This is a genomic window from Pseudomonas sp. IT-P4 (genome assembly GCF_949767755.1).
Taxonomy (GTDB): Bacteria; Pseudomonadota; Gammaproteobacteria; order Pseudomonadales; family Pseudomonadaceae; genus Aquipseudomonas; species Aquipseudomonas monachiensis.
Window position 1 is genome coordinate 57,672 of record NZ_CATKPX010000026.1, and the last position, 48,718, is coordinate 106,389.

General features: G+C 59.7%; 40 protein-coding genes and 1 tRNA gene (1 of these 41 running past the window's edge). 25 read left to right on the forward strand and 16 right to left on the reverse strand.

Annotation, left to right across the window (positions count from 1 at the left end):
- The 10 genes from ACM6IT_RS10630 to ACM6IT_RS10675 all read left to right on the forward strand — a co-directional run.
- Window positions 1-2,594, forward strand: partial view of a bifunctional diguanylate cyclase/phosphodiesterase gene (locus tag ACM6IT_RS10630; RefSeq protein ID WP_056726631.1) — the 3' portion only. Its footprint begins 1,153 nt before the window's first position; the window shows 2,594 of its 3,747 coding nt (coding positions 1,154-3,747); the start codon falls outside the window, past its left edge; it ends in the stop codon at window positions 2,592-2,594.
- A 15-nt stretch (window positions 2,595-2,609) separates the two neighbouring features.
- Window positions 2,610-2,686: transfer RNA gene (locus tag ACM6IT_RS10635), tRNA-Ile, on the forward strand.
- Between the two features lie 174 nt (window positions 2,687-2,860).
- The gene (gene hsdR / locus ACM6IT_RS10640) at window positions 2,861-6,337 is read left to right on the forward strand and encodes a type I restriction-modification system endonuclease (RefSeq protein WP_414917944.1); all 3,477 of its coding nucleotides are present in this window, start codon (window positions 2,861-2,863) and stop codon (window positions 6,335-6,337) included.
- Window positions 6,338-6,416: 79 nt separating this feature from the next.
- The gene (locus ACM6IT_RS10645) at window positions 6,417-7,049 is read left to right on the forward strand and encodes a hypothetical protein (RefSeq protein WP_414917945.1); all 633 of its coding nucleotides are present in this window, start codon (window positions 6,417-6,419) and stop codon (window positions 7,047-7,049) included.
- Window positions 7,050-7,051: 2 nt separating this feature from the next.
- Window positions 7,052-7,756: a hypothetical protein gene (locus ACM6IT_RS10650; RefSeq protein WP_414917946.1), complete on the forward strand. Its 705-nt coding sequence runs from the start codon at window positions 7,052-7,054 to the stop codon at window positions 7,754-7,756.
- Window positions 7,757-8,443: a protein phosphatase 2C domain-containing protein gene (locus ACM6IT_RS10655; protein WP_414917947.1), complete on the forward strand. Its 687-nt coding sequence runs from the start codon at window positions 7,757-7,759 to the stop codon at window positions 8,441-8,443.
- A gap of 10 nt (window positions 8,444-8,453) precedes the next feature.
- Window positions 8,454-10,001 carry an N-6 DNA methylase gene (locus tag ACM6IT_RS10660; RefSeq protein ID WP_414917948.1) on the forward strand — a complete coding sequence of 516 codons (1,548 nt, stop codon included), beginning with the start codon at window positions 8,454-8,456 and terminating at the stop codon, window positions 9,999-10,001.
- Entirely contained in the window at window positions 9,994-11,280 is a 1,287-nt protein-coding gene (locus ACM6IT_RS10665; RefSeq protein WP_414917949.1) for a restriction endonuclease subunit S, read from the forward strand. The genes ACM6IT_RS10660 and ACM6IT_RS10665 overlap by 8 nt, the downstream gene beginning before the upstream one ends.
- A gap of 20 nt (window positions 11,281-11,300) precedes the next feature.
- Window positions 11,301-12,209 (forward strand): restriction endonuclease, encoded by a 909-nt coding sequence (locus ACM6IT_RS10670; protein WP_414917950.1) that lies wholly within the window; start codon window positions 11,301-11,303, stop codon window positions 12,207-12,209.
- Between the two features lie 364 nt (window positions 12,210-12,573).
- Window positions 12,574-12,882 (forward strand): DUF3077 domain-containing protein, encoded by a 309-nt coding sequence (locus ACM6IT_RS10675; protein ID WP_414917951.1) that lies wholly within the window; start codon window positions 12,574-12,576, stop codon window positions 12,880-12,882.
- Between the two features lie 95 nt (window positions 12,883-12,977).
- Here the strand turns inward: ACM6IT_RS10675 and ACM6IT_RS10680 are convergent, their stop codons facing one another.
- Both ACM6IT_RS10680 and ACM6IT_RS10685 read right to left on the reverse strand, forming a co-directional pair.
- On the reverse strand, window positions 12,978-13,610 hold the full coding sequence (locus tag ACM6IT_RS10680) for a peptidase M41 (RefSeq protein ID WP_414917952.1): 633 nt from the start codon (window positions 13,608-13,610) through the stop codon (window positions 12,978-12,980).
- Window positions 13,611-13,847: 237 nt separating this feature from the next.
- The gene (locus ACM6IT_RS10685; RefSeq protein ID WP_414917953.1) at window positions 13,848-16,202 is read right to left on the reverse strand and encodes a glucose/quinate/shikimate family membrane-bound PQQ-dependent dehydrogenase; all 2,355 of its coding nucleotides are present in this window, start codon (window positions 16,200-16,202) and stop codon (window positions 13,848-13,850) included.
- Between the two features lie 185 nt (window positions 16,203-16,387).
- Here ACM6IT_RS10685 and ACM6IT_RS10690 point away from each other — a divergent pair, with 185 nt between their 5' ends.
- From ACM6IT_RS10690 to ACM6IT_RS10735, 10 genes are all read left to right on the forward strand, one after another.
- Window positions 16,388-16,849, forward strand: coding sequence for an Lrp/AsnC family transcriptional regulator (locus ACM6IT_RS10690; protein ID WP_046039454.1), 462 nt, complete (start codon window positions 16,388-16,390; stop codon window positions 16,847-16,849).
- 222 nt (window positions 16,850-17,071) lie between these two features.
- Window positions 17,072-18,754, forward strand: a complete 1,683-nt coding sequence (locus ACM6IT_RS10695) for a flavin monoamine oxidase family protein (RefSeq protein ID WP_414917954.1) — start codon at window positions 17,072-17,074, stop codon at window positions 18,752-18,754.
- 12 nt (window positions 18,755-18,766) lie between these two features.
- Window positions 18,767-19,561 carry a carbon-nitrogen hydrolase family protein gene (locus ACM6IT_RS10700; protein ID WP_056726625.1) on the forward strand — a complete coding sequence of 265 codons (795 nt, stop codon included), beginning with the start codon at window positions 18,767-18,769 and terminating at the stop codon, window positions 19,559-19,561.
- Between the two features lie 38 nt (window positions 19,562-19,599).
- Complete coding sequence (gene pqqF, locus ACM6IT_RS10705) at window positions 19,600-22,029, forward strand: pyrroloquinoline quinone biosynthesis protein PqqF (protein ID WP_414917955.1); 2,430 nt, start codon at window positions 19,600-19,602, stop codon at window positions 22,027-22,029.
- 157 nt (window positions 22,030-22,186) lie between these two features.
- On the forward strand, window positions 22,187-22,261 hold the full coding sequence (gene pqqA / locus ACM6IT_RS10710) for a pyrroloquinoline quinone precursor peptide PqqA (protein ID WP_003444522.1): 75 nt from the start codon (window positions 22,187-22,189) through the stop codon (window positions 22,259-22,261).
- An 81-nt stretch (window positions 22,262-22,342) separates the two neighbouring features.
- Complete coding sequence (gene pqqB / locus ACM6IT_RS10715; protein ID WP_056726623.1) at window positions 22,343-23,254, forward strand: pyrroloquinoline quinone biosynthesis protein PqqB; 912 nt, start codon at window positions 22,343-22,345, stop codon at window positions 23,252-23,254.
- Between the two features lie 151 nt (window positions 23,255-23,405).
- Complete coding sequence (pqqC, locus tag ACM6IT_RS10720) at window positions 23,406-24,158, forward strand: pyrroloquinoline-quinone synthase PqqC (protein ID WP_414917956.1); 753 nt, start codon at window positions 23,406-23,408, stop codon at window positions 24,156-24,158.
- Entirely contained in the window at window positions 24,155-24,430 is a 276-nt protein-coding gene (gene pqqD / locus ACM6IT_RS10725; RefSeq protein WP_015097086.1) for a pyrroloquinoline quinone biosynthesis peptide chaperone PqqD, read from the forward strand. The genes pqqC and pqqD overlap by 4 nt, the downstream gene beginning before the upstream one ends.
- Before the next feature lie 7 nt (window positions 24,431-24,437).
- Window positions 24,438-25,574, forward strand: coding sequence for a pyrroloquinoline quinone biosynthesis protein PqqE (pqqE, locus tag ACM6IT_RS10730; protein WP_409078225.1), 1,137 nt, complete (start codon window positions 24,438-24,440; stop codon window positions 25,572-25,574).
- Entirely contained in the window at window positions 25,540-27,366 is a 1,827-nt protein-coding gene (locus ACM6IT_RS10735) for a S9 family peptidase (RefSeq protein ID WP_414917957.1), read from the forward strand. Before pqqE ends, ACM6IT_RS10735 begins: the two co-directional genes overlap by 35 nt.
- A gap of 80 nt (window positions 27,367-27,446) precedes the next feature.
- On the opposite strand, the gene ACM6IT_RS10740 is transcribed toward ACM6IT_RS10735, so the two are convergent.
- From ACM6IT_RS10740 to ACM6IT_RS10755, 4 genes are all read right to left on the reverse strand, one after another.
- Window positions 27,447-27,605, reverse strand: coding sequence for a YqaE/Pmp3 family membrane protein (locus ACM6IT_RS10740; protein ID WP_003228885.1), 159 nt, complete (start codon window positions 27,603-27,605; stop codon window positions 27,447-27,449).
- Window positions 27,606-27,688: 83 nt separating this feature from the next.
- Window positions 27,689-28,009: a helix-turn-helix domain-containing protein gene (locus tag ACM6IT_RS10745; RefSeq protein WP_046039442.1), complete on the reverse strand. Its 321-nt coding sequence runs from the start codon at window positions 28,007-28,009 to the stop codon at window positions 27,689-27,691.
- Window positions 28,002-28,358: a type II toxin-antitoxin system RelE/ParE family toxin gene (locus ACM6IT_RS10750; protein WP_414917963.1), complete on the reverse strand. Its 357-nt coding sequence runs from the start codon at window positions 28,356-28,358 to the stop codon at window positions 28,002-28,004. Before ACM6IT_RS10750 ends, ACM6IT_RS10745 begins: the two co-directional genes overlap by 8 nt.
- A 251-nt stretch (window positions 28,359-28,609) precedes the next feature.
- Window positions 28,610-29,893: an aspartate aminotransferase family protein gene (locus ACM6IT_RS10755; protein ID WP_414917958.1), complete on the reverse strand. Its 1,284-nt coding sequence runs from the start codon at window positions 29,891-29,893 to the stop codon at window positions 28,610-28,612.
- 169 nt (window positions 29,894-30,062) lie between these two features.
- Between ACM6IT_RS10755 and ACM6IT_RS10760 the strand changes: the two genes are divergently transcribed.
- On the forward strand, window positions 30,063-30,992 hold the full coding sequence (locus ACM6IT_RS10760; protein WP_056726618.1) for a LysR family transcriptional regulator: 930 nt from the start codon (window positions 30,063-30,065) through the stop codon (window positions 30,990-30,992).
- Window positions 30,993-31,219: 227 nt separating this feature from the next.
- Here the strand turns inward: ACM6IT_RS10760 and ACM6IT_RS10765 are convergent, their stop codons facing one another.
- The 4 genes from ACM6IT_RS10765 to ACM6IT_RS10780 all read right to left on the reverse strand — a co-directional run bounded on the left by ACM6IT_RS10765 (window position 31,220) and on the right by ACM6IT_RS10780 (window position 38,351).
- Window positions 31,220-32,998 (reverse strand): acyl-CoA dehydrogenase C-terminal domain-containing protein, encoded by a 1,779-nt coding sequence (locus tag ACM6IT_RS10765; RefSeq protein ID WP_056726617.1) that lies wholly within the window; start codon window positions 32,996-32,998, stop codon window positions 31,220-31,222.
- A 174-nt stretch (window positions 32,999-33,172) separates the two neighbouring features.
- Window positions 33,173-34,969 carry an acyl-CoA dehydrogenase C-terminal domain-containing protein gene (locus ACM6IT_RS10770; protein ID WP_414913400.1) on the reverse strand — a complete coding sequence of 599 codons (1,797 nt, stop codon included), beginning with the start codon at window positions 34,967-34,969 and terminating at the stop codon, window positions 33,173-33,175.
- A gap of 85 nt (window positions 34,970-35,054) precedes the next feature.
- Window positions 35,055-36,347: a GGDEF domain-containing protein gene (locus ACM6IT_RS10775; RefSeq protein WP_056726615.1), complete on the reverse strand. Its 1,293-nt coding sequence runs from the start codon at window positions 36,345-36,347 to the stop codon at window positions 35,055-35,057.
- A gap of 198 nt (window positions 36,348-36,545) precedes the next feature.
- A complete protein-coding gene (locus ACM6IT_RS10780) occupies window positions 36,546-38,351 on the reverse strand; it encodes a phenylacyl-CoA dehydrogenase (protein ID WP_095944826.1) in 1,806 nt (601 codons plus the stop codon).
- Window positions 38,352-38,667: 316 nt separating this feature from the next.
- On the opposite strand from ACM6IT_RS10780, the gene ACM6IT_RS10785 reads away from it, so the two are divergent.
- On the forward strand, window positions 38,668-39,912 hold the full coding sequence (locus ACM6IT_RS10785) for a hypothetical protein (RefSeq protein ID WP_414917959.1): 1,245 nt from the start codon (window positions 38,668-38,670) through the stop codon (window positions 39,910-39,912).
- 61 nt (window positions 39,913-39,973) lie between these two features.
- On the opposite strand, the gene ACM6IT_RS10790 is transcribed toward ACM6IT_RS10785, so the two are convergent.
- The 6 genes from ACM6IT_RS10790 to bioB form a co-directional block, all read right to left on the reverse strand.
- Entirely contained in the window at window positions 39,974-40,270 is a 297-nt protein-coding gene (locus ACM6IT_RS10790) for a pyrroloquinoline quinone biosynthesis protein PqqE (protein ID WP_414913402.1), read from the reverse strand.
- Window positions 40,271-40,393: 123 nt separating this feature from the next.
- A complete protein-coding gene (gene bioD / locus ACM6IT_RS10795; RefSeq protein ID WP_056726612.1) occupies window positions 40,394-41,074 on the reverse strand; it encodes a dethiobiotin synthase in 681 nt (226 codons plus the stop codon).
- Window positions 41,071-41,883, reverse strand: a complete 813-nt coding sequence (gene bioC, locus ACM6IT_RS10800; protein WP_414917960.1) for a malonyl-ACP O-methyltransferase BioC — start codon at window positions 41,881-41,883, stop codon at window positions 41,071-41,073. The genes bioD and bioC overlap by 4 nt, the downstream gene beginning before the upstream one ends.
- Window positions 41,876-42,607 carry an alpha/beta fold hydrolase gene (locus ACM6IT_RS10805; RefSeq protein ID WP_056726610.1) on the reverse strand — a complete coding sequence of 244 codons (732 nt, stop codon included), beginning with the start codon at window positions 42,605-42,607 and terminating at the stop codon, window positions 41,876-41,878. Before ACM6IT_RS10805 ends, bioC begins: the two co-directional genes overlap by 8 nt.
- On the reverse strand, window positions 42,600-43,778 hold the full coding sequence (gene bioF, locus ACM6IT_RS10810) for an 8-amino-7-oxononanoate synthase (RefSeq protein ID WP_223541360.1): 1,179 nt from the start codon (window positions 43,776-43,778) through the stop codon (window positions 42,600-42,602). Before bioF ends, ACM6IT_RS10805 begins: the two co-directional genes overlap by 8 nt.
- 175 nt (window positions 43,779-43,953) lie before the next feature.
- Window positions 43,954-45,009, reverse strand: coding sequence for a biotin synthase BioB (bioB, locus tag ACM6IT_RS10815; RefSeq protein WP_056726608.1), 1,056 nt, complete (start codon window positions 45,007-45,009; stop codon window positions 43,954-43,956).
- Window positions 45,010-45,102: 93 nt separating this feature from the next.
- Here bioB and ACM6IT_RS10820 point away from each other — a divergent pair, with 93 nt between their 5' ends.
- The 3 genes from ACM6IT_RS10820 (at window position 45,103) to ACM6IT_RS10830 (ending at window position 48,639) form a co-directional block, all read left to right on the forward strand.
- Window positions 45,103-45,843: a ComF family protein gene (locus tag ACM6IT_RS10820; protein WP_414917961.1), complete on the forward strand. Its 741-nt coding sequence runs from the start codon at window positions 45,103-45,105 to the stop codon at window positions 45,841-45,843.
- Window positions 45,844-45,906: 63 nt separating this feature from the next.
- A complete protein-coding gene (locus ACM6IT_RS10825) occupies window positions 45,907-46,671 on the forward strand; it encodes a TOBE domain-containing protein (protein ID WP_414913406.1) in 765 nt (254 codons plus the stop codon).
- A gap of 66 nt (window positions 46,672-46,737) precedes the next feature.
- Window positions 46,738-48,639: a PhoX family protein gene (locus tag ACM6IT_RS10830; protein WP_414917962.1), complete on the forward strand. Its 1,902-nt coding sequence runs from the start codon at window positions 46,738-46,740 to the stop codon at window positions 48,637-48,639.
- Window positions 48,640-48,718: the final 79 nt, after the last annotated feature.

Below are 48,718 nucleotides of genomic sequence, written 5' to 3' on the forward strand. Positions count from 1 at the left end.
ATCGCCTCGATTACCGGGTAATCACCGCCGACGGGCGCTGCCTGTGGGTGCGCGACATCGTCAGCCTGATCGAGCACGGGCATGAACCGGTGATGCGTGGGCTGATGATCGACATCACCGACGCCAAGCGCACCGAAGAAGCACTGCGCCTGTCGGAACAGAAATTCGCCTCTGTGTTCCAGCAATGCCCGGACATTCTGGTGATCGCGCGCCTGAGTGACGGTTGTCTGCTGGAGGTCAACGAAGCGTTCGAGGAGCAAATTGGCCTCAAGGCCGAGGACGTCATTGGCCAGACCGCCACCAACCTGAACATCTGGGGGATTCCCGGTGTCGGGCCGGGCCTTCTGCAACGCTTGCAGGCCGGCAGCATCCGCAACCTGGAAATGCCCTTCCGTCGCAGCAACGGCCAGGTGTTTACCGGCCTGATCTCCGCCGAACCGTTCGACCTCGACATGACACCGGCGCTGGTGGTCGTGGTGCGGGACATCACCCAGCTCAAGGAAACCCAGCAACAGCTGCAAACGTCCGAAGAAAAGTTCGCCAAGGCCTTCCACGCCTCCCCCGACGGCTTGCTGCTGTCGCGGCAAAGCGATGGCTTGCTGTTGGAGGTCAACGACGGTTTCAGCCGCATCACCGGCTTCAACAGCGCCATGTCGGTGGATCGTTCGGCGCTGGACCTGGGGATCTGGGTCAACCTCAATGAACGCAAGCAAATGCTCGACCTGCTGCACCGCGACGGTTTTGTCCGTGATTTCAGCTGCCATATCCGCCGCAGCGACGGGCAGATCCGCCTTTGCGAAGTGTCCAGCCGTCCGCTGCCGATTGGCGATGAAAACTGCATGCTGACCATCGCCCGGGACATCACCGAGCGGCACCTGATGCAGGAAAAACTGCAACAGGCCGCCACCGTGTTCGAAAGCACCGCCGAAGGCGTATTGATCACCGACACCCAACAGCACATCAGCGCGGTCAACCGTGCGTTCACCGAAATCACCGGTTACAGCGAAAGCGAAGCCCTGGGCCACACGCCACGCCTGCTCGCCTCGGGCCTGCATGACAGCGCGTTCTACGCGGCCATGTGGCACCAACTGACCGCCGAAGGCCATTGGCAAGGTGAAATTTCCAACCGACGCAAGAATGGCGAGCTGTACCCCAGCTGGCTGACCATCAGTGCCGTGCGCAACCGGGAGAAGTTCATCACCCACTTTGTCGCGGTGTTCGCCGACATTTCCAGCCTCAAGCATGCCCAGGCCAAACTCGACTACCAGGCGCACCACGACCCGCTGACCGGCTTGCCGAACCGCACACTGTTCGAAAGCCGCCTGCTGACCGCGCTCAACAGCCAGCAGGAAAACGGTGGCCAGGGCGCGGTACTGTTCCTCGACCTCGACCGCTTCAAGCACATCAACGACAGCCTCGGCCACCCGGTCGGCGACCTGCTGCTCAAGGGCATCGCCGTGCGCCTTAAGGAGCAACTGCGTGATATCGACACTGTGGCGCGCCTGGGAGGTGACGAGTTCATTATCCTGCTGCCGGGCCTGCAACAATCCAGCGACGCCGACCACATCGCCAATAAACTGCTCAACTGTTTCGCCGCGCCATTCCAGGCCGGCGAACACGAGTTTTTCATCAGCGCCAGCATCGGCACCAGCCTCTATCCGAAAGATGGCTGCGACGTTGCCACACTGATCAAGAACGCCGACGCCGCGATGTACCGCTCCAAGGCCAAGGGCCGCAACCGCGTCGAAAGCTACACCCGCGACCTCACCGCCCAGGCCAGCGAACGCGTGGCGCTGGAACACGAACTGCGCCGCGCCATCGAGCGCAACGAATTGCACCTGTGCTACCAACCGAAAATCAGCCTCGAAGACTACAGCCTGGTCGGCGCCGAAGCCCTGATCCGCTGGCACCATCCGACCTTTGGCGACGTACCGCGGGAACACTTCATCCCGCTGGCCGAAGAAAACGGCATGATCCTGCAAATCGGCGACTGGGTGCTGGAAACCGCCTGCCGGCAGATGGCCGAATGGCACAGGCTGTACGAAAGCCCCGGTCCGCTGTCGGTCAACCTGGCCGGCGCCCAACTGCGCCAACCCAACCTGGTGGGCCGCATCGAACAGTTGCTCAAGGACAACGGCCTCAACCCCGGTTTCCTGCAACTGGAAATCACCGAAAACTTCATCATGAGCCAGGCCGAGGAAGCGCTGGCGGTGCTGCATCAACTCAAACAACTGGGCGTGCAACTGGCCATCGACGACTTCGGCACCGGCTACTCGTCCTTGAGCTACCTCAAGCGCCTGCCGCTGGACATCCTCAAGATCGACCAGTCCTTCGTCCGCGGCCTGCCGGACGATCCCCACGATGCCGCCATCGTACGCGCCATCATCGCCCTCGGCCGCAGCATGCAATTCACCGTGATTGCCGAAGGGGTCGAGACCCGGGCGCAACAGCAATTCCTCGCCGCCGAGGGCTGTGAACAAATCCAGGGCTACATCGTCAGCCTGCCCCTGCCCCCCGACGAATTCGCCGCGACGTTTCTTCGTACAACAGTAAAGGCTTTTTCGGATAGCACAGTCGCAAAACCGTCGCTATAATCCGCGACCTACTGAGGGCCTATAGCTCAGTTGGTTAGAGCAGAGGACTCATAATCCTTTGGTCCACGGTTCAAGTCCGTGTGGGCCCACCAAACAAGAAAGCCGCGTTTTTACGCGGCTTTTTCGTGTCTGCTGCAAAAGCGCCGCCGATCCTAGATCTGCCAAGCCATGGTCAAACCTGCTTCATCTTGGGTAAGCTCGACGCATCATTGCGCCAGCAAGCTCAGCGACGCGCAATCAAGGGATGAGCACGCACAGGATTGACCATGGCCGCGACCAGCAATTTCTCCTTTCTCCAGGAACACGACCCCGTTTTCCTGCAGCTGGCGACCACGGCCGAACAGATCTTTGCCAGCGATCCCAACACTACCCTGATCAAGCTGCGGCAACTGGGCGAGGCTTTGGCTCAAGACCTGGCCAGCCGTGCCGGTATCGAATTCGATGCCATGACCAAGCAGACCGACTTACTCTACAAATTAAGCCGGGATATCCAGCTCGATCAAAAAATCCGCAGCCTGTTCCACACGTTGCGTACCGAAGGCAACAAAGCCACTCACCAATTTCGTACTCAGCATCGTGAAGCATTGGACGGGCTGAGAGTCGCCCGTGCCCTGGCCATTTGGTACCACCAATCGTTCGGCAAGCAAGGTGATAAGTTCAGCCCCGGCCCCTTTGTAAATCCGGAAGACCCCAGCACTCCGCTGCGCGACCTGCAAAACCAGATCGAGCAGCTGAAAGCTCAGTTGAGTGAGTCGAGCGAGCAACTAGAAAGCAACCAGCAGTTGGCTGAGCTGATAAAGCGTGAAGCTGAAGAATACGCCGTTCTCGCTGAGCAAATGGGCGCTGAATCAAGCCTCCACAAGCAGCAAGCCAAACAGCATGAAGCCGAACTGGAAAGGTTGCGTAGTGAGCACGAGCAAAGCATCAAAGCCCTGCAAATTCAGCTGCTGACCCAGCCGCAGGCCTCGTCACAGGTCATGCACCGAACAATGCGGGCCACTCAACAATTTGACCTGAGCGAAGACCTCACCCGGATCCTCATCGACCAGCAGTTGATCGATGCTGGCTGGGAAGCGGACTCCCTCGATCTGACATACAAAAAAGGCGCTCGCCCCGAAAAGGGCAAGAACAAAGCCATCGCCGAATGGCCCACCCGCATTCCAAACGCCGATGCCGACTATGTCCTGTTTGCAGGCCTGATGCCGGTAGCCATCGTTGAAGCCAAGCGCAAACGCAAAAATGTTGCAGACCGCATTCCCCAGGCCGAGCGTTATTCCCGCGAATTCCAGTTCGCCCCGGAGCAGTTAAAACCATGGCTGGAGGCCGGTCACCCCGCTGCCTGGAACGATGGTGAAGGCAAGAGCTTCCAGGTGCCCTTCGCCTTTGCTTGCAATGGTCGCCCCTACATCAAGCAACTCGCCGAACAATCCGGGACCTGGTTCCGAGACCTGCGCAGCCCGTCCAACACCGCCCGACCGCTGCAAGACTTCCATAAACCTGAAGACTTGCGGGACCTACTCAAGCGCAGCCGTGCCGAGGCCGAAACCAAGCTCAAGGAAGAAGGCTTCGCCTATCTGAAGTTGCGCGACTATCAGGAAAAAGCGATTCACGCCGTAGAGCAAGCCTTGGCCAACAACCAGCGCGACTGCTTGCTGGCGATGGCCACCGGTACAGGGAAAACCCGCACCATCATTGGCCTGATGTACCGATTCCTGAAAACCGAACGCTTCAAGCGCATTCTGTTTCTGGTCGATCGCAGTGCCCTTGGGCAACAAGCCATCGACTCGTTCAACGACACCACCCTCGAGCAAAACCATACGCTCGCGCAGATCTACGACATCAAAGAGCTGGGCGACATGGCCGCCGAGGCGGAAACCCGCATCCAGGTGGCCACCGTTCAGGCCATGGTCAGCCGCATTTTCCGCTCTGACACGCCGCCGTCGGTCGGCGAATTCGACTGCATCATCGTCGACGAAGCCCACCGTGGTTACACCCTCGATCAGGAAATGAGCGAGGGCGAACTGGCCGTCCGCGATCACAATCAGTACCTCTCGCAGTACCGTCGCGTACTGGATTATTTCGACGCGTGCAAAGTCGGCCTGACTGCCACCCCGGCCAAACACACCAGCGAAATTTTCGGCAAGCCGGTGTTCACCTACAGCTACCGCGAAGCCGTGGCGGATGACTGGCTGATCGACCACGAACCGCCGATCCGCTACGAAACGCAACTGAGTAAACACGGCATCCACTTTGAGAAGGGACAATCGGTCAGCGTCATCGATACGCAGACCGGCGAAGTCGATGTCGCCGAGCTGGAGGACGAACTCAACTTCAACATCGAGTCGTTCAACCGCCGCGTGATCACACCGGCTTTCGACAAAGTGATCTGCGACGCCCTGGCCAATGAGCTGGACCCGTTCGGCGAAGAAAAAACCATGGTGTTTTGCGTCAGTCAGGCCCATGCCGAGCGAGTGAAAAACCTGCTCAATGAGGCCTTCAAAGACGCCTACGGTGAGCAATACAACCAGGCAACGGTGCAAATCATCACCGGTCAGAGCGACAAGGTAGAACAACTGATCCGCAAGTACAAAAACGAACCGCACCCCAGCATCGCCATCACCGTCGATCTGCTGACCACCGGCATCGACGTGCCAACAATCTGCAATCTGGTGTTCATGCGCCGGGTGCGCTCACGCATTCTCTATGAGCAGATGAAAGGCCGCGCAACCCGCCGCTGCGACGAGATCGGCAAAACGGTTTTCCGCATCTACGACCCTGTCGACCTCTACGCCAGCCTGGAAGCTGTCGACACCATGAAGCCGTTGGTGAAGAACCCCAATGTCTCCCTGGAGCAACTGGTCAGCGAACTCACCAGTGATGCCAGTCACGACGCTCCCGGTAACCAGGAAGACAGCAGCCACGCCCATGATGTGCTCGACATACTCAGCCAGCGCATCATGCGCATTCTGCGCAAGGCCGACCACAAAGCTGAAACCAAGCCCACGCTGAAGAAAAAGCTCGAGGAACTGGAGGACATCTGGGGCGTGGAGCCTGCCAAGCTGCACAAACACCTGCATGAACTGGGACCCAGGCAGGCCGCCGAGTTCATTCGCGAACATAGTCAGTTGCTGACCCAATTGAATGCCGTCAGCACCCTGCTGGGTTCGGAAAACTACCCGATCATTTCCACCCACAGCGACGAACTGCTCGTGCGTGAGCAAAGCTACGGCGCCTATCAGAAACCTCAGGATTACCTCGAAAGCTTCCACGACTTCGTCCACAGCCAGCTCAACCAATCCGCTGCGTTGGGCGTGGTAGTCAATCGCCCCAAAGACCTCACCCGCGAACAACTGCGCACTGTGCGCTTGCTGCTGGATCAACATGGCTACAGCGAAGTCAGCCTGAAAAGCGCCTGGCGCAACCAGACCAATCAGGAAATAGCTGCCAGCATCATTGGCTTCATCCGCCAGGCTGCGATTGGCGAAGCCCTGCTGCCCTTCGACCAACGCGTGGCCAACGCCATGCAAAAAATCTATGCCCTTGAGTCGTGGACACCCGTACAACGCAAGTGGCTTGATCGCCTGGCCAAGCAATTGGTGCACGAAGTGGTCATTGACCCGCAACAAGTCAACGATGCCTTCCAGAACGATGGCGGCATCAAGAGCTTGAACCGTCACCTCGGTGGCAACCTGGATAAGGTACTGGAAGCCTTGAATGACAACCTGTGGCCTGCGGTCGGCTGAGCCCGTTGACAGTGACCGGGCAAAAACGCCTAGACTGTCCTCAGTCCCAGGACAAAGGACAGTTACTAGCTGAGGCCATATGAAGAGTCAAGACGTACTGTTGCTGATCAAACTGATTTGCCTGGAGCAGCGCGAGCGCCTGCAGCAGCAACTCGACAGCGAAACAGCAGAACTGCTCAAGCTCAGCGATACCGGCGAGCAATGGCAAGGCTGGGAGGACCACACCGAACAAGACCCGCCCGTGCACCACGACAGCTACTCCGTTCGCGCCCTGCAAGCCTCGCTGGGCATCAGCAAAACCGAAGTCGCCTCGGCACTCAAACGCTGCCAGCAGATCGGATTGTTACGCCTGGACCCAAGCACCCAGCTGCCTCGGGTCAACAGCAAGGCGCTGTTGGGCTTTATTGAGCACGGCTTGCGCTATGTGTTTCCGGTCAAGCCCGCCGAAATGGTCCGCGGCATCCCCACCAGTTTTTCCGCCCCCGTGTTGCAGGGTAAGTTGATGAGCGGCGGCGACCTGATCCACGTCTGGCCAGACGCCTATGGCACCCGCAAAGGGCAGTCGATCACGCCCCTGTTCAAGACCGTCCCGGGCGCAGTCAAAAAAGACGCCCGCTTATATGAATACCTGGCGCTGATAGATGCCGTGCGTCTGGGCAATGCCCGCGAAGCCAATCTGGCGAACCAACTGCTACGCGAGAAGATTCTTTAACCATGAGCCGCGCACAAAACATCCAGATGCTCGAAGTCGTCGCCAAGGCGCTCGGCGAAGAGCTTTGCCAAGCCGTTGCCTTCGTCGGCGGCTGCACGACAGCCTTGCTGCTGACCGACGAATTCACCTTGGAGGAAGTGCGCTACACCGACGATGTGGATCTGGTGGTGCACCTGACAGGCTATGCCCAGTGGCAAACGCTGGTGGTACAACTCAAGCAAAAAGGCTTCAAGCAATCGCCGCAGGACGAAGTCATTTGCCGCCTGCGCCTGGGCGAGTTGAAAGTCGACTTCATGCCCGAAGATGCCGAAACCGCCAACCTGCTGGGCTGCAACAACCGTTGGTTCAGCGACGGCTTGGCCAACGCGCAGTGGCATGAACTACCCAGTGGCTGCCGCATTCGCCTGTTCAGCCCGCCCTACTTCCTCGGCAGCAAACTGGAAGCCTACGCCGGTCGCGGTGCGCAGAACCCGCTGAGCAGCCAGGACCTTGAGGACATTCTCAATCTGGTGAACGGCCGGGAGGAATTGCTCGCCGAAGCAGAGTCTGCCGCACCGGATCTTCGCGCCTACCTGAGCCAAACACTGGCAGGCCTGCTGGGAAACAACGACTTCGGCTATCTGGTGCAGGATGCCGCGCGCGGCGATAGCGAGCGTGAGCAGATCATCTGGGACCGCCTGCACCACATCGTTCGGGTAACCGCCTGAATGCGCGCGACCGTCAAATGGCACACCCAGGCCGGTCGCCATACGGCGGACAACCGCGATGCCTTCGCCCATGCCGCGCAGGCAAACGCCAGCCTCTACCTGATCGCCGATGGCAGCAGCAGTCACCCGCGCAGCGGTGAATTGGCTCATGCCTTGCTGAATGATCTGACCCAGGGTTTTGGCCAGTTACCGACACAAGAACTGAACGCCGAGCAACTGGCCAGCGCACTCCAGCAGATCATCACCAACAGACATCAAACACTACGGGGCGACTTCCCCTTGGCCGCCTGCAGTTATCTGCTGCTTTGCCTGCTCCCCGATGCGGTATTCACAATTCATGAAGGTGACTGCTGCCTGGGCGTCATTGATCAGGACAGTGAAATCAACTGGCTGAGTGCTGTACATTGCGCACCCAATTGGCAGGGTGACCTCACCCCTGCACAGATTGCCCGGGACTCATCACGCCACAGCCTGACCCGCTGCTTCAGCGCCCGGCGCACGAGCAACCCTGACATCAACTTTTGGCCTGCCCGCCCGAACCAACACTGGTTGCTGGCGAGCGATGGCTTTTGGGCCGGCTTATGCGCCCAGACCCAACAGATTTTTTTGCGCGACGGCCACTTGCCCGCCCCGCCCACCGATGACGACATCAGTTGCCTGAACGTCATCCCCAGCCCCATTTTTTAGAGCGCGCCCCATGACCAACAGCGACATCGTCCAGAAACTCTGGAACCTTTGCGACGTCCTCCGTGACGACGGCATCAACTACAGCGACTACGTCACCGAACTGGTGCTGCTGCTGTTCATCAAGATGGAATTCGAACAGGTTCAGAACAACGACAATTTCAACCACAAGCTGCCCGAAGGCGCGCGCTGGCCGGACCTGAACAGTAAGTCTGGCTTGAACCTGCTCAACCACTACCGGCAGATGCTGCTCGACCTGGGTCAAAACGCTGACCCGTTGATCGCCGCCATCTACGCCGATGCCCAGACGCGCCTGAAAGAACCGCGCCACCTGGAACAGCTGATCAAAAGCCTCGACGGCATAGACTGGTTCAGCGCCCGCCGCGACGGCCTCGGCGATCTGTATGAAGGCCTGCTGGAAAAGAACGCCAGCGAAACCAAATCCGGTGCCGGCCAGTACTTCACTCCGCGCCCGTTGATCGACAGCATCATCAACTGCATCAAGCCCCAGCCGAGAGAAGTCATTCAGGATCCGGCTGCTGGCACTGCGGGCTTCCTGATTGCTGCTGATGCGTACATCAAAAGCAAAACCGATGACCATTACGACCTTGATGAAAAGGATCGGAGTTTCCAACGCAACTGCGCCTTTGTCGGCGTAGAACTGGTGCCCGGCACCCGTCGCCTGGCATTGATGAATACCTTGCTGCACGGCATGGAAGGTGACGAAGAAGGCGTGGTGCACTTGGGCAACGCTCTCGGCCAAACCGGGGCCAACCTGCCGAAAGTGAATGTCATCCTTTCCAACCCACCGTTCGGCACCGCCAAGGGCGGCGGCGGCCCGACCCGTGATGACCTCACCTACAAGACCAGCAACAAGCAACTGGCCTTCTTGCAGCACATCTATCGCGGCCTCAAACCCGGTGGCCGCGCCGCCGTGGTGTTGCCGGACAACGTGCTGTTCGAAGCCGGCGTCGGCACCGACGTACGCCGCGACCTGATGGACAAGTGCAACCTTCACACCATTCTGCGGCTGCCCACGGGGATCTTTTACGCTCAAGGCGTGAAGACCAACGTGCTGTTTTTCCAGAAAGGCTCGGTTGAGAACCCGCACCAGGATCAAGGCTGTACGCAGCGTGTTTGGGTTTATGACTTGCGAAGCAACATGCCAAGTTTTGGTAAGCGCACGCCGTTTGGCGCGACGCATCTCAAGCCCTTCGAAGATGCCTTCGGGGAGGATGCCAATGGCAATAGCCCGCGTGCGGAGAATGTCGAGGGGATTGGTGAGCTGAGTCGCTTCCGGGTGTTTACTCGCGAGTACATTGAACAGCGCGGTGATTCGCTGGATATCAGTTGGTTGAAGGATGCGGACAGTCTGGATGCTAATAACTTGCCGGGACCAGAATTGCTGGCGGGTGAGGCGATGGCTGAGCTGACTGAAGCATTGCATGAGTTGGAAGAGCTGATGAAAGCGCTGGGGGCTGGGGATGAAGTGGCGGCGCAGAAGCAGTTGATGGCAGAAGTGATGGGATTGGTGGTGGCTCAGGAGAATGAGGATGAGTGAGTTGCCGAGCGGTTGGACGGAGGCGAACTTGCTAGACATCTGCCAACCAAAACAATGGAAAGTCATCTCAACTGCTGAACTCACCGACAGTGGATACGTCGTCTACGGAGCAAATGGTAAAATTGGGTTTTACTCAACCTATACACATGAAAAACCTACACTAATGATTACATGCCGTGGTGCAACCTGCGGCAATCTTCATATATCTGAACCGCGAGCCTATATAAATGGTAACGCCATGGCCTTGGATGATTTGGCTGAGGAAGTAACCTCTATCAGCTATTTTAAGTATGCACTTCAAGCTCGCGGCTTAACGGACGTAATTACTGGTTCAGCACAGCCTCAAATAACGAGACAAAACTTATCCGAGGCAACGATAAAACTCGCTCCACTTGCCGAACAGACCCGCATCGCACAGAAACTCGATGAACTGCTAGCTCAGGTCGACACCCTCAAAGCCCGCATCGATGCCATCCCCGCCCTGCTCAAACGCTTTCGCCAGTCCGTATTCGCTGCAGCGGTTTCCGGGCAATTGACGGTACAGAGAAAAAGTACAGATCTACCTAGCGGCTGGCAGCGCGTAAAATTCTCCTCCGTGATAGATGATTTAAGGTATGGCACTGCCCAGAAATGCGACTACAACGGCGGGGCAACCGGAGTATTGCGAATACCTAACATTTCCGAAAATGGCATAAACATTGATGACCTCAAGTATTCAAACTTCTCCGAAACTGAGAATAAAAAATTATCGCTGCGAAAAGGAGATGTGGTTCTTATTCGCTCAAACGGCAGCGTCTCGCTTGTAGGAAGGTCCGCAGTGATTGGCTCAAAGGAAGAAGGTCTTCTTTTTGCTGGTTATTTGATACGCGCACGCATAAACATAGAAAAAGCCATTCCTGAATATGTAAATTATTGGCTCAAATCTCCAGCAATTCGACAAGATATAGAGCTAACGGCGAGATCTACAAGCGGCGTTAACAATATTAATAGTGAAGAAATCAAGTCACTTACCTTCACTATGCCTTCACTCGCAGAGCAAACCGAAATCGTCGACCGAGTTAAACAACTCTTCGCCTTCGCCGACCAACTGGAAGCCAAAGTCGCCTCGGCCAAAAACCGGATCGATCACCTGACCCAAAGCATCCTGGCCAAGGCCTTCCGAGGTGAATTGGTACCCCAAGACCCGAACGACGAACCTGCCAGCGTGCTACTGGAGCGCATCAAGGCTCAACGCGCCGCTGCGCCCAAGGCAAAACGTGGCCGCAAGGCGTCGGCTTGAACTAACGAAAGGAAGCGATCATGGCCGTTCCCGATTTCCAGTCTGTCATGCGTCCGGTATTGGCTGAGGTCGCCAATGGCTTGCCCATCAGCCTCAAGTCCTTGCGTGAGCAGGTCATCGAGCAGTTCCAACTGAGCGAAGTCGAGCGCCATGAAATGCTGCCGTCAGGGCGGCAGACGGTGATCAACAATCGTATCGGTTGGGCGCGCACCTACCTGAACAAGGCCGGTTTGCTGAGCATCCCGAGCAAAGGTCTGGTGCAAATCACCGAGCGTGGCCGCGAAGCGCTGCAATCCGGGCCACAACGGATCACCGTCGGTTGGCTGAAACGCTATCCAGAGTTCAGCGCGTTTCATGGTGCGCGGCCGGACAACGATGTGCCTTCCGTGCAGGCCGACCCCGTGGGCGACATCACCCCGGACGAGCAACTGGCCCAGGCGCATCAGGCCTTGTTGCAGTCACTGGCCGACGAATTGCTCGCCCAAGTGCGCGGTGCTTCGCCGACGTTTTTTGAGCAATTGGTGGTCGATCTGATGATTGCCATGGGTTATGGCGGCTCCCGCAAGGAGGCCGGTCGCGCTACCCAGCAGACCAACGACGATGGCATCGACGGCATCATCAAGGAAGACAAACTCGGCCTCGATGTGATTTACCTGCAAGCCAAACGCTGGAGCAACACGGTGCATCGCCCGGAGATCGACAAGTTCATCGGCGCCCTCACCCGTCAACGTGCGCGCAAGGGTGTGTTCATCACCACGTCGGAGTTCTCCGCCGGTGCACGTGAAGCGGCGCTTGGTCTTGATATCAAGGTGGTGCTGATCGATGGCGTGGAGTTGGCTCGCCTGATGGTCGAAAACAATTTGGGTTGTAGCGTGAAGCAGGTCTACGAGATCAAACACATCGATTCGGATTACTTCACCGAAGACTGATGTTTAGTTTTGTTTACTTAAGGTCTCGCTTTATCGGATGACGCCTTAGGACCTTGTAGGCAAACTCCGAATCTTGCTTTTGGGCACTTTGCCGCCTTGTTGCGCTTTTCTTTGACGGGATAGTCTCCGACCGTCGCTGACCATTCAGCGATCGGGCTTGGAAACCCGTCGGATCAAAAGCGCAGCAGTATCTACCACTACTCCAGTCGTTTTTTACGACTGCGAAACTGTGTTATGGCAGCTGTGCGTGGGACGCTTTCGGGCGTGCCGGTTTCCTTGATCCCCGGTTTTCCAACCTGCGTACAGCTGCCACCCATTCGCTTGGAAACGAACGTGGCAGCTCCTAGGATTAAGGAGTTACATCATGACAAAACCCATCTCGTCCGATCCTTCAGAACTAAAAACCGTCGGTTTCACCCCTTTCCTGCATCTCTCGGATCAACCCCTGTTCCACGTCTGCCGTGACGTCCCCATCGCCGACGCTCTGGCCCAAGCCTCCGACCTGCTGTTCCTCGCCAAGTCCCTCACCGTGGACGCCGCCTACGCCCAAGACTCCGACCGCCACGCCTGGGCCGCGCATTACCTGACGACGATGAGCAAAGCGGTGATTGATGATGTAGTGAAGGTGTTGACGCGCAAACCTGCTCAAACGAGAGCGCAGGCAGATCAATAAAACAAACAGAGCCTGAAAATTCCCAAATAGGGACCGTGCGTTCCCTTTTTGGGACTGATTAGAGCCAGATGCTTCGGCTCTTCAGTTCAAACACATCATGAAGGCATGGCCTGCACGGCCAGCCGCCGCTCCAGCTCCTGCCCCGTCAGCATGCCCTCATACGTATCCGCCGGCCGTCCCCACTGCTCCACGATGACCATGCCGTCCACCAGCGCCACAGCCAATTCGGCAATCGTCTCGGCCTGATCTTCTATGATTTTTTGCGTCCGCAGCCACAGCCGACCTGTCATCTCTTTAAGCTCCGCCGTTATCCGCTCACCCGACGCAGGATCAGTGTCCGGGTAGACGATATTTCGCAGCAGATGCTGAAGCTCCCTGATTTTTGCGTAATCCTGTTCCGCCCCCTGCTTGCCTTTGAGGATGGCGGTGGCCTTGGGCTTATCGACGCGTTTGGCGGCTGAAGGTTTTGAAGGCAGGGTCTGCGCCAGTGAGCCCGCCAGGAGCACCATCATCCGGGCTTCCAGATGTTCCTTCATGGCTTCCATCGACGAAATCGGGCGCACCAAGGTAATGGAGGCCCCTCCCTGGTGCCGCAAATCCTTGCTCACTGTCAGGGTCACGCCGCCCGTTTCAAACCCCAGGGCGCGGGCCACCACGTAGTGCCCCATTTCGTGATGGGCGATCTGCAAGGCACGTTCCCGTACAGCAGCAGGTAGCTTCATTGTCATGTTCTTCGCCTCGCACCCTCGACTGCCTCAATCCTAGCCGATCCCCCCCCCTCTTTCGCCCAGCAAAAAGCCGCGCTTGTGGCGAGGGAGCTTGCTCCCGTTGGACTGCGTAGCAGTCCCCTATTTGGGGGCCGCTTCGCGGCCCAGCGGGAGCAAGCTCCCTCGCCACAGGTCCAGCGCTGTAATCAAGTGAACAGCATTACGTGCAACTCTGCTTTTTTCCTCAAGCTTCAGCCGCTATTTGGGCAAGGCGTAGGCAATCACATAATCCCCACGATCCGTCGACTGACGCGCACCACCCACCGTGAGCAGGATGTACTGCCTGCCGGTTTTCGGTGAAACGTAGGTCATCGGCCCGGACTGGCTGCCCACCGGCAAGCGCGATTTCCAGATTTCGTTGCCGTTGCCGGTGTCGAAGGCGCGCAGGTAGAAGTCCTGGGTGCCGGCGAAGAACAGCAGGCCCGACTGGGTGGCCAGCGATGCGCCGAGGGTCGGCATGCCGATCGGGATCGGCAAGTGCATGCGGATGCCCAGCGGGCCGGTGTCCTGCACGGTGCCGACCGGAACTTGCCACATCAGTTTGTGGGTCTTGAGGTCGATGGCGGACATGGTGCCGAACGGTGGTTTCTGGCACGGAATACCGACCGCCGAGAGGAAACGTTCGCGCATGGCGCCGAACGGCGTGCCTTCCTGGGGTACCACGCCCATTTCGATACCGCTGGCCCCGGCTTTGATCTTGTCGCGCGGGATCATGTAGTTGGCCAGGCCCAGGCGCATGTCGTTGACGAACATGTAATTGGTGTTCGGATCAACCGAGACGCTGCCCCAGTTCATCCCGCCCAGCGAGCCCGGGAATTGCAGGGCGCGGTCCATGCCCGGCGGGGTGTAGACGCCTTCGTGGCGCATGCCTTTGAACTGGATGCGGCACATCAACTGATCAAACGGCGTGGCGCCCCACATGTCGGATTCGGTCAGGGTCTTGTTGCCGATTGACGGCATGTCCACCAAGAACGGCTGGGTTGGCGAGTAGCGTTCACCGGGCACTTTGCCTTGCGGCACCGGGCGCTCTTCGACGCGGGCAATCGGCACGCCGGTTTCGCGGTTGAGCAGGAAGATCTCGCCCTGCTTGGTGACTTGCGCCAGGGCTGGCTGGGTGCCGCCCTTATCGTCCGGCACGTCGTACAGCAGCGGCTGCGCCGGCAGGTCGAAGTCCCACAAGTCGTGGTGGGTGGTCTGGTAGTGCCAGCGTACCTGCCCGGTTTTCACATCGATGGCGACGATGGACGAACTCCACTTGTCGTCGAGCTCGGTGCGTTGACCGCCGAAGAAGTCCGGGGTGGCGTTGCCGGTTGGCAAGTAAACCAGACCGAGCTTGGCGTCGTAGGACATGGCCGACCACACATTCGGCGTACCACGGGTATAGGTCTCACCGGTCGGTGGGCGTTTGGTGGTGTTCGGGTTGCCCGGATCCCACGCCCACATCAGCTCACCGCTGCGCACGTCGTAGGCACGCACCACGCCCGGCGGTTCGCCAGTGGAATAGTTATCGGCCACGCGGCCGCCGACGATTACCACGTCTCCTGCGACCAATGGGGTCGAGGTTTGCTGGTAGTAACCGGGCTTCACTTCGCCCATGTCAGTGGTCAGATCGACAGTGCCGTGGTTACCGAACTCTTCGCAGGGCTTGCCGGTGTCGGCATTGATAGCGATCAGGCGCGCATCGCCGGTCGGCAGAAACAGACGTTTCGTACAGGCGGTTGGCTGGTTGTCCGAAGAGGCCGGTGTTTCGGAATAGCCCAGGCCACGGCAACGCTGCCAGTTGGGCGCGGTGCCTTGTGGGTCGAACTTCCAGCGCTGGGCGCCGGTGTCGGCATCCAGGGCGAAGACTTTGCCGTAGGCGGTGCAGGTGTAGACCGTGTCACCGATTTGCAGCGGAGTGTTCTGGTCTTCGGCGCCGGCACCGGTGCTTTGCGGGATGTCACCGGTGCGGAAGGTCCAGGCGACCTGCAATTTGTCGATGTTGCCTTTGGTGATCTGGTCCAGCGCGGCAAAGCGGTTGCCGGCGGTGGTGTTGCCCCAGTGGGCCCAGTCTTTCTGCTCGGTGCCCGGAGTGACCGGCGTTACCGCAGGTACGGTGGTGTTTTTGACCACATGGGTCGGCACGAACATGTAGGCCATCGTCGCAACGACGCCCACGCCCAGAATGCCAGCCAGACCGTAGGCGCCACGCCCAGCGGTCGCGCCCGAAGCGCGGACCAGGGTCGGATAAATCAACGCCACCACCAGACCGATCACGGCGAAGGTCAGTACCCGCGAGACCAGCGGCCAGTACTCGAGGCCCGCATCCCAAACGGCCCAGATCGCAGTGAGGAGCAATGCCACAGCATACAGCCAGGCGCCGAGCGGCTTGCGCCGGGCAATCATCAACCCGGACGCCAGCATTGCCAGCCCCATCAGCAGGAAATACCAGCTGCCACCCAGCGCGATCAGATAGCCACCGCCACCGGCCAGGCCGAGCCCGATCAGTGCAATCAGCACACCCAGCCCCGCCAGCAACCATTTGCTGCCGGCGGCAGCCCCAGAATTGTTCATATCGGAAATTTTCCCCATTTGTGACAAGGGCGGAATAATGTACTACCTAGTTACTTATGGCAATTTGTCGCAGGCAAAAATGTCATGAACGGTATTGAGGCTAGATCAAATCGCCGTCGCGAGCGTCCTGCAGGAACTGCCTGTAACATGCTTGCGCACTGATCCATGCCCCTGGAGATAACCCCTTGCCTGACACTCGCACGCCCGTTCTCGATGAAATCGACCGCCAATTGATTGCCGCCCTGCAGATCAATGCCCGCGAGAGCGTGGCCATGCTCGCCCGACAACTGGGCATCGCCCGTACCACCGTCACTTCGCGCCTGGCGCGGCTGGAAAAGGCCAAGGTGATCACCGGTTACGGCGTGCGCCTCGGCCAGCGCGTGGTGGATGGCGGGTTGCAGGCGTATGTGGGGATCACTGTGCAACCGCGTTCCGGCAAGGAAGTGTTGCGACGCCTGAGCGCAATGGCGCAGGTGCAGCAGCTGTGCGCGGTGAGTGGCGAATTTGATTATGTGGCGTGGTTGCGCACCGATTCGCCGGAGCAACTCGATCAGTTGCTGGATCAGATTGGCAGTGTGGATGGGGTGGAGAAGACCACGACGTCGATCATCTTGAGTAGCAAGATTGATCGGGGGCAGCCGGTTTGAGTTTTCAGACCTGGGTTCATCCGTGACTGAACTGGCGCTATCGCGAGCAAGCTCGCTCCCACAGTGGTCAGTATGCATTGATAGTTCGTCATATTGATCAAACAAACATCAAAATGACGACACTTTGCGTCTTAATAACGTGTTCTGCGCTCTCTAGAATGGCTGACATCTTTTCCTATACTCAGATGCGCATCCCGCGTCGGGTCGCCAGCAAGGTCAGCCATGAACAAGAACAATCGCCATCCTGCAGACGGTAAGAAACCAGTCACCATTTTCGGCCCGGACTTTCCTTTCGCCTTCGACGACTGGATCGAACACCCCGCCGGGCTGGGCAGTATTCCCGAGCATAATCACGGTGCCGAAGTGGCGATTGTCGGCGGCGGGATTGCCGGCCTGGTGGCGGCGTATGAGCTGATGAAGCTGGGCCTGAAACCGGTCGTCTACGAAGCTTCGAAAATGGGCGGCCGTCTGCGTTCCCAGGCGTTCAATGGCGCCGAAGGCATCATTGCCGAGCTGGGCGGGATGCGCTTCCCGGTGTCGTCCACCGCGTTCTATCACTACGTCGACAAACTGGGTCTGGAAACCAAACCTTTCCCTAACCCGCTGACACCCGCGTCGGGCAGCACGGTGATCGACCTCGAAGGCCAGACCCATTACGCACAGAAGCTGTCGGACCTTCCTGCACTGTTCCAGGAAGTGGCTGACGCCTGGGCCGATGCCCTGGAAGCCGGCTCACAGTTCTCCGATATCCAGCAAGCCATCCGCGACCGTGATGTGCCACGTCTGAAAGAGTTGTGGAACACCCTGGTTCCGTTGTGGGACGACCGCACCTTCTACGATTTCGTCGCCACCTCCAAGGCGTTCGCCAAGCTCTCGTTCCATCACCGCGAAGTGTTCGGCCAGGTCGGTTTCGGTACCGGTGGCTGGGATTCGGACTTCCCCAACTCGATGCTGGAAATCTTCCGCGTGGTGATGACCAACTGCGACGATCACCAGCACCTGGTGGTTGGCGGTGTGGAACAGGTACCCCAGGGCATCTGGCGTCATGTACCGGAGCGTTGCGCGCATTGGCCAGCGGGCACCAGCCTCAGCTCGCTGCACAACGGCGCACCGCGCACTGGCGTGAAGAAAATTGCCCACGCGCCGGGCGGCCGTTTCGCCGTCACCGACAACTGGGGCGACACCCGCGAATACGCGGCTGTGCTGACCACCTGCCAGAGCTGGCTGCTGACCACCCAGATCGAATGCGACGAAACCCTGTTCTCGCAAAAAATGTGGATGGCTTTGGACCGTACCCGCTACATGCAGTCGTCTAAAACTTTCGTGATGGTCGACCGCCCGTTCTGGAAGGACAAGGATCCGGAAACCGGCCGCGACCTGATGAGCATGACCCTCACCGACCGCCTGACCCGTGGCACCTACCTGTTCGACAACGGCGACGACAAGCCGGGGGTGATCTGCCTGTCGTACTCGTGGATGAGCGATGCGCTGAAAATGCTCCCGCAGCCGGTGGAAAAACGCGTGAAGCTGGCCTTGGATGCGTTGAAGAAGATCTACCCGAAAGTCGATATCGCCGCGCGGATCATCGGCGATCCGATCACCGTTTCGTGGGAAGCCGACCCGCATTTCCTCGGTGCGTTCAAAGGCGCCCTGCCCGGCCACTACCGCTACAACCAGCGCATGTACGCGCACTTCATGCAGGACGCCATGCCAGCCGAGCAGCGCGGGATTTTCATCGCCGGCGACGACGTTTCGTGGACGCCTGCCTGGGTTGAGGGCGCGGTACAGACCTCGCTCAACGCGGTATGGGGCATCATGAAGCACTTCGGCGGTGCAACTCACGCCGAGAATCCGGGTCCAGGAGATGTATTCAACGAGATCGGACCGATCGCCCTGCCCGAGTAAGAGGAATCCGAAATGCGCGTAGCCCTTTACCAATGTCCGCCGCTGCCTCTGGACGTCGCTGGCAACCTGCAACGCCTGCATCAGTTGGCGCTGGAAGCCAAAGGCGCCGACCTGCTGGTGCTGCCGGAGATGTTCCTGACCGGCTACAACATCGGCGTCGATGCCGTCAGCGTGCTGGCGGAGGTGCATAACGGTGAGTCGGCACAGCAGATTGCGCGCATTGCCAAGACCGCCGGGATCGCCATTTTGTATGGCTATCCCGAGCGCACCGAGGACGGGCAGATCTACAACGCCGTGCAGTTGATCGACGCTAACGGCGAGCGCATCTGCAATTACCGCAAGACCCATCTGTTCGGCGATCTGGATCACTCGATGTTCAGTGCAGGTTCCGATGAGTTTCCCGTCGTTGAACTCAACGGCTGGAAACTCGGTTTCCTGATCTGCTACGACCTGGAGTTTCCGGAAAACGCCCGACGCCTGGCCCTGGCCGGTGCCGAACTGATCCTGGTGCCGACCGCGAACATGATTCCGTTCGATTTCGTCGCCGATGTCACCGTGCGTTCCCGCGCCTTCGAAAACCAATGTTATGTGGCTTACGCCAACTACTGCGGCCATGAAGGCGATATCCACTATTGCGGTCAAAGCAGCATCGCTGCGCCGGATGGCAGCCGCATCGCTCAGGCAGGCCTTGATGAAGCATTGATCGTCGGCGAGCTGGATCGACAGTTGATGGTCGACTCCCGCGCCGCCAATCGCTACCTGATCGATCGTCGTCCCGAGCTTTACGGCGAGCTGAACAAGTCCTAATCCGCTAGCATTGGCACTTCACTGTTCTGGAAGTGCCCATGCCCGCGTTGAATCCCCTTCGCCCCCACACTGAAACCCTGGCCAACGGCCTGCGGGTGACGCTGCGTCATGCCCCGAATTTGAAGCGTTGCGCAGCAGCGTTACGGGTTGCCGCGGGTAGCCATGATGTGCCGCTGGCGTGGCCTGGCCTGGCGCATTTTCTTGAGCATTTGCTGTTTCTGGGGACTGAGCGTTTTCCTGCCGGGCAAGGGTTGATGGCCTACGTCCAGAGTCATGGCGGCCAGGTAAACGCGCGGACCAGCGAACGCACCACAGACTACTTTTTCGAACTGCCGCCCCAGGCGTTTGCCGGTGGGCTGGAGCGTCTGTCAGACATGCTCGCCCATCCGCGTATGAATCCGGACGACCAGCAGCGGGAACGGGAAGTGTTGCAGGCGGAGTTTGTCGCCTGGTCGCAGGATGCCGAGGCGCAGCAGCAGTTTGCGCTGTTCAATGGACTGGCCGAGGCTCATCCGCTAAGGGGTTTTCATGCTGGCAATCGCGACAGCCTGCCACTGCAACAACCGGAGTTTCAGCAGGCGCTGCAGGGTTTTTATCAGCGCTATTACCAGACCGGGCAAATGACCCTGAGCCTGGCCGGACCGCAGGGCCTCGATGAATTGAAAGCGATGGCAGAAGCCTTTGGCAGCGTCATTGCCAAAGGCGAAACAGTCACGCAGCAAGCGCCGATACCGCTGATGGATGCGCCAGATAAAAGTTATCAACAGGCTGACGAACGACGTCTGGACCTGCTGTTTGCCCTCGAAACACTGCCTGACAACTCTGCCGAAGCGTTGGCGTTCCTGTGCCATTGGCTGAACCAGGCAAAAACCGGCGGCTTGTTGGCGGACCTGCGCGAGCGCGGGCTGGCCGATCACCTGAAAGCCCGGCCGCTGTACCAGTTCGCCGGGCAAGCCTTGCTGCATATCGAATTCACCCTGCCTGCCACAGTCTCGGCAACAGGCATCCGCGGACGCCTGCTGGACTGGCTCGGTTTCTTTGCCGAGCAAGACTGGAACCGATTGCGCGAAGAGTACGCCACCCTGCTCCAGCGCCAGCAGCAAATCAGCAGTGCCTTGCAACTGGCCCGCCTGGACAGCGAACAACGCGAAGTCGGGTTATCCGAACCGGGTGTAACAGCCCTCAAGCAAATCCTTCAACAAATCGGCGCTGTGGATAACTTCAACGGCCCATGGCAATTGCCAGAACCTAATCCGTTCCTGTGCGCCGAAGCACCAACACCTAACGCCGGATTGATTCGCGGCCAGACCAGCGCCCACCGTGGCCTGCGCACGTTTGCCCAGGATCGCTCGCGCAGCCGTCGTGAACGCTCGCCGATGCAGTTCAGTCAGGCATGGCCGGACAACGGTGCTGAAGGTGCGATTTATCTGCGCTGGCGTCTGGACCCGGCCCCCGGCAGCCAGCTTCAATCACGGCTGGAAAACCACCTGCAACCGTTGCGCGAAGACGCGCGCCAGGCTGGTGTGGATATTTCCTTCAGTGCGTCGGGCAACGAATGGCTGCTCAAACTGAACGGGCTACAGGAGCCGATGCCCAGCGTCCTGGAGCATGTGCTCAAAGAACTGACAAAACCCGATGCCGCTGTCCCACAAGCCGAATCGACCAGCGTTGCGTTGATTCCGATTCGACAACTGCTCAAGGCATTGCCCGATCACTGCCTCGGGCACACCGCGAACTCGGACGACGTGCAGCCACTCTGGTCGAGTGCGCGCTGGGATGGGCTGGCCATCGGGTTATCGGCTCAGGCTCAGGCAGCCATGGGACTGGCCTTGAGCCGCATACCCGGCACGCCGGACAATCAACTGACGCCGCGCTCTTCTATCCTTGCACAGCACCTGTGGAGCAATGTCGATACCGCCTCCAGCGAGCACGCGTTGCTGCTGTTCTGTCCGACAGCCACCCAGGAATTGGCCGACGAAATTGCATGGCGTTTGCTCGCGCATGTCTGTCAGACGCCGTTCTACCAACGCCTGCGGGTGGAACTGCAACTCGGCTATGCGGTGTTCAGCGCCCTGCGGCAGATTCACGGACAAACCGGGTTGCTGTTCGGCGTGCAATCGCCAAGCGTTGCGCCGGTGGAGCTGCTGCAACACACCGAGCAATTCCTGAATCGATTGCCGGAACTGATCCACGCACTCGACGACACTAGCTTCAACGCTCAACGCCAGGCCCTGGCGGATCAGTTTTCCAGCGCTGCGCTCACTATGGCGCAAGCGGCCGAATTGCTTTGGCAGGGCAAGCTGGCCGGCCGTTCGTCGGATTATCTGACGCAATTGCCCGAGGCCATAGTGCGCATTGACCGGACCGCTCTACTGGCTGCGGCCCAACGCCTGAATCAGGCCGAAGGCGGCTGGCTGTGCCTTGCCAACAGCGCTTCGCCAGGCGCGCCATGGCAAGCGGCAAAATGATCATTACCGGGGCTGCAAGGAGCTTTCTCAAAGTTTCACGGGCAATTTCTTTGAAATTTTGAGTAACATAGCAACCTAACTATCTGGAACATCTCTGACTTGAGGTGGACTATACCTATAGATAGCGCTGTCCCACCTTACCTGAGGAGTTCAATTTATGGCCTGGACCAAACCTGCCTACACCGACCTGCGTATTGGCTTTGAAGTCACCATGTACTTCGCAAGCCGCTAATCTCAGCTTTGACAGAGATGCAGCACAACGCCTCGGTTATCCGAGGCGTTTTATTTTCAGCGTTGAAATGATGGAGCGTCCATGTTTGTCCAGATTCTAGGTTCCGCTGCTGGCGGCGGCTTCCCCCAGTGGAACTGCAACTGCGTGAACTGCGCGGGATTTCGCAACGGCAGCCTGCGGGCCAAGGCGCGGACGCAATCGTCCATCGCGATTTCCGACGACGGCGTGAACTGGGTGCTTTGCAACACTTCCCCGGACATCCGCGCCCAACTCCAGAGCTTCGCCCCGATGCAGCCGGGCCGCGCCCTGCGCGATACCGGGATCGGCGCGATCATCCTGATGGACAGCCAGATCGACCACACCACCGGCCTGCTCATGCTGCGCGAAGGCTGCCCGCATCAGGTCTGGTGCACCGACATGGTCCACGAAGACCTGAGCACCGGTTTCCCGCTGTTCACCATGCTCAACCACTGGAATGGCGGGCTGACCTGGAACCGGATCGAACTCGATCAAAGCTTCAGCGTACCGGCCTGCCCGAATTTGCGCTTCACTCCGCTGCCTTTGCGCAGTGCCGCGCCGCCCTACTCGCCACATCGCTTCGACCCGCATCCGGGCGACAACATCGGCCTGATCATCGAAGACCTCAACACCGGCGGCAAACTGTTCTACGCACCGGGCCTGGGCAAGGTGGATGCAGAGCTTCTGGAAATCATGGCTGGCAGCGATTGCCTGCTGGTCGACGGCACGCTGTGGGATGACGATGAAATGCAGCGTCGCGGCGTCGGCACCCGCACCGGCCGCGAGATGGGCCATCTGGCGCAGAACGGCCCCGGTGGCATGCTTGAAGTGCTTGAGCAACTGCCCAACCAGCGCAAAGTACTTATCCACATCAACAATACCAACCCGATTCTTGATGAGGATTCGTCGGAACGGGCGGAGCTGGATCGGCGCCAGGTTGAAGTGGCGTATGACGGCATGAGTATTGTGCTGTAGCGGAGGGCCCCTTCGCGGGCAAGCCCGCTCCCACATTGGATCTGTGGCGTACACAACCCCTGTGGGAGCGGGCTTGTCGGATCGCCGCACCGCCGCGAAAGCGTCCGACCAGATACCCAAGATTTCAACGGTTGTACACCGGAGAACCGCAATGACCGACACCCCAATGTCCCCCGCCGAATTCGAAGCGGCCCTGCGCGCCAAGGGCGCTTATTACCACATCCATCACCCCTATCACGTGGCGATGTATGAAGGCCGGGCCACCCGCGAACAGATCCAGGGCTGGGTCGCCAACCGTTTCTACTATCAGGTGAACATCCCCCTGAAGGACGCGGCGATCCTCGCCAACTGCCCTGACCGCGAGATCCGCCGCGAATGGATTCAGCGCCTGCTCGACCACGACGGTGCGCCCGGTGAAGACGGCGGCATCGAAGCCTGGCTGCGCCTGGGCCAGGCCGTGGGCCTCGACCCGGACCAACTGCGCTCCCAGGAACTGGTGTTGCCCGGCGTGCGCTTCGCCGTGGACGCCTATGTCAATTTCGCCCGCCGCGCCAGTTGGCAGGAAGCCGCAAGCAGCTCGCTGACCGAACTGTTCGCCCCGCAGATCCACCAGTCGCGCCTGGACAGCTGGCCCCAGCATTACCCGTGGATCGACCCGGCCGGCTACGAGTATTTCCGCACGCGCCTGGGCCAGGCACGGCGTGATGTCGAGCATGGTCTGGCGATCACGCTGCAGCACTACACCACCCGTGAAGGCCAGGAGCGCATGCTGGAAATTCTCCAGTTCAAACTGGACATTCTTTGGAGCATGCTCGATGCCATGAGCATGGCCTACGAACTGAAACGCCCGCCGTATCACAGCGTGACCGGGGAACGGGCCTGGCACAAAGGAATCACCTTATGAGTTTCGATCGCAGCAAGACCCCGACCTGGCGCCCTGGCTATCGCTTCCAGTACGAACCGGCGCAAAAAGGCCATGTGCTGCTGTACCCGGAAGGCATGATCAAGCTCAACGAAAGTGCCGCGCTGATCGGCGGTTTGATTGACGGTGAACGGGATGTCGCGGCCATCATCAATGAGCTCGATCAGCAGTTCCCTGGCGTGCCCGAGCTCGGTGACGACATCGAGCAATTCATGGAGGTTGCCCGTGCGCAGCACTGGATCGAACTTGCCTGATTCATCGGTGCAAGTACCGCCCAAACCTGAAATCGGCCTGCCGCTGTGGCTGCTGGCCGAGCTGACCTATCGCTGCCCGCTGCAATGCCCGTATTGCTCCAACCCGCTGGATTTCGCCGAGCAAGGCAAAGAGCTGAGCACCGAGCAGTGGCTCAAGGTGTTTCGCGAAGCGCGGGAAATGGGCGCGGCGCAACTGGGCTTTTCCGGTGGCGAGCCGCTGGTGCGTCAGGACCTCGCCGAGTTGATTGCCGAGGCCCGAAAGCTGGGTTTCTACACCAACCTGATCACCTCCGGCATCGGCCTCACCGAGCAGAAAATCAGCGACTTCAAGAAGGCCGGGCTCGATCACATCCAGATCAGTTTCCAGGCCAGCGACGAGCAGGTGAACAATCTGCTGGCCGGTTCGAAAAAGGCCTTCGCGCAGAAACTGGAAATGGCCCGGGCGGTGAAAGCCCACGGCTATCCGATGGTGCTGAACTTCGTCACCCATCGGCACAACATCGACCAGATCGACCGCATCATCGAGCTGTGCATCGCCCTGGAGGCGGACTTCGTCGAGCTCGCCACATGCCAGTTCTACGGCTGGGCGCAACTCAATCGCGTTGGGCTTTTGCCGACCAAAGAACAACTGGTGCGCGCCGAACGCATTACCAACGAATACCGCGCCAAACTGGAAGCCGAAGGGCATCCGTGCAAGCTGATTTTCGTCACGCCGGACTATTACGAAGAACGCCCGAAAGCCTGCATGAATGGCTGGGGCAGTATTTTTCTGACGGTCACGCCAGACGGAACCGCCCTGCCCTGTCACGGTGCCCGACAGATGCCGGTGCAATTTCCCAACGTGCGCGACCACAGCATGCAGCACATCTGGTATGACTCGTTCGGCTTCAACCGCTTTCGCGGTTACGACTGGATGCCCGAGCCGTGCCGCTCTTGTGACGAGAAAGAAAAAGACTTCGGCGGCTGCCGCTGCCAGGCGTTCATGCTCACGGGGGACGCCAGCAACGCCGACCCGGTGTGCAGCAAGTCGCCACAACACGGCGTGATCCTCAAGGCCCGCGAAGAAGCCGAGAGCGCCACTCAGACCATCGACCAACTGGCCTTTCGCAATGAACGAAACTCACGCCTCATCGCCAAAAGCTGAACCTTTCAGCGCTGCCAAAGCCGTGGCCGCCGGTATCGACTTTGCCGAACTGCAGGTCGGGCGGCAGGGCCTGTTCTGGAACGAGTACCGCCCCGAAGACGCGGCGTGCCGGATCTGGCACTGGCGCGATGGTGCAGCGAAATGCCTGACGCCACCGGGGTTCAGCGCGCGCAGTCGGGTGTACGAATATGGCGGCGGCGCGTTTTGTCTGACGGACGACGGTATCGTTTTCGTCAACGAGGCCGACCAGCAGTTGTATCGGCAATCACTGCAAGACGAAGCGCCCGAAAGGCTGACCTCCGGTGCATGCCGATATGGCGATCTGCAGTTCGCCAACGGACAAGTGCTGGCGGTCGAGGAGCATCGCGATCAACACCGGCTGGTGGCAATCGATCTGTTGGATGGTGCACGTCACCTGCTGGCCGAAGGTGCTGATTTCTACTCGGCGCCGACGCTGAGCCCTGATGCCCGGCGCCTGGCCTGGATCGAGTGGAGTCGTCCGGATCAGCCATGGACAGCGACACGTTTGATGGTTGCTGAAGGCCTCGCCAACGGTGGCTTTGCCGAGGCTCGTTGTGTGGCCGGCGACGGCGTTCAAGAGTCTGTGCAACAACCGCGGTTCGATGCCGACGGTCGCTTGTATTGCCTGACGGATCGCGCAGGTTACTGGCAGCCATGGAAAGAAACTGAAAAAGGCTTGAGCCCATTGCCAAGTGCGGCCGCCGACCACGGCCCCGCGCCTTGGCAACTCGGCGGCAGCACCTGGTTGCCGCTGGGCGACGACAGTTATCTGGCCAGTTGGACCGAGGGTGGCTTTGGCCGACTGGGCATAGGCGGCGATTCCAGCGCCGATTTCACCGGCGACTACAGCCGCTTTCGCCATCTCGCCGTGGATGAGCAGTTCATCTATTGCATCGCGGCGTCGCCCGTCAGCTCAACTGCCGTCATCGCCATTGACCGCCAGAGCCGGCAAGTGCAAGTACTGGCCGGCGGCATCGCACCGCTTGCTCCCGAACAGATCAGCCGCCCGCAAACCTTGCGCTACCCAAGTGGCTCAGGCGAAGCCCACGGCTTCTTCTACCCGGCGATGACCGGCGCGGCGAAACCGCCATTGGTGGTGTTCGTCCATGGCGGCCCGACCTCGGCGTGCTACCCGATGCTCGATCCGCGTATCCAGTACTGGGCACAGCGGGGCTTCGCCGTCGCCGACCTCAACTACCGCGGCAGCAGCGGCTATGGCCGGGCCTATCGCCAGGCACTGCACCTGAGTTGGGGCGACGTGGATGTGCAAGACGCTTGCGCCGTGGTGAGTTACCTCAACGACCGTGGCTTGATCGACGGCGAGAAGGCATTCATTCGCGGCGGCAGCGCTGGCGGCTATACCAGCCTGTGCGCCCTGGCTTTTCACAACGTGTTCCGCGCTGGCGCCAGCCTGTATGGGGTCAGCGACCCGGTGGCGCTGGGGCGCGCGACCCACAAATTCGAAAGCGACTATCTGGACTGGCTGATCGGCGATCCGCAACTGGATGCCGAACGCTACGCCGCCCGCACGCCGCTGCTGCATGCCGGCAACATCCGCGTGCCGATGATCTTCTTTCAAGGAGAACTGGATGCCGTGGTCGTCCCGCAACAAACCCACGACATGGTCACGGCGCTGCAAGACAACGGTATCCTGGTCGAAGCGCATTACTACGCCGATGAACGCCATGGCTTTCGCAAGGCCGGTAACCAGGCCCATGCGCTGGAGCAGGAGTGGTTGTTTTATCGGCGGGTGATGGACTCAGTGGACTGAAGCCTGCGCTCATTGCCGAAACGGTGGCGCCTCAATCGCGAGCCCTGCTCGCGAAGGCGGTCTACCTGCCGACGTTCTACTCAGCGCTTGGCGATGATGTACACCGCATGCACGATCCCCGGAATGTAACCGCACAACGTCAGCAGAATATTCAGCCAGAACGCCCCGCCGAATCCTACTTGCAGAAACACACCCAGTGGCGGCAACAGGATGGCGATGATGATGCGAATGAAGTCCATGGGGCAGCTCCTGATTGGGGTGGACTCGTTCGAGCCCTACAGCTAATCGACCTGTACCGTTTGTCAGGGTTCAGCCCGATTTCTCAGGCGAGTATCTCCAGACCGTGTTTGCGCACGATACTCAGCAACTTCAGCGCCATGCCACTGGGGTGCTTATCCCCTGCTTCCCATTGCTTGACCGTGGAAGCACTGGTGTTCAGGTAGCGCGCAAACACAGGTTGACTGACATTGTTGCGCTCGCGCAATGCCTTGATCTCCTGCGCGGGAATCGCATCCGGCACCCTTGCAAGACAGGATTCATCGAATTCACGCATGGTCGCTTTGCTGATTGCACCTATGGCATACAAGGCACTGGCCGATTCGTGGATCGATTCCGATAGCTCACTTTTGAATTTTTTACTCATTTGGTATCTCCACAAACTCCTTTGCATCCAGCAAACGCTGAATTTGCATTTCGGTCAGTCCACCATATGTCTTGGCCAACTCTCGCAAGTCGAGCAGATGCCTGGGACTGATATTGCTCTGATCTTTTTTTGCGTACAGGAACTGATAGACCCAATAAGCACCGCCCTTGGCCAGGATAATCGAGCGATGGCGGTTGGCATTCAAACGCTTCTTCCAGACCCCGCCACCCAAATTGTCAGCCTGAACATTGAGCATTTCGGTGAATGCCTCCCGGAGTTCGTCATCACCGATCCAGGCCTTGGCGGCCTGCATTGCGAAGCGCTTTGTCTTGAACAACCTTGGTGACATCGGCATCCCTTCCATAAAACATACCACCCAGTGGTATAGAAATCAAAACCAACGCGAAGGTAATACAGTTTCGCTGGCACCGGCACTCCCTGCCGATGCACGCTAGAAAGCCATTGATGTGCTAACCGCTCAAGCCGAAATTGCCTTTGGAAAAGGCCGGCCACAAAAAAACGCCCCACGCCAAAAGTGTCGGGCGTAGGGCGTGCGTATTACCGCGAGACGGTTCTGGAATGTGTGCAGGGCGCGCCGGATCAGACGGCAATCCCTTTGCGGCACTGCAATTGCGCGGTGCGTACTCGGGAGAAGGCACGCGCCAGGCGCAGGAGCATTTCATCGATGTTGGCGTTGCTGACATTGAGCGCAGGGGTAAAGCGCAGGCAGTCGGGTTGTGGTGCATTGAGCAACAAGCCTTCATACAGCGCGGCCTTGACCACCGCGTCGGCGGAATCGGCCGACAGCGTCAGCCCCCAAAGCAGCCCTTGTCCGCGCAACTCGCCGTGACCGTAACGATGGGCCAGACGCTCCAACCCTTCACGCAGGTGTTGACCGGCTTCTGCAATGTGTTTGAGGAAAACCTTGTCCTGCACGGTATCGAGCACCGCAAGTCCCGCCGCCGTCATCAACGCATTACCGTGATGAGTGCCTGTCACCTCGCCAATGTCGAAGCAGCAAGCCTTGCCCCTCGCCAGCAATGCGGCCAATGGCACCCCGCCGCCCAAGCCTTTGCCAAGCACGACGATATCTGCCGTGACGCCACAGGACTGTTCCGCGAGCAAGGTGCCACAACGGCCGATGCCGGTCTGCACTTCGTCAAGGATCAGCAAAATGCCGAGTTCACGGCACAAGCGTTCGACGCCCTTGAGGTAGTGCGCGGTGGCCGGGATCACGCCGGCTTCGCTCTGGATCGGCTCGAGCATGATCGCTACGGTCCGTTCATCCACGGCCGCATGCAACGCTGGCAGATCATTGAACGGGACACGACTGAAGCCTGGCAATTGCGGCTCGAAACGGTTGGCCAATGTCGAGCTGTCCGACGCCGAAATCGTCCCCAGGCTGCGGCCATGGCAACCGTTGTTGGCCACGATGATGCGCGACGCACCACCGCGATGCTGTTGACCCCATTTGCGCGCCAGTTTGATCGCCGCCTCACAGGCTTCGCTGCCGGTATTGAGCAGGTAGGCCTGATCACTGCCGGTGCTGGCACACAGATGTTCGGCGAGGCTGAGCATGCCGCGATTGTGCAGGCCGAAACCCGGATTGATCAGCAACTGAGCCTGGGTTGTGATTGCATTGACCAGTACCGAAGGGCTGTGACCAAGGCTGTTGGCCCCGCCGCCCTGGGAAAAATCCAGGTACGCACGGTCATCGCTGTCCCACAACCATGAACCCTGGCCACGCACAAATATCTGTTTTGGCCGCTCGACACTGGGCATCAAGTACTCGCTGGAAAGGTTATCGCCTTGGGATGGCAGGAAGGCGTCCATGACCAGATCATCAAGACTGGGTGGACTGCGGCGCAGACTGAACAGATTCATCTGACAAAACCTCTGATGAGGTTTTTTGCCTTACCTATGTAAATACCATCGAAGCAAAGGGTATTCATCGCACTCTGTGGCCCTGTAAGCCCTGTGAATGCGGTTAGACTAGGCTCAGGCGAGGCGTTCAGCCATTTCGATTTCCCAGCATTTTCGATAAGCATTACTTATGGATTTCAAGCAACTGCGTTATTTCGTCGCGGTCTACGAAGAAGGCCACGTGGGCCGGGCCGCCGAGCGTCTGTCCATTTCCCAGCCGGCGCTGTCCCAGCAAATCCGCCACCTCGAGCAAAACCTCGAGGTGAGCCTGTTCGAGCGCAGCAGCAAACGCCTGTTGCCGACCCTCGCGGCACACACGCTGTACAACCACGCACTGCCTTTGCTCGATGGTCTGCAACGGGCACGGGAAGCGCTCGGCAACTTTAAGGGGCAGGCCCTGCGCACCCTGGCCATCGGTGTGTTGCAGACCGTGCACACCAGCCTCGTTCCGCAGATGCTCGAACGGGTGCGCAAGGCGCAGCCGCATCTGGTGGTGCAGATCTATGAACTGACCGGCCTGGAAATCGAGCGGCGACTGCTCAACGGTTCTCTGGATATCGGCATCGGCTACCTGCCGCCCCGCCAGCCTGGCTTGCATGGCGTGATGCTGTACGAAGATGAACTGACCCTGGTCATCCCGGCAGAGCATCCGCTGCGTGAATTCAAGAAAGTGTCCATGAGTCAGGCGGCCGAACTGCCGATGTTGCTGCTGGGCGAAGAATTTCAGATCAGGCAGATCTGGCAGGCACAGCTGACAAGCCTTGGTCGTCGCCCACAGGTGCAAGCCGAGCTGAACAACATGGCCGGCATCCTCGACAGCCTGCCCCACACGCGCCTGGCGACGGTATTGCCCGGTCGCTCGCAAAAGACCCATGGCAACCACGAACTGTTGTGGAAGCCCCTGAGCGAACCCCGGGTGCCGCTGAAGGTCGGTCTGGTGTGTCGGGATGTGCAACGGCAGCAGGCCTCGCTGGCATTGCTGCGGACATTGCTGGAAGAGGTGATAAACGGCCCGGACGGGCGCTTGAACAGCGCGCAGGCTCTGGATGGGACAAGCTGAAAACTTTTCTTCAGGCAAAAGAAAACCCCGCCGAAGCGGGGCTTTGCAGACTGTTTCCCTGACATCCATTTCACTCCGCCGTCCTGGCAGAATCCTACGTGTCCCTGTTGTTGCTTTGCGCTTCCTGCGCTACGTCCATGAGAAGTAGATTAGCTGTGGATCCAATTTGCATCTATGGGAGAACAGCAGCATGTTATGTAAGAGAATGCTTACATAACGTTACTTCATCAGAATTGTCCTGCATCCAGCAGAAACAACGATTCGCTACCGGCCTTCACCGACGCGCTCAACGAGTGAATGCGCGGCAGCAGGCGGGCGAAATAGAAGCGCGCCGTACCCAATTTGCTGGCGTAGAAATCGTCTTGCGCTTCCTTGCCGAAAGCCGCCTTGGCCATCAGGGCCCACATGTAGGCGTATGCCACGTAACCGAACACCTGCAGATACTCGACCGACGCCGCGCCGATTTCGTTCGGATTGCTCTTCGCACGGTCAAGCAACCACGCGGTCAGTTCATCGAGGGTGGTTACGGCGTCGTTCAGTGGCTTGGTGAACTCGGCGAGGTCCGCGCTGGCGGTTGCCGTGAAGTGGCGAATCTCGTCGGCGAACAGATTGTAGAACGCCCCGCCGCTGCCCACGATCTTGCGTCCGACCAGGTCCAGCGCCTGAATGCCGTTGGTGCCTTCGTAGATCTGGGTGATGCGCACGTCACGCACCAGCTGCTCCTGGCCCCACTCACGGATGTAACCGTGGCCGCCGAAGATCTGCTGGCCGTGTACGGTGGTTTCCAGGCCGAGGTCGGTCAGGAACGCCTTGGCCACCGGGGTCAGCAATGCCACCAGGTCTTCCGCACGCTTGCGGGTGGTTGCGTCTTCGCTGAACTTGGCGGTGTCCAGTTGCATCGCCACGTAGGTGGAGAACGCACGGCCACCTTCGTTCGAGGCTTTCATGGTCAGCAGCATGCGACGCACGTCCGGGTGGACGATGATCGGGTCAGCCACTTTGTCCTTGTTCTGCGCGCCCGTTGGCGAACGGCTTTGCAGACGGTCGCGGGCGTATTCCACGGCGTTCTGGTACGAGCGCTCGCCAGTGGCCAGGCCCTGGATACCGACGCCCAGACGCTCGTAGTTCATCATGGTGAACATCGCCGCCAAGCCCTTGTTCGGCTCGCCGACCAGGTAACCCACGGCTTCGTCGAAGTTCATCACGCAGGTCGCGGACGCCTGGATGCCCATCTTGTGTTCGATCGAACCACAATTCGCCGGGTTGCGCGCGCCCAGGCTGCCATCGGCATTGACCATGAACTTCGGCACCAGGAACAGCGAAATACCTTTCGGCCCCGCCGGTGCGTCCGGCAGTTTGGCCAGTACCAGGTGAATGATGTTCTCGGTCAGGTCGTGTTCGCCGCCGGTGATGAAGATTTTGGTGCCGCTGACTTTGTAGGAACCGTCAGCCTGAGGCTCGGCCTTGGTACGGATAATCCCCAGGTCAGTACCGGCGTGCGGCTCGGTCAGGCACATGGAACCGGCCCATACACCGGCGTACATGTTTGGCAGGTACGCCGCTTTCAGCTCTTCGCTGGCGTGGGCGTTGATCGACAGGCAAGCACCGGCGGTCAGCATCGGGTACAGGCCGAACGACAGGCTCGCGGAGTTGACCATTTCTTCGACCTGCGCCGAAACCGCCTTGGGCATGCCCATGCCACCGTAGGTCGGATCGCCACCGACACCGACCCAACCGCCTTCAGCGTAGGTCTGATAAGCCTGTGGGAAACCTGCCGGAGTGGTGACGGCACCGTCGGCCCAATGGCAACCTTCTTCGTCAGCGGCACGGCTCAGCGGTGCGATGCTTTTGCTGGTGACTTTGCCGGCTTCTTCCAGAATGGCTTCGACCGTTTCTGCATCCACGGTTTCAGCCAGTGCAGGCAGTTCGGCCCAGAGTTTGGCAACCTCGAAAACTTCATTGAGGACGAAGCGCATATCGCGCAGGGGCGCTTTGTAGTCAGCCATGGCAAACCTCGCAAGATCTATACAGATGATTCACAGGAAGAGTGTTTTCGTTGGGCCGAGTGTAACCCAACAACTTTTGCGACACATAGGGTCAACTCATGACTGTTTTGTTATTTTTAGTCATCAACAAAAAAGCCCGCGCAAGGCGAGCTTCTTTGTAACGGACTTTTATGACTAAAGCGCAAACAACTCCGCCGGCAGCTGCATCAGGCAATCGCTACCCGCCTCTATGGCTGCCCGATGAGCGGCAGTGCGTGGCAGCAGACGCTTGAAGTAAAACTCGTTGGTCGCCAGTTTGCCCCGGCAGAAGTCGCCATCGCCGCTGCCGGCATCGAGTTGCGCCTGAGCCACCAGCGCCATGCGCAACCACAGGTAGCCAAGGATGATGTAACCGCTGTACATCAGGTAATCCACCGACGCGGCACCGACTTCGTCCGGGTTTTTCATCGCCGCCATTCCGACCCTGGTGGTCAACTCACCCCACTGCTGGTTCAGTTGATTGAGCTGCGCCACATACCCGGCCAGATGTGGATGCTCGGCGTTCGCCGCGCAGAACTTATGGACGATTTTGGTGAAGCCGCGCAGCAGCTTGCCCTGGCTGCCGAGTACCTTGCGCCCGAGCAAGTCCAGCGCCTGAATGCCGTTGGTGCCTTCATAGATCGGTGCGATCCGGCAGTCACGGACCAGTTGCTCCATGCCCCATTCGCGAATGAACCCGTGGCCACCAAACACCTGCATGCCATGGTTGGTCACTTCCAGCCCGGTGTCGGTCATGAAGGCTTTGCAGATCGGCGTGAGGAACGCCAACAGGTCTTCGGCGTCCTGGCGCGCCGTTTCATCCGGGCTCAGGTGTGCCACGTCCAGTAGTTGCGCGGTGAAGTAGGTCAGCGCGCGATTGCCTTCGTTGAAGGCTTTCATGGTCAGCAACATCCGCCGCACATCAGGGTGCACGATGATCGGGTCGGCGGCTTTTTCCGGCGCTTTCGGGCCGGTCAGCGAGCGCATCTGCAAACGCTCGTTGGCGTACTTTATCGCGCCCTGGAAGCTCGCCTCCCCCAGACAAAGCCCTTGCATGCCAGTGCCCAGCCGCGCGTGGTTCATCATGGTAAACATGCAGTTGAGTCCCTTGTTCGGCTCGCCGATCAGGAAGCCCTTGGCCTCGTCGAAGTTCAGCACGCAGGTGGCCGAGGCCTTGATGCCCATTTTGTGTTCGATCGAGCCGCAGGACACGCCGTTGCGCTCGCCCGCTTCGCCCGTCGCATCGGGCAGGAACTTGGGCACGATGAACAGCGAAATGCCCTTGGTCCCGGCCGGTGCGTCCGGCAATTTGGCCAGCACCAGGTGAATGATGTTGGCGCTCATGTCGTGCTCGCCGGCGGAGATGAAGATCTTGCTGCCGGAGATCGCGTAGCTGCCATCGGCCGCAGGTACGGCGCGGGTCTTGATGATGCCCAGGTCAGTGCCGCAATGGGCTTCGGTCAGACACATGGTGCCGGTCCATTGGCCAGCGGTAAGCTTCTTCAAATAGGTCTGCTTCTGCGCCTCGGTGCCATGGGCGTGGATCGCCGACATCGCACCGTGGGTCAGGCCGGGGTACATGCCCCATGAGGTGTTGCTGGAACCCACCATCTCGCTGATCACCAGGCCCAGGGAGATCGGCAACCCTTGACCGCCGTAAACCGGATCCGCCGCCAGGCCATGCCAGCCGCCCTCGACATATTGGGCGAATGCCTGCTTGAAGCCCGCAGGCGTGGTGACCACGCCATTGTCGAAATGGCAGCCTTCTTCATCGCCACTGCGGTTGAGCGGCGACAGCACGTTTTCGCAGAACTTCGCCCCTTCTTCGAGGATCGCATTGACCATGTCCGGGCTGGCATCGGTGGCCCCCAGCGCCGCGTAATTGCGGTGAAAGTCGAAGACGTGGTCGATCAGAAAGCGCATGTCGCGCAAGGGAGCTTTGTACTCGGGCATGGTCATTCTCCGTCGGCAGATTTCTCCAACCTACTGCTGCCGACCACGCCTCACAATCATTTTGCGCTCGCTGAATGCGCCATCATCACTCAACCGTAGCGGTGTCCATGCGCACGGCGCCACGGCGGTTCTGCCCGAACGCCATCACGCAGTTGCGCCCGGCGCCCTTGGCGCTGTAGAGCGCCTGGTCAGCGGACTTGAGTACCTCTTCGGGGGTGCGTTGGTCGATCCGCTCCGCAACACCGATACTGACCGTCACCGACACACTCGACGCACCGGAACCGGCACGCCGCTGACGCCCCTGACTATCGTCCTGCGGGCGATTTTCCTGATTGCGCAGCTGAATGTTGTAAGTGGCGATGGACTCGCGGATGACCTCCAGGTGCGGCAGGCACTCTTCGAGGGTCTTGCCTGCAAACACCAGGGCAAATTCCTCGCCGCCATAGCGATACGCCTTACCGCCACCGCCGATTTTCGACAGCTTGCTGGCCACCAGCCGCAGCACCTGGTCACCGACGTCGTGGCCGTGGGTGTCGTTGAATTTCTTGAAGTGGTCGACGTCGCTCATGGCCAACACGTAGTTGCGCCCCAACCGTTGCAGGCGTTCATTCAGCGCACGACGGCCCGGCAGTCCGGTCAGTTCGTCGCGGAAGGCCATTTGATAGGCTTCGTGGGCAACGGCGGCGGCGATCATCAGCATCACCTGGCTACACATGATGTTCAGCGTGAACGGCAGGATGAAGGTTTTCGGCAACATCCAGAACAACCCGAGCAGCCCCACCCATTGCGCGGCATGCAGCGGTCGCGGGTTGCGCCAGTATTGCCAGGCCAGCAGCAGGAACGCAGCGATGAACACCGGATAGGACAACTGGATCAGGCTCATCCAGGCGCCATGCAAGGCAGGCCAGCGTATCTCCGACAGCCAGATCAGTAGCGCGTGTGGATAACTTTGCTCAAGCCCCAGCGCTACGCTGCCGACCGCGAGCAAGACCGCGAAGCGCGCCACCATGTCCTGGAACAGATGGGTGCGTTCCTGCCACGCCGCGAACACGCCAAACAACAGCGGCAGCAGCAGGCAACACAAATGAAAGACCACGGCGGCATCGTCACGCACCTTGCCGTTGTCGCGGTAATAGTCGGTCTGGGTGTCGAGCAGGAAGTAGGCGATGTACACCGTGACCATCAGAAACAGTTCACGCTGGCGTCGGTACACCGCGCAATAGGCGCCCCCGAGCAACAACACCAGGGTGGGCAACACGTTGAACAGCGACGTGAAGAAGACGTTCAGATCCTTGATGTAAGCAGCCGCAAGCCCCGCCAGTAACAGCACTAATGACGGCAGGAAATGACTGAAACGTACAGCAGATGAGCGCGGCAAGGGTAAAGCTCCGACCCGTCAAATCAATAGATGGCAATGTGCCCACTACTGTAACGGCAGGAAGCCCGAGTTGCTGAGTGAATTACTGAGGTATTTTTCAAAGGCCGTTCCAACCATTCATTTCACCGGCAACCTTTAAAGCAAAAAAAGCCGCTGCTCCCGAAGGAGCAGCGGCTTTTTCAAGTACTTCGTTAAGGCTTAGTAGCCCAGGTCGAAGTTCTCTTCTTTCATGTCCATCAGGTTGTTGGCGCCCGACAGCATGGTTACAACGTGAGTGCGGGTACGCGGCAGGATGCGCTGGAAGTAGAAACGCGCAGTCTGCAGCTTGGCGGTGTAGAACGCCTCTTCGGAAGTGCCGGCAGCCAGTTTCTCGGCAGCCAGACGCGCCATGTCAGCCCAGAAGTAGGCCAGGCAGGCGTAACCGGAGTACATCAGGTAATCCACGGAGGCCGCGCCGACTTCTTCGCGGTCTTTCATGGCGGCCATACCGACCTTCATGGTCAGCTCGCCCCATTCCTTGTTCAGTGCGGCCAGCGGAGCGACGAACTCCTGGACCGCTTCGTTGCCTTCGTTGGTCTGGCAGAACTTGTGGACGATCTTGGTGAAACCTTTGAGGGCCTCGCCTTGAGTCATCAGCACTTTACGGCCCAGCAGGTCGAGTGCCTGGATACCGGTGGTGCCTTCGTACAGCATCGAGATGCGGCTGTCGCGGACGTTCTGCTCCATGCCCCACTCAGCGATGAAGCCGTGGCCACCGTAGATCTGCACGCCGTGGTTGGCCGATTCGAAACCGACTTCGGTCATGAAGGCTTTGGCGATTGGCGTCATGAACGCCAACAGTGCGTCGGCTTTCTTCTTCTCTTCTTCGTCCACACCGTACTTGACGATGTCGACCTGCTTGGCAGTGAAGTAAACCATTGCACGGTTGCCTTCGGCGAATGCCTTCATGGTCAACAGCATGCGGCGTACGTCAGGGTGCACGATGATCGGGTCAGCGGCTTTGTCCGGCGCTTTCGGGCCAGTCAGCGAGCGCATCTGCAGACGGTCGCGAGCGTATTTCAGGCCGCCCTGGAAACCGACTTCAGCGTGGGCCAGGCCTTGCAACGCAGTACCCAGGCGTGCGGTGTTCATGAAGGTGAACATGCAGTTCAGGCCTTTGTTCGCCGGGCCGATCAGGAAACCGGTGGCGCCGTCGAAGTTCATCACGCAGGTAGCGTTGCCGTGGATGCCCATCTTGTGTTCCAGGGAACCGCAGGACACAGCGTTACGCGCGCCAACCGAACCATCGGCGTTCGGCATGAACTTCGGCACGATGAACAGGGAGATGCCTTTGGTGCCAGCCGGTGCGTCCGGCAGGCGGGCCAGAACGATGTGGACGATGTTGTCGGCCATGTCGTGTTCACCGGCCGAGATGAAGATCTTGGTGCCGGAAACCTTGTAGGAACCGTCGGCCTGAGGCTCGGCCTTGGTGCGCAGCATGCCCAGGTCGGTGCCGCAGTGCGGCTCGGTCAGGCACATGGTGCCGGTCCACTCGCCGGAAACCAGCTTGGTCAGGTAAGCCTCTTGCTGTTCAGGGGTGCCGTGCTCGGAGATGGTGTTCATCGCACCGTGCGACAGGCCTGGGTACATGCCCCACGACCAGTTGGACTCGCCAACCATTTCGCTGATGGCCAGACCCAGGGACTCCGGCAGACCTTGGCCACCGTGCTCTACGTCGTGAGCCAGGCTCGGCCAGCCACCTTCGACGAATTGCTTGTAGGCTTCCTTGAAGCCAGTCGGGGTCTTAACGCCGGACTCGCTCCAGGTGCAGCCTTCGAGGTCGCCCACGCGGTTCAGCGGAGCCAGTACCTGCTCACAAAACTTGGCGCCTTCCTCAAGAATGGCGTCAACCATGTCCGGAGTTGCGTCGGCACAAGCCGGAAGGCTCTGATAGTGCGCTTCGTAGCCGAGCAACTCGTCACGAACGAAGCGAATATCACGCAAGGGGGCCTTGTAGTCAGGCATAGCGATAAACCTCTGCTGATGTAACCGGGAATGAACGACCGCATTGATTTGTTGTTGCGATCAAACAGTTGTTTGAAACATACGTTTACGCCCAAATCTTGTCAAGCGTCGATCATTTGCCGTTCGTCATCGCTAAAACCGGTTATGAACAAGGCCACTGGAAACTGGCCTGATTGACACTGAAAATGGCCAATAAAGCCTGTCGTTCTGGTAGTTCTTACAGGTTCACGAAATAGCGGAATGACGCCTACTGACTATAGGCTTTCGCAGGGTCAATGGTGACCTTCCTGGGGATCGCCTATGGAGGGGATTTGAGATGGACAATCAACCAGATACTGACTTGCGACTACCCGGTAGTCTTGACCCGAATTTTGGCAGCAATGGCGTGGTACATCCCAGCGAAGCACCTGGTGTTACACATGCCATCGTCTCTGACGAGTATGGACGCTTGACCCACGCATCAAGAATCGGGAAGGAGTTTCTTCTCGCTCGTCTGCTGATGGATGGTCAGGTTGACGAGGGGTTCACGCCCACTAAGAGTCAGTTCGACGCAGGCGACCAATCCATTCCGATGCGACTGCTAATGCAAAAAGACGGAAAAACCGTCCTGATCGGCGAATCGAAAAAAGACAACGTTCGCCGACCTGGCGTACGACGCTTTAACGCCAATGGCAGTCCTGACCTTGTTTTTGGCAACCGGATCAAAACGGGACCGGATAATTCATATGCGCCAGCGGTTCCCCACAAGTTCGTTGATGGCTGCCTGCAAGACGATCAAAAGATCCTCATCGTCGCTGACTATGAGGTCAACTACCCCATCGGAACGCTCGTGAGCCGCCTGTACCGCCTGCAAAACAACGGAGAACCGGATACCGGGTTCGGCAATGGCCAAGGTTTCATTGAAATCAAGTTCAGGCAAATGGACAGCTTTGCCCAAATGGTTCACGTACAGAGAGACGGCAAGATTATCGTCACAGGCCTCTACTTTGATGCGCAAAGAAAAAGAACCGGGGCGGTCGCGCGTTACGACGAACAAGGAGACCTGGATGAAACCTTCGGAACGAAAGGCTTCAGCGATATTCCATTGGAGCAGGCAGATTCGTCCATCGTCAGCGACTTTCTCTTTAGCGATGCACTCAGTTGCCTGCAATCGGACGACAAGGTCATTTTCGCAACCTGGATAAGGGGGGCTAACGGCAGGGATCGGGGTCTACTGACCAGACTCAATGCTGACGGCAGCAACGACCAGCAGTTCAATGCAGGCTCGCCAGTAATCACCTCTCACGATGATGGCAATGTGCGCTGGCGTGCGGCGGCAGTGCAAGCGGACGGAAAAATTGTCCTCGTGGGCTACGTACGCTGGACGACCCCAGGCAGCGAATTTTTCATGGCCAAACAACGATTTTCTCCAGAGGGACTACCGGAGGATTTCGCTTGGCATAACAGCCCCGGCGATTACTGGGATGTGGTAATCCAATCAAGTCAACGGATCGTCGTGTCGGGTAGTAGCGGGGGATACTCGACAGGAGAGCCCAGGGTAATCGGATTGTTGGCCGAATGAGCGCGTTTTTCATGTGCAGCGAAGGATGTTTGCCCGACTGTTTTCGATCGGGCAAACAGAATCAGGCGTAGGTATCGATCAACGTCCCGAGCACTTCGTCGGCTGCCTTGGCGATTTTCACGCCCAGCTCCGCCTGAATCTTGCCTTGGGCCATTTCGACCACGTTGCTGGCCAGGTCCGATTGCCGGCTGCGATCAACCGATCGCAGACGATCGACCTGCGCCTCGGAGGACTGGCTGGTGACCGAACGCTCGATCGTCGTGTTGGCGATCTGCCCGGCGGCTTGATCGACACGGTTCTGCCCCGTCTGAAGAGTGCTCAGACCGGCATAAAAAGCGGTGTTTCCTGAGATTTCCATGGGAGAACTCGTCCTTTCAAAGGATCAACAGCGGCCATTGAAGCAGAGTGGCTGGCAAAACACCCGTCAAAAACACTAATGGCACAGTGCCTTGCCATAGGCAAAGCCCCCATGCGACAAACCTCAGTCCAACAGGTCCAGTTGCAAGTGCTCGGCCACTGCCTCGGCCGTGACGACCTTGAGTTTAGGCACACGCCCCAGGCACGGTGCCGGGATACGCTCGGCAAGGGTGGCCAGGTTTTCTTCCAGCCGCGAGGTCTTGGGGTCGATAATGTTGGCCACCCAGCCCGCCAGTTGCAAACCGTCCCGGGCAATCGCCTCAGCGGTCAGCAAGGCATGGCTGATGCACCCCAGCCGCACGCCGACCACCAGGATCACCGGCAGCTTCAAAGCGATGGCCAGGTCCGACAGATTGTCCTGATCCGCCAAGGGTACGCGCCAGCCGCCAGCGCCTTCGATCAGGGTGAAGTCTGCCTGCATGCCCAGGATCTGTCGCATCGGCGTCAGCAACGACTGCACCGTCAGTGCCACGCCCGCCTCTCGCGCCGCCAGATGCGGGGCAATGGCCGGTTCGAAGGCCATCGGATTGACCTGCGTGTAGGTCAGCGGCAGCGAACACTCCGCCAGCAAGGCCAGCGCATCGGCGTTGCGCAGGCCCTTGGGCGTCACATCGCAACCGGACGCGACCGGCTTGCCCGCCGCCGTGCTCAATCCCGCCGAACGCGCCGCATGCAGCAGCCCCGCAGCGACCGTTGTTTTACCGACATCGGTATCCGTGCCGGCGATGAAATAGGCTGCGCTCATAAGGGCTTCTCCAAAACGGCGTACACCACTTGATAAGTCGCCGGCAGGCCCTGGGTCTGACGAAACTGTTCGTAAGCTTCAATCAGACCCAAAATCCGCGCCCGGCCGGTCAAGCCACCCGGCCGCCCGGGATTGAGATTGTGCGCACCCAACGCCTTGAGTTCATGGGTCAGGCTGCGCACATCCGGGTAATGCAGCACATGCGCAAGGTTTTGCAGACTGACCACATTCAAGGCGCTGGCCGCACACAACTGCTGATAAACACCAAACTCCCGGAAGCGGTTGACGTGCACCATGCCGTCGACTTCGCGCCAGCTGTCGCGCAATTCAAACAACGTCCCTACACACAGACTAGCAAACGCGAAAATGCCACCCGGTTTCAGTACTCGAAAGGCTTCACTGAGCACCGAGTCGAAGTCCGCGCACCACTGCACCGCCAGGCTGGAGAAGATCAGGTCGCAGGTCGAATCCTGCAGTGGTAAGCGCTCGGCATCGCCGGCCACGAAGTGTGTGGCGCCGCCCAATGGCCGGGCGTGGTTGAGCATGCCCTCGGCGATGTCCAGCGCCACACCGTGACTCCCCGGAAATTGCTCATCCAGGGCACGACTGAAATGCCCGGTGCCACAGCCAAGGTCCAGCCAGCGCTGCGGTACGAAGTCTTGCGGCATGCGCCCGAGCAATTGTCTGCCCACATCCCGCTGCAACTCGGCCACGCTGTCGTAGCTGGCCGCCGCGCGGGAGAATGAAGCGGCTACCTGACGTTTATCAGGCAAGGCGCCGGGCAGGTTGGGAAGGGATAGATCAGTCATCGCCGGACTCATGCAAAAAGGCCTGGATCGCCCCCGCCACACCGTGGGGATCCTCCAGGAGAAACGCGTGGCTGGCCTGTTCAATCAGACCGATTTCGACATCCGGCAGCAATGCCAGCAACTCGCCCGCCGCTTCCACCGGCACCAGCCCGTCGAGGCCGGCGAACAGATGCAGTTGCGGACCGCGGAACGATTGCAGAGCCTGTCGTGTATCCAGTTGTGCGAGCACCTGCAGGCCACTGAGCAGCACTGGCGCGGCGGTATTCGGGGCCCCGCCGAGCAACAACCGCGACAGTCCGCGGGAGTCTTCGGCGCCTTGGGCGCAGAGTAGTGAAAAGCGTTTCAAGGTCGCGCGCGGATCGGCTTCGCATCCCGCCAGAAACGCGTCGAAGGTTTCTCCGGGCATCGCGCTTGACCATTGATCATGGGCGACAAAAGAAGCGTTGCTGGCCAGGGTGAACACGCCACAGCAGCGATCGCCACGCCGGGCCGCCAACTCGCAAGCGAGCATGCCGCCCAATGACCAACCACCTAGCCAGACGTCTTGCGGCAAAGTCGAATCAAGCTCATCGAGCCACTCTTCAAGATCGCTCGACTCCAGCTCCGGCAACGGCTCTATCTCGACATGCAGGTGCTCATCCAGGCCACGCAAGGCCGCCGCCAGAGGCTCCAGCGGTGAAACGCCAAGGCCCCAGCCGGGCAGCAGAATCAAACGATCACGCATGGCTTGGCTCCGGCTTCAGTTGCTGAAAACAATCGGCCAGTCCATTTAACAATAGCTGTACCTGGGCTTCGCTGTGGGCAGCCGTCAGCGTGACCCGCAGCCGGGCGCTGCCGGCGGGTACGGTCGGCGGGCGAATCGCGGTCACCATCAACCCGCGTTCACGCAACATCTGCGAAAGGCGCACCGCGCGCCCGGCGTCACCGATCATGATCGGCTGGATCGGCGTGAAGCTGTCCATGAGTTCCAGGCCAATCTGCTCGGCACCTTTGCGGAACTGGCGGATCAGCGTCTGCAAATGCTCGCGGCGCCAGTGTTCGCTGCGCAGCAGTTCCAGGCTTTTCAACGTGGCGCAGGCCAGCGCAGGTGGCTGACTGGTGGTGTAGATGTAGGGACGGGCGAACTGGATCAGGCTTTCGATCAGTTCTTCGCTGCCAGCCACAAAGGCACCCGCCGTACCGAACGCCTTGCCAAGGGTGCCGACCAGCACCGGAACGTCATCCTGGCTCAAGCCGAAGTGTTCGACGATGCCGCCACCGTTGGCGCCCAGCGGTCCAAAACCATGGGCATCGTCGACCATCAACCAGGCGCCTTTGGCCTTGGCCTCTCGGGCCAGCGCTGGCAAGTCGGCGATATCACCGTCCATGCTGAACACGCCGTCGGTGACCACCAGCGTATTGCCAGTGGCTTTTTCCAGGCGCTTGGCCAAACTCACCGGGTCGTTGTGCAGGTAACGATTGAACCGCGCGCCGGACAACAGCCCCGCGTCGAGCAGCGAAGCATGATTGAGCCGGTCTTCGAGCACCGTATCACCCTGCCCCACCAGCGCCGTGACCGCGCCGAGGTTGGCCATGTAGCCGGTGGTGAACAGCAACGCGCGCGGGCGACCGGTCAGGTCGGCCAACGCTTCTTCCAGGGCATGGTGCGGGGAGCTATGGCCGATGACCAGATGGGATGCCCCTCCGCCCACACCCCACTTCGACGCACCGGCACGCCAGGCTTCGATCACTTGCGGATGATTGGCCAGGCCCAGGTAGTCGTTGTTACAGAACGCCAGCAACGGCTGGCCATCGACCACCACTTGCGGCCCCTGCGGGCTTTCGAGCAGCGGGCGCTGGCGGTAGAGGTTTTCGGCACGACGGGCGGCAAGGCGTGCGGCGAGATCGAAAGACATGCAGGCCTCGACTATCAAATGACACATGTCCCCTGTGGGAGCGGGCTTGCTCCGGGCGGCGATCCGACGAATACGGACTGACATTCAACATTGATGTCGACTGGACTGACGCCTTCGCGAGCAAGCCCGCTCCCACAGGGGGTTTCGCATTCCTTCAGAGGAACCGGAGCGAATTTCAGATGGCCGCGTTATAGAACTGCTCGCTGCTCTTCTGCTCCACCAGGGCCTGCTCGATCGCCGCCTGATGCACCTCGTCGGCGTGCTCTTCGCGGGCTTCCGGCAGGATGCCCAGGCGAGAGAACAGTTGCATGTCCTTGTCAGCCTGCGGGTTGGCGGTGGTCAGCAGTTTTTCGCCGTAGAAAATCGAGTTGGCGCCGGCAAAGAACGCCAGGGCCTGCATCTGCTCGTTCATGGCTTCGCGGCCGGCGGACAGGCGCACGTGGGATTGCGGCATCAGGATGCGCGCGACGGCGAGCATGCGGATGAAGTCGAACGGGTCGACGTCATCGGCATTTTCCAGCGGCGTACCGGCGACTTTCACCAGCATGTTGATCGGCACCGACTCCGGATGCTCCGGCAGGTTGGCCAGCTGGATCAGCAGGTTGGCGCGGTCGTCCAGCGACTCGCCCATGCCGAGGATGCCACCGGAACAGATCTTCATCCCCGACTCACGCACATAGGCCAGGGTTTGCAGGCGCTCGCTATAGGTGCGGGTGGTGATAATGCTGCCGTAGAACTCCGGCGACGTGTCGAGGTTGTGGTTGTAGTAGTCGAGACCGGCCTTGGCCAGTGCTTCGGTCTGATCCTGATCCAGGCGACCGAGGGTCATGCAGGTTTCCAGGCCCAGGGCTTTCACGCCTTCGACCATCTTCAGAACATACGGCATGTCCTTGGCCGACGGGTGCTTCCACGCCGCGCCCATGCAGAAGCGGGTCGAACCGATGGCCTTGGCGCGAGCGGCCTCTTCGAGGACCTTCTGCACTTCCATCAGTTTTTCTTTTTCCAGGCCGGTGTTGTAGTGACCGGACTGCGGACAATATTTGCAATCTTCCGGGCAGGCGCCGGTTTTGATCGACAGCAGGGTCGACACCTGGACGCGGTTGGCGTCGAAATGCGCACGGTGCACCGTCTGCGCCTGGAACAACAGGTCATTGAATGGCTGAACGAAGAGTGCTTTGACTTCGGCCAAAGTCCAGTCATGACGCAGGGTTGCAGTGGTGCTGGCGCTCATGGGCGTTTCCTTTGAATTATGCTTTGGCATGCGGCTGGGTAATGGAATGTCACAGCCGCTTCACAGATGTTTCGGCATATTTAAGGAAGAGCGATGCGCTGTCAACCACGATACGAAGGGCAGGTTTACATCTGGTTAAAAAACAAACAATCGTGCCTTTTGTGTGATGAACCGGCCGACGGTATCCCTCCTGTCTGCACGGCCTGCGAAATCGAGCTGCCCTGGCTCGGCGATCACTGTCTGGCCTGCGCCCTGCCGCTCCCGGCCCCGGGCCTCACCTGCGGCCATTGCCTGAAGCAGCCACCGGCCTTTGAACAGGTGATTGCGCCTTGGACCTACAGCTTTCCGGTAGACAGCCTGATCACCCGCTTCAAACACAACGCCAAGTGGCCGTTTGGCCGCCTGCTCGGCGAACTTCTTGCTCAATACCTGCAACATCGCTTCGAAGACGACCTGCCGCGCCCCCATGCGCTGATTCCGGTCCCGTTGGCCATCCGACGCCTGCGCCAGCGCGGGTTCAATCAGGCGGCGATGCTGGCTAACTGGCTGAGTGCGAGTCTCGATATCCCTTGCGACGAACGGTTGCTGCTACGCCACCAGGATACCGACGCCCAACAGGCCTTGAACGCCCAAGCCCGCCGAAAGAACCTGCGCAACGCTTTCTCCCTGGCAGCCGGCGCCGTCGTCAAAGGCTTGCACCTGGCGCTGGTCGACGATGTACTGACCACCGGCGCCACGGCCCAGGCCCTGGCTCGCCTGCTGATGGACGCCGGTGCGGCGAGGGTCGACGTCTATTGCCTGGCCCGTACGCCCAAACCCGGCGAAACACCCTGACTTGACTCGCGCGACCCAAGCGGCCAACTTCCTGACCATCGTCACCACTCAAAGCGACTTGTCATGTCTTTGCCCACCTTGCTGTCCCAGCACATCGTCCGCCGTCCGCAGCGCATCGCCCTGCTGCAGCACATCGCCGAACAAGGCTCGATCACCCGGGCGGCCAAAAGCGCGGGCATGAGCTACAAGGCCGCCTGGGATGCGATCGATGAGCTGAACAACCTGGCGCAGAAACCGCTGGTGGAGCGGATTGTCGGCGGCAAGGGCGGCGGCGGTGCGCGACTGTCCAACGAAGGCGAGCGGGTGTTGCGCCTGTACCAGAAGCTGCAAGCCTTGCAGGCCCAGGTGCTGGAAGCCGCTGAAGACGCGAGCGATCTGGACCTGCTCGGGCGCCTGATGCTGCGCACGAGCGCGCGCAACCAGTTACACGGCAAGGTGGTGGCGATTGAACCTCAGGGGCGCAACGACCTGATTCGCCTTGAAGTCGCCGAAGGCCTGATCGTCGCCGCGCAAATCACCCACGACAGCACCGAGCGCCTGGAGCTGCAAATCGGCACCGATGTCGTGGCATTGATCAAGGCCGGCTGGCTCGACGTACTGCAAACTGACACCGTCGAAACGCCTGGAAACAATTGCCTCAGGGGCATCATCGAAAAAGTCCTCGACGCCGATGACGGCCCCAGCGAAGTGCGCATCACCCTGGCCAACGGTCTGACCCTATGCGCCCTGGTCGAACCGAGTCTTCTGCAAGCATCGGAGTTGACCTGCGGCAAGCCGGTGCGCGTGGAGTTCTCGCCGTCCCGGGTTCTACTGGGCACGCCGCTTTAAGCAAACTGCAACAAAAGGTTCATTACTCATCTTTAAGGTGTCTGCAAAATCCGCAGGGAGCCTGAAATGAGCCTATTAGAAGAAAACCAGTCCACCGACCTCGAAAACATGGTCGGCCTCAGCCGTCGCGGCTTCATCAGCGCAGGTGCCCTGTGCGGCGCTGCGATGTTCCTCGGCGGCAATCTGCTGAGCCGCAGCGTGATGGCCGCCAGTGTCAGCGCCGGTAACAGCCAGTTGTTGGGCTTCGACAGCATTGCCGCCGCCACCAGCGACTCCATCACCCTGCCACCTGGCTACAAGTCCTCGGTACTGATCAGCTGGGGCCAGCCTCTGCACAAGGACGGTCCGGCGTTCGACCCGAGCGGCAACGGCAGCGCCGAACATCAGGAAGTCCAGTTCGGCGACAACAACGACGGCATGAGCCTGTTCGAATTTCCGGGCGAAAAAGACCGGGCGCTGATGGCGATCAACAACGAATACACCAACTACCGTTACCTCTACGCCCACGGCGGCATGCCGCAATCGGCCGAAGAAGTGCGCAAGGCGCTGGCCTGTGAAGGTGTGTCGGTGATTGAAGTGCAGCGCAAGAACGGCCAATGGCATTTCGTCCAGGGCTCGCGCTACAACCGCCGCATTCACGGCAACGCACCCATCACCCTGAGCGGCCCGGCCGCCGGACATGCCCTACTCAAAACCAGCGCCGATCCACAGGGCAAGAATGTCCTGGGCACCTTCCAGAACTGCGCCAACGGCAAGACACCGTGGGGCACCTATCTGACCTGTGAAGAGAACTTCACCGACTGCTTCGGAAGCAGCAACGCCGAGCAGAAATTCGACCCGGCGCAAAAACGCTACGGCGTGGTGGCCACCAGCAAAGAGATCAACTGGCACCAGTACGACGAGCGCTTCGACATAGCCAAGAACCCCAACGAGCTGAACCGTCACGGCTGGGTGGTGGAGATCGATCCGTTCGATCCGAAGTCGACGCCGGTCAAACGCACGGCCCTGGGCCGCTTCAAACACGAAAACGCCGCCCTGGCCGAAACCGCCGACGGTCATGCCGTGGTGTACATGGGCGACGATGAGCGCGGTGAGTTCATCTACAAATTCGTCAGCCGCGACAAGATCGACCACAAGAACCCCAAGGCCAACCGCGACATCCTCGACCACGGCACCCTGTACGTAGCGCGTTTCGATGCCGGCGACGGCAACGTCGATCACCCGAAAGGCCAGGGCGAATGGATCGAACTGACCCATGGCAAAAACGGCATCGATGCCAGCAGCGGCTTTGCCGATCAGGCCGAAGTGCTGATCCACGCCCGCCTGGCTGCCAGTGTGGTGAAAGCCACCCGCATGGACCGCCCGGAATGGATCGTGGTCAGCCCCAAGGATGGCCAGGTTTACTGCACGCTGACCAACAACGCCAAACGCGGCGAAGACGGGCAACCGGTGGGCGGGCCGAACCCGCGCGAGAAGAACGTCTACGGGCAGATCCTGCGCTGGCGCACCGAGCGTGACGATCACGGCTCGAAAACCTTTGCCTGGGACCTTTTCGTCGTCGCCGGTAATCCGGGGGTTCACGCCGGCACACCCAAAGGCGGATCGTCGAACATCACGCCACAGAACATGTTCAACAGCCCGGACGGTCTGGGCTTCGACAAGGCCGGACGCTTGTGGATTCTCACCGATGGCGATTCGAGCAACGCCGGAGACTTTGCCGGCATGGGCAACAACCAGATGCTCTGTGCCGACCCGGTAACCGGCGAGATTCGCCGCTTCATGGTTGGCCCGGTAGGTTGTGAAGTGACAGGGATCAGCTTCTCGCCGGATCAGAAAACCCTGTTTGTCGGGATCCAGCATCCGGGTGAAAACGGCGGCTCGACTTTCCCCGAGCACCTGCCCAACGGCAAGCCGCGCTCTTCGGTGATGGCGATTTCTCGGGAAGATGGCGGGATCGTCGGCGCCTGACAGGGCCTCTTCGCGGGCAAGCTCGCTCCCACTTTGGATTGTCGGCGTGCATGCGATCGGCGGCACACCAGAGATCTCC

Coding starts and splice junctions, on each gene's coding strand:
- ACM6IT_RS10755 (WP_414917958.1), bottom strand. CDS start 29,893: ATGAATCTGTTCAGTCTGCGCCGCAGTCCACCCAGTCTTGATGATCTG.
- ACM6IT_RS10700 (WP_056726625.1), top strand. CDS start 18,767: ATGCGCGTAGCCCTTTACCAATGTCCGCCGCTGCCTCTGGACGTCGCT.
- ACM6IT_RS10740 (WP_003228885.1), bottom strand. CDS start 27,605: ATGGACTTCATTCGCATCATCATCGCCATCCTGTTGCCGCCACTGGGT.
- ACM6IT_RS10760 (WP_056726618.1), top strand. CDS start 30,063: ATGGATTTCAAGCAACTGCGTTATTTCGTCGCGGTCTACGAAGAAGGC.
- ACM6IT_RS10675 (WP_414917951.1), top strand. CDS start 12,574: ATGACAAAACCCATCTCGTCCGATCCTTCAGAACTAAAAACCGTCGGT.
- ACM6IT_RS10765 (WP_056726617.1), bottom strand. CDS start 32,998: ATGGCTGACTACAAAGCGCCCCTGCGCGATATGCGCTTCGTCCTCAAT.
- ACM6IT_RS10750 (WP_414917963.1), bottom strand. CDS start 28,358: ATGTCACCAAGGTTGTTCAAGACAAAGCGCTTCGCAATGCAGGCCGCC.
- pqqB (WP_056726623.1), top strand. CDS start 22,343: ATGTTTGTCCAGATTCTAGGTTCCGCTGCTGGCGGCGGCTTCCCCCAG.
- ACM6IT_RS10655 (WP_414917947.1), top strand. CDS start 7,757: ATGCGCGCGACCGTCAAATGGCACACCCAGGCCGGTCGCCATACGGCG.
- ACM6IT_RS10825 (WP_414913406.1), top strand. CDS start 45,907: ATGTCTTTGCCCACCTTGCTGTCCCAGCACATCGTCCGCCGTCCGCAG.
- pqqC (WP_414917956.1), top strand. CDS start 23,406: ATGACCGACACCCCAATGTCCCCCGCCGAATTCGAAGCGGCCCTGCGC.
- ACM6IT_RS10785 (WP_414917959.1), top strand. CDS start 38,668: ATGGACAATCAACCAGATACTGACTTGCGACTACCCGGTAGTCTTGAC.
- ACM6IT_RS10830 (WP_414917962.1), top strand. CDS start 46,738: ATGAGCCTATTAGAAGAAAACCAGTCCACCGACCTCGAAAACATGGTC.
- pqqF (WP_414917955.1), top strand. CDS start 19,600: ATGCCCGCGTTGAATCCCCTTCGCCCCCACACTGAAACCCTGGCCAAC.
- ACM6IT_RS10770 (WP_414913400.1), bottom strand. CDS start 34,969: ATGCCCGAGTACAAAGCTCCCTTGCGCGACATGCGCTTTCTGATCGAC.
- ACM6IT_RS10805 (WP_056726610.1), bottom strand. CDS start 42,607: ATGCGTGATCGTTTGATTCTGCTGCCCGGCTGGGGCCTTGGCGTTTCA.
- ACM6IT_RS10680 (WP_414917952.1), bottom strand. CDS start 13,610: ATGACAATGAAGCTACCTGCTGCTGTACGGGAACGTGCCTTGCAGATC.
- bioB (WP_056726608.1), bottom strand. CDS start 45,009: ATGAGCGCCAGCACCACTGCAACCCTGCGTCATGACTGGACTTTGGCC.
- ACM6IT_RS10670 (WP_414917950.1), top strand. CDS start 11,301: ATGGCCGTTCCCGATTTCCAGTCTGTCATGCGTCCGGTATTGGCTGAG.
- bioD (WP_056726612.1), bottom strand. CDS start 41,074: ATGAGCGCAGCCTATTTCATCGCCGGCACGGATACCGATGTCGGTAAA.
- ACM6IT_RS10685 (WP_414917953.1), bottom strand. CDS start 16,202: ATGAACAATTCTGGGGCTGCCGCCGGCAGCAAATGGTTGCTGGCGGGG.
- ACM6IT_RS10665 (WP_414917949.1), top strand. CDS start 9,994: ATGAGTGAGTTGCCGAGCGGTTGGACGGAGGCGAACTTGCTAGACATC.
- bioC (WP_414917960.1), bottom strand. CDS start 41,883: ATGACTGATCTATCCCTTCCCAACCTGCCCGGCGCCTTGCCTGATAAA.
- pqqD (WP_015097086.1), top strand. CDS start 24,155: ATGAGTTTCGATCGCAGCAAGACCCCGACCTGGCGCCCTGGCTATCGC.
- ACM6IT_RS10645 (WP_414917945.1), top strand. CDS start 6,417: ATGAAGAGTCAAGACGTACTGTTGCTGATCAAACTGATTTGCCTGGAG.
- ACM6IT_RS10695 (WP_414917954.1), top strand. CDS start 17,072: ATGAACAAGAACAATCGCCATCCTGCAGACGGTAAGAAACCAGTCACC.
- ACM6IT_RS10660 (WP_414917948.1), top strand. CDS start 8,454: ATGACCAACAGCGACATCGTCCAGAAACTCTGGAACCTTTGCGACGTC.
- ACM6IT_RS10745 (WP_046039442.1), bottom strand. CDS start 28,009: ATGAGTAAAAAATTCAAAAGTGAGCTATCGGAATCGATCCACGAATCG.
- ACM6IT_RS10790 (WP_414913402.1), bottom strand. CDS start 40,270: ATGGAAATCTCAGGAAACACCGCTTTTTATGCCGGTCTGAGCACTCTT.
- ACM6IT_RS10650 (WP_414917946.1), top strand. CDS start 7,052: ATGAGCCGCGCACAAAACATCCAGATGCTCGAAGTCGTCGCCAAGGCG.
- ACM6IT_RS10780 (WP_095944826.1), bottom strand. CDS start 38,351: ATGCCTGACTACAAGGCCCCCTTGCGTGATATTCGCTTCGTTCGTGAC.
- ACM6IT_RS10820 (WP_414917961.1), top strand. CDS start 45,103: ATGCGCTGTCAACCACGATACGAAGGGCAGGTTTACATCTGGTTAAAA.
- bioF (WP_223541360.1), bottom strand. CDS start 43,778: ATGTCTTTCGATCTCGCCGCACGCCTTGCCGCCCGTCGTGCCGAAAAC.
- ACM6IT_RS10735 (WP_414917957.1), top strand. CDS start 25,540: ATGAACGAAACTCACGCCTCATCGCCAAAAGCTGAACCTTTCAGCGCT.
- hsdR (WP_414917944.1), top strand. CDS start 2,861: ATGGCCGCGACCAGCAATTTCTCCTTTCTCCAGGAACACGACCCCGTT.